The following is a 56412-nucleotide window of genomic DNA, read 5'->3' on the forward strand; positions in this document are numbered from 1 at the left end:
CACCTGACCCATCGACCGCTCCAAAGCACACTCTTAAGAGCACGCTTAAGAGCGCTCGCTGCCTAACCAGGCAAGGCGGCCCCCGCCGGATGGATACGGCGTAGCCAAGGGCCATGGCAGTTTCCTCAACTTCGAGTTCGGATCACCGTCCCTCGTTGTTCACGACCATCCATCGCGCAACCGCCGCACCGCCTATGCGCGCGGGGCTTCGAGCCTTTGGATCTATTGCTGCCATTGGCGTATCACCCGCACCGGCGAGCAGTTGTCATGGAGCGAGGATGACACGGCCTTGATCAACCGCGCAGCAGCTTACCTTAATGGACAACGGCTCGATGCAATCGCAGTCAATCCAAGCGACGGCCGCACGCACTTCCGCTTCGACCTTGGCGGAGCGCTAGAAACCTGGCCCTACGGCGATGACGCAAACGAGGAACAGTGGAGCATCTCCACTCATGGCGCCGTCTTCAGGGTCAACGCCACAAGCCACTACGAGATTGGACCGGTCGATGCTCCGCTGTCAGCCGATGGCTGGCTGCCGCTCGTCTGACCCGGCGCTGACGGCGGACGAGACCATGAGCTCTCGCCCGCGCTACCCCGCCCGCACAGTCCGCAAGAACCCGCGCACCTGATCGCCCAGATGCGCCGCTTGCGCCTCCAGTTCGTTGGCGCTGGAAAGCACCTGCGAAGCCGCTGCGCCGGTTGACAATGACAATTGCCGCACGTCCTCGATATGCCCTGCGACCTTCTCAGTCCCGCGCGCGGCAAGATCGATGCTCTGCGCCAGATCGCGGCCCGCGACTGATTGCTGGTCGACCGCGGTGGCGATCGATACCGCGGTGGATTCCAGATCCTTCACCTGCCCCGCAATTGCCCGCAGCGCCTTGACGCTGGCGCCGGTGGTGGATTGCATTGCGCGAATCTGGTCGGCGACCTTTTCAGTGGCGCGGCTTGTTTGCATGGCCAGTTCCTTGACCTCGCTCGCCACCACCGCAAACCCGCGCCCAGCCTCGCCGCCGCGCGCGGCTTCGATGCTGGCGTTCAGGGCGAGGAGGTTGGTACGCTGCGCGATGGTCTGGATCAGTTCGACGATCTGGCCGACTTCTTCAGCCGATGCCGCAAGTGCCGAGATTGTCTCATCAGCCTCGCCCGTGGCGACGGTTGCCAATCGGGCCAGTTCGCTGGATGATGCCGCCTGACGGCTGATTTCGCTGATCGACAGGGCAAATTCGTCGCTGGCGGCCGCGGCAGCTGTGGCGCCGGCATTGGCTTCCTCCATCGAGGCCGCCGCCTCGCCGGTGCGCTGGCTGGCCTCTTCGGCGCTGCTTGCCATGCGCGAGGCGGTGGTGTGCAGCTGGCTCGATGCCGCCGCAACCCCGTTCACCACATCGCCGACAGTGCGTTCAAACTGCCGTGCGACATCATCGAGCAGGGCGGCCCGCTTGGCTTCGGCCTCAAGCCGCTCACGTTCGCGCTCCTGCTGGAGTTGCAGTTCCTGCTCCACCCGCTCCGCGCGTTCACGCGACCGGTCTTCCATCCACTTGTTGGCGCGTTTGAACAGATCGAGCGCGCGCACCATCTGGCCGATCTCGTCCTGTCGGTCCGCCCCTTCGATCTGGAAATGCCGGTCGCCCGCGGCCAATTGGTTCATCCCGCCTGCGATCTCGACAATCTTGCGCGAAAAATCGCGTGACAGATAGGCCACACCCATCAGCAGCACGACAGCTCCGATCGCGGCCAGCACGCCGAGGATCAGGATCATGTTGAAGAAATAGTCGATGCCGCTGGCTTCGCGCGCTTCCCCGTTGGCGGCGATGGCAGCGGCAAGGCAGGCGCTGGCTTCCATCAGCCGGCTGCCCTGCTCGGATACCGCCTCGGCTGCGGCATTGATGTTGCCGCCACCGCGCGCCGTGTCGCTGGCGTCATCGAATGCGGTTTCAAACCGGGAGAGTTCCTGACGCACGGCGGCGGCCTGCGGGGCAAGTTCGGGAGCGTCGCGCGTCACCGCTGCTTCAAGCGCGGCGGTTTGCGTCAACACGGCGGCAGCCCCGCTGCGCTGCTGTTCGCGCAAAGCCGGGCGCGGATCATAAAGCACGCGCACCGAATGGTAGCGCAGGTCGCCCGCACGCGCCTGCAACTGTCCCGCCGCAACCAGCGTTTCCTGCATTCGCGCCGAGGCGTTGTAGCGGTTCCACAGCTCGCCAAGGCCGAGGCCGAGGACCACCACCATCAGCACGCCCACACCAAGGAAAGTGCCGAAAATCGCGTTGATCTTGCCCGACAGCGTCAGATTGCGAAACCAGCCCAGCCGGTCCAGCAGCGTGGCGCGCTGTGGGCTTTCAGCAGCAATGCTGGCCGCCGAGTCATCATCCAGATCAGTCTTGAGGTCGTGCACAAAGCCAGGAACCGCCTGTTCTTCGCGACGCTCCTGAAAGCTCATCATGTTCATGCCGCATTCCCCCGGAGTGGTGTTTCAAGCTTTTGTGAAGGATAATCCTTTCCAAAAGTTTGACTCCGTCTGGCGCGATGGGTTCAGCCGGCGCGGACCCGTGACAAAAAGCCCTGAACCTGGGTGCGCAAAGTGGCCGCCTGGGCTTCCAGACTGGTCGCGCTGGACAAGACCTGCGCGGCCGCCGCCCCGGTAGAAAGCGACAGATCGCGCACCGTATCGACGTGTCCTGCCACCTTTTCGGTGCCGCGCGCGGCCAGATCGATGCTGCGGGCCAAATCATGGCCTGCCACCGATTGCTGATCGACCGCCGTGGCGATGGAAACAGCGGTGGTTTCCAGCTGTTCGATTTGTGCCGCAATCGCCCGCAACGCGGTAACGCTGGCGCCGGTGGTCAATTGCATCGCGCGGATTTGCTCGGCCACCTTTTCGGTGGCGCGGCTCGTCTGGTTGGCCAGTTCCTTGACCTCGCTGGCCACCACGGCAAACCCGCGCCCGGCCTCGCCCCCGCGCGCCGCTTCGATCGACGCGTTGAGCGCGAGCAGATTGGTGCGCTGGGCAATGGTGCGGATCAGTTCGACGATCTGGCCCACCTCGTCAGCCGAGGCGGACAGCGCGCCGATGGTGCTATCGGCCTGCCGGGCAGAGACACTGGCAACGCGCGCCAGTTCGGCTGATGAGGCCGCCTGCCGGCTGATCTCGCCGATGGACATGGCGAATTCGTCGCTGGCTGCCGCCGCCGCCGTGGCGCCGAGATTGGCTTCCTGCATGGCGGCAGCCGCTTCGCCGGTGCGGGCGCTGGCCTGTTCGGCGGTGTTGGCCATCAGGGCGGCGGTTGATTGCAGCTGGCTGGAGGCGGCCACAACGCCGGTGACCACTTCGCCCACGGTGTGTTCGAACTGGCTGGCAATGCCCTGCAACACGCGCTCGCGTTCAAGCCGCGCCTCTTCGCGCTGCACCTGCTGGCGGGCGTGTTCGTCGAGTTCGGCCCGCGCGCGTTCGGCGCGTTCGCGGCCGAGCCGTTCAAGCCGCAGTCCGGCGCGGTGGAACACTTCGGTTGCGCGGGCCATATCGCCGATTTCGTCCAGGCGGTCTTTGCCGCTGATGGCGACATTGCGGTCGCCTGCCGCGATCCGGCTCATCTGCTGGGCAATGGCGGTCAGGGTCGCGCCGACGGTGCGGTTGAAATAGCGCTTGGCGAAAAGCGTAATCAGCGTGAGGACTGCCGCCAGCCCGATCCAGATGACCAGCAAGCGCGAGATCAGCGCGGCGCCCGTCTTGGCCATAGCGTCGGCTTCGGCGCCCAGAGTTGCGGTCATCGTCCGCGCAGCTTCGAGCACCGCGTTGCTGGTGGCCGCGATTTCAGCGGCCTGATCGCGGCGTCTGGCGGCATCGGCGGTCCGCGGATCATAGTCCGATACTTGCCGGCCCAGATCAGCAATCCCGGCGCGGATCAGCGCCAGCCGGCCTTGCGCGCCAAGGCCTGCTGCCTCGGCGCGTTCGGCAAGGGCGGCAACGCTGGCGGCGGCCTGATCGAGCGCTTCACGCGCCGCGCGCGCGCGGGCGGCATCGCCATCGGCCACCAGCAGTTCGGCATGACGTTGCCCATCGCTGAGATGCACCATCAACCGTTCGGCCTTGAGCGCCGCCTCGTGGGTGATGCGGATGCGTTCGCCTTGCTGGCCGAGTTCGATATAGCCGCCCACCACAAACAATCCGGCGAGCAAGGCAAAGCCAAGGTTCAGGCTGAAGAACAGCGTGATCTTGCCGCCGATCGGGGTCGCGTCAAACCAGCGCCGCGCCCGCAGCATCGGGGTTGTGGGCGGCGCTGCGGAGAGGGCGAGGGCGGACTGTTCGGCACTTTCAGCCTCAAGATCGAGCGCAATGTCGGAAAGCGCGCTCATGCGGCCTGGTCATCCTTGCGGTTGGCGGTGTGATTATCGGGCGCGTCAGGAGCCGCCGCCAGTTTGCGCGCCTGTTCGGCTATCAGCCGGTCGATTTCGGCTGCGGGCAGCGCCTTGTAATAAAGCCAGCCCTGGATCTGGTCGCATCCGGCCAGTCGCACCAGTTCGGCCTGTTCTTCGGTTTCGACCCCTTCAGCGGTGACGCCCATATCGAGCGCGCGGGCGAGCGCGATGCTGGAAAGCATCATTGCGCGGCTGCCGTCATCGACGCCTGCCAGTTCGACAAGGCTGCGATCCAGCTTCAGTTTTTCAAACCGGAAGCGCCGCAGAAACCCGATCGAGGCATAGCCGGTGCCGAAATCATCCAGCGCGATTCGCACGCCAAAACTGCGGATCACATCCAGCGTGCGTTCGGCCACCACCGGATCGAGCACGAGGCACGTTTCGGTCACTTCCAGTTCCAGCAGGTGCGCGGGAAAGCCGGTTTCTTCCAGCACTTCGCCCAGCTTGATCGGAAACTCGGCATTGCGCAGCTGCGCCGCAGAGATGTTGACCGACAATGTAATGTCGCCCCAGCGCAGGGCGTCGCATGCCGCCTGGCGCAGCACCCACAAGCCGAGCGGGTTGATCAAGCCCGAATCCTCGGCCACCGGCACAAACACGTTGGGGCCAAGCGGCGGGCGGTTGCCCCGATCCCAGCGCAGCAAGGCTTCGACGCCGACGATCCGCTTGTCTTCGGCGCTGACCAGCGGCTGATAGGCGAGCCGGAATTCGCCCGCGCCAATCCCGGTGCGGATATCCTCTTCGATGGCGCGCAGACGTTCGCGGCGCCGGTCGAAGCTTTCGTTGAACCAGGTGCAGCGCATCTTGCCGCCGCGCTTGGACATGTCCATCGCCACATCCGCGCGGCGCAGCATTTCGCTGGACGGCACGCGATCATTGGCGGGGCACCGGGTCAGGCCAATGCTGGCGCCGACGGTGATATGGCGGTGCTCGAGGGTCAACGGCGTGCCGAGCTTTTCCAGCAAGGTCCGGCACATCCCCTCAAGAATCGTGCCGGCCACCTTGCCCGCCATGACCGCGGCAAATTCGTCACCGCCCAGCCGGTAACATTGCGCCTCGGTGCCGCACACCTCGCGCAGCAGCTGCGCGCAGCGTTCGATCAGCTGGTCGCCGACCGCGTGGCCATAGTGGTCGTTGACCTGCTTGAAGCTGTCGAGATCGATCATCGCCAACGCGACTTCCTCGTCCCCGCGCGAGAGGTGCATGACATCTTCGTGCAGCGCCTGGCGATTGGGCAGCTGGGTCAGCGGATCGATGCTGGCACGAATTTCCAGCCCGCGAATACTGGCAATGCCGCTGCGCCCCAGAAAAAACAGCACCGCGGCATAGATCATGATGCCCGAAACCAGCACGCCGCTGCCCGAGGTGACCGCCCAGCGATCATTGAGGCTGACCGCCAGCACCAGCGCTCCGGTCATCACGCAGGCCACCACCAGCGGGATCACGACCAGCCCGGTCGGTGTCAGATGCAGGGGATGCTTCACCGTGAACACAAGGGCTCTGATTCCAAAAGCACGCCGGGACGGTGGCTTATATCCCTGTGCTAAATGGAAGCGGCTAATGAAGGGTAAAGCCCGAGGCCCGCAGGGGCCGTGAGTTGAAGGACTTACGCGCTTTTTTGCAGCAGTGGGCTGCCCGGTTGCAGGGCCGGTTGCGGGGCTGGTTCAAAAAAGCTCGCGCGCCGCGAGGTTGGCACGAAGCGATCGGTCTGGCCCACGGCGGTCTCGCCTGCGCCCAGCATCAGGAACCCATCAGGCATGACCGCGCCCGCCAGCCGGGCAAAGGCATCGGCGCGGGTGGAGCGGTCGAAATACAGCAGCACATTGCGGCACAGCACCAGATCGAACGGAATCCGGCCCGGGTAGTGCTGGCTCAGCAGGTTGTGCTGGCTGAAGCGCACCATCTGCCGCACGTTTTCGCGCACCTGCCAGCCATTGGGCGTTTCGTCGAAATGGCGCAGCATTTGGGTGACGCCCAGTCCGCGCTGCACTTCGAACTGGCTATAAAGCCCGCTGCGCGCAGCGTTGATGGCGCGGTTCGAGATATCCGTGCCGAGGATGTCGATCGTCCAGCCCTGCCAGCGTTCGGCCTGTTCGGCAAACAGCATGGCGATCGAATAGACTTCCTGACCGGTTGAACATCCCGCCGACCAGATCGACAACCGGCGCGTGCTTTGGCGGCGTTGGGCGAGTTCGGGCAGGATTTCGCCCGGCAGCTGATCGAAGGTCGGCTTGTCGCGGAAGAAATAGGTTTCGTTGTTGAGCAGCGCCTCGACCACTTCTTGCGACAGGTCAGGGCTTTCGGGGCCACGCGGCGGGGCGGCGAGCAGGCAGACGAGCTGATCGACATTGCTGATGCCGTGCGTGCGGAAAATGCCTGCGAGCGCAGAGTTCACCCGCCAGCGGCGGCTTTCGGTCAGGTGCTGACCGGTGCGTGCTTCCAGCAGGTCGGCGATGATCTGGTGCGAGGCTTCGCTGGCTTCCATTATCTGCGGCCGATCACCGCAGCAGCGGGCGCGGCGGCGAAGGCCATCACCGCGTCACCCAGCCGTTCGGGCGGGGCGATGATGCTGGCCAGCCCTGCGCGCGCAACCGCGCCGGGCATGCCCCACACCGCGCTGCTATCCGCGTCCTGCGCGTAAATCGTGCCGCCTGCGTCCACCAGATCCTTGGCTCCGATGGCGCCGTCGCGGCCCATTCCTGACAGGATGACACCCAGCGCGCGGCCATCACAGGCTTCGGCAAGGCTGGTCAGCATCGGATCGACCGAAGGCAAGCAGCCGCTTGCCACAGGCGCCGTGCTGATGCGGATGCCGAGCCCCGATCCCCGGCGCTGCACCACGATATGCCCATCGCCCGGCGCAATCAGAATGCGCTGCCGGGTCAGCATCATGCCATCAGCGGCGATGTCGGCCGGGCGCCCGCAGGCGGTCTCGATCTGGCGCGCAAACACCGGGATGAACGATGCGGGCAAATGCTGCGTGATAAGCAGTGGAAGATCAAAATCCGGGCCCAGCCGCTTCAGCATCAGGCCCAGCGAGTGGATCCCGCCGGTCGATGCACCGATGGCGACGGCCTCGGGCCGCCAGGCGCGCCGCGCAAGGGCGGGGCGCACAAATGAAGGCTCGCGCGCGGGCGCGGGCCGCACCGCGGTTTCGGCCGGGCCGCCTGCCGGGCGGCTGCCAAGCGCGCGGATCTTGCCGAGCAACTGGGCGCGGTATTCCTCGGTAAAGCCGCCCGGACGCGGTTTCAGCAGAGTATCGGCCGCACCCATCTGCAGCGCGGAGAGGGTATGTTCGGCCCCGTCCACGGTCAGCGACGATACCACCAGCACCTGCGGCCTGCCCTGGGTGGCAAGGATCGCAGGCAGGGCGCCGAGCCCGCCGATCCCCGGCATTTCGAGATCGAGCAGCACCACATCCGCAGGGTCTGCGGCCAGCTGGGCGATGGCGCGTTCCGCGCTGCTGGCCGTGCCGACAATCACCAGCGCCGGATCGCTGTCCACCATCCGCTTGAAGATCGTGCGGACGGTCAGCGAATCATCGACGATCATCACCCGGATCGCCGCGCCGGACCCTGCCATGGCGAAGGGGCGGCGCGCGTTTCCGTCAGCGGCTGAGGCTGCGGCCGGGGCGGGCGGGAAGGGGGAGCGGTTCACGCAAACCCGACAAGCTGCAACTTGATCTGCAAGGTTTCGTGATCGAAAGGTTTCATCACATATTCGTCAGCGCCGGCCTGAATGGCCTCGCGGATATGGGCAACGTCGTTTTCGGTCGTGCAGAACACCACCTTGGGCCGGTCGCCTCCGGGGCGCTGGCGCAGCGCGACCAGAAACTCGATGCCGGTCATCACCGGCATGTTCCAGTCTAGCAACACAACATCCGGCATGGCGGCATCGCAGGCGTCCAGCGCCAGCTTGCCATTTTCAGCCTCTTCCACAGCGAAGCCCAAGGTTTCGAGAATATGTCTCGAAACCTTGCGGATCACGCGGGAATCATCGACGATCAGGCATGTTTTCATGGGTGTTCCTGCGGGTTGCCACAGCAGCCTAGGACGAGTTGGTAAGCATAGGATTAAGCTGCTGCCTCGATTTCGTGGCGGGCGCTCTCTGGGCCGGCGAGCAGGGCTGGCAAATCGATCAGCAGGGCCGGGCCCACCATCGTCTCGATCATGCCGATGGCAACGCGCGACCAATCCGGGCCGAATCCGCCCGGCACCTGACCTGCTTCGCCGACGGCGGTGGTGATGTCCTCGATTCCGTCGACCAGCAGCGCATAGGAATGCCCGCCATCAGCAACCACCGCCGCGCGGTGATCGGTTGGCCATTCACCCACGTCATGCCCGGCAGCGATGCCGATCGCATGGCGGCAATCGATCACCGTCAGCGCCTGGCTGCGCAGCGCCGTGATGCCGGCAATCCAGGCCGGGGTGCGCGGAATGGGCGTGATGGTGCCGAGTTCGATCACCGATTTCACGTCCAGCGCGGATAGCGCGCAGCGGCGGCCCGCGATCTGCGCGATGACAAGCAGGTCTCCGGTCATGCGGCCTCTCCGATGGCGGTGGGAGATGCCGCGCGGTGTGCGGCGGCAAGGGCCGCCAGCAGGCCTTCGCGGTCATAGCGATAGATCGTGGCGCTTCCAGGGGGCGCATCGGGCTGATCGCGCAGGCGAATGACGTGGTCCGGCAGCGGGCGGCCCAGCGCTTCGGCCACTTCATACACATCTTCAAACAGGATGCTGATGGCGCCCTTATCGGCCTCGGCCTCAGCGACAATTTCATAACCGGCGCCGGTCACCAGCGGGGCCAGGATGGTGCGCGCCCATTCGCCGTCCGGCAGGAGGCAGCGTGGGCGCTGCGCTGCAACCGGCGGCTCGCCGTGCCGGGCGAACAATTCATGCGCGTCGATCAGCGTGACGGGCGCGCCGCCGATCAGCGTGATGGCTTCGACCAGCGGGTCTTCGGGGACGGGGTGCAGGGCCTCGGTCAGTTCGGCTGCATCCTCCACTTCGCGCACCGCATACAGCAATTCGCACGCGCCATCCGACAGGCGCAGCAAGCGCACACGGCCATTTTTCCGGTCCGGGGTCGGCCCTGCTTCGGGCAGTCCGATCAGCGGCAGGATCAGGCCGTCGATCACCATCCGGGGGCGGGCCGCGGAATGATCGATCGCCGATAGCGGCGCGGTTTCGATGCGCTGCACCAGTTCCAGCCGCACAGCGGCCCGGCGTCCGGCAAAGTCGGTGAACAGCATGGCGCGCGCCGCGGCGCGGGTGGGCCCGGCAGCCTCAGCCTCGCTCGGCCCGATCACGCGTGCACGGGCATCGGACACCAGATGATGCTGCCCGGCGATGTTGGCGACATCCAGCAGCAGCACCGGCTGGCCATCATCCAGCAGCGTCGATCCGGCATAAAGGCCTGATTTCATCACCGCAGGGGCAAGCGGTTTGACCACCAGATCGCCGTGATTGTGAATGCTTTCCACCGCCAGCGCCAGCAGCTCGCGGTTGGCCAGCCGCAGCATCACCAGCGTCGGTTCGCGCGCGGCCATCGCATCGGTATCAAGGCCCAGCACCTCGCCCAGCATCAGGCACGGCACGCGGTTGCCGCGGAAGGTGACCAGCGCGGTTTCGCCCATCCGGGTCAGATCCAGCGAGCGGGCCGAACCCTGCACGATTTCCTCGACATAGGATTGCGGAATGGCAAAGCGATGGCCCGCAACCTCAACCGTCAGCCCGGCAATGATGCTGAGGGTCAGCGGGATCTGGAGCGTAAAGGCGGTGCCATGTCCCGGAACGCTGGCCACCTTGATGCTGCCGCCGACCTTTTCGAGGTTCTGGCGCACCACATCCAGCCCGACCCCGCGCCCTGAGACATTGCTGACGGTCTCGGCTGTCGAAAAGCCCGGTTCAAAGATGAGGTTGAGGATCTTGTCGCGCGGCAGCGCGGCGCGTTCGGCCGGGGTGACAAGGCCGGTGGCGATGGCCTTGGCGATGATGCGCTCCTCGTCCAGCCCGCGCCCGTCATCGGACAGGACAATGCTGATGGTGTTGCCCGATTGGCGCGCGGCAATGGTGATGAGGCCGATTTCGCGCTTGCCATTGGCCAGCCGGGCCGACGGCGGTTCAAGCCCGTGGTCGATCGCGTTGCGGATGATATGGGTCAGGGGATCGCGGATCGTCTCGATCATTTCGCGGTCGAGTTCGACATCGCCGCCATCCAGATCGACCATCACCTGCTTGCCGAGTTCGGCGGAAAGATCGCGCACCAGCCGGGGCAGCGCGCTGAACAGGGTTTCGATCCGCTGCATCCGCATCCGGGTGATCGCATCGCGCACATCCGACAGGATGGTGGTCAGCCGTTCAAACGGGCCGTCGATGGTCGGCTGATTGCCGGCCTGGCGCAGCCGGTGCGCCAGATCGTTGCGCGCCAGCACCATGTCGGAAACGCCGCTCATCACCCGGTCGAGCAATTCGACCGGCAGGCGGATCGTGCGCTGGCCTGCGGGCGAGGGATCGCTGCGTCGGTGGGGTGCGGCCTGATCGTCGCCGGCGGCAAGCAGGGCATCGGCGGGCGCGTGCAAAGGCAGGTTAGACCCCTGCTTGACCCCATCCAGCCCCGGCTTGCCTGCGGTTTCCTGTGAAACATCCAGCTCGGCAATCAGGGCTGCGTCTGCGCCGTCGGGGCCAAAGGACGCAAGGTCTTCGCCCGCTTCGATCACGTCGATCATCTGGGCAATGCGGTCGATCACCGCCAGAACGGCGGACACCAGCTGCTGATCGGGCTCACGCCGCCCGGCGCGGCAATCGGCCAGCGCGTCCTCTGCCGCATGGCTGAGGCTGGCGAGGCGCGGAAAATCGAAAAAGCCGCAATTGCCCTTCACGGTGTGGACGAAGCGGAAGATCGTATCCAGCCGCGCGCGGTCAGCCGGATCGGCTTCCCACGCGACGAGTTCACCGCCGGAAGCCTCCAGCATTTCGCGGGTTTCGGCGATGAAATCCGCCAGCAGATCATCCATCAGAAGCGCGCCCTCTTGCCGCCTTGAAAGGCTGGCTATGCGGCACGGTTGGTTAATAATGGCCTAGCGCGCGGCCTGCCCCTTTAGCTGGACAGGCGAGCGGCGCACAAAGATATGCCGCACCAGCAGCACCGCCGAGACACCGCCAAACACATTGGCCGCCAGTTCAGCGGTGTAGATTGCCGATGATCCCATGCCGGGGCGCAAGAATAGCGCTGCTGGCAACATCACCAGAAACACCCGCGCGACCGATTGCAGCAGCGCAAAGCTCGCCTTGTCGACCGCGTTCATGATTCCGTTGCCCACGATCAGCAGACCAAAGCCCGCATAGCCCCAGGCGGCGATATGCAGATAGGCGGCGAATTCGGCGATCACGGCGGGATTATCGGTAAAGATGCTGGCAAAGCGCTCTCCGGCGGCCACCATCGCGACCGCGACGAGCAGACCCCAGGCGACACAGAAGCCTGCCGCATAGAGCGCCGCCTCGCGCGCCCGGTCGATCCGGCCCGCGCCCCAGTTCTGCCCGACGATCGCCCCGATGGCGCCCGACAGGCCGAGCAGCGGGACGATCACGAAGCTTTGCAAGCGCCCCGCCGCGCCAAAGCCTGCCACCGCCGCTTCGCTTTCCAGCGCCACCAGCGATGTCAGAATGGCAAGGCCCAGCGGGTTGATCGCATTGGAGAATGCTGCCGGCAGCCCGACGCGGATAATCGCTTTCGCCGGGTCGATCAGGCTGCAATCGCGCAGCAAGGCGAGGTTCAAAGGCAAGGGCGTCCCGCGCAGCAGCACCAGCGCGGTCAACACCCCGATCCCCCAGCCGATCACCGTGGCATAGGCCGATCCGGCGATGCCATAGCCTGCAAAGCCAAACGCGCCGGTAATCAGCACCGGGTTCAAGACCCAGTTGGCCGCCGCATAGGCGATGCTGACAATGCTCGTCCGCTTGGCTTCTCCCTGCCCGCGCAGGACGCCGTTGAAGCCCATGATGGCCAGGCTCAAGGGAAAGCCGCAGGCATAGGGGGTCATATAGGCGCGGATCAGCGGCATCAGTGCAGGCGGCGCGTTCATCGCGGTGAAGATCGGATCGATCAGCAGCCACAGGGCCAGGCCCATCACCAACCCGCACAGGATGGCGAACACGATGCCGAAATTGGCCCGCCGCGCCGCACGCTCGAAATCGCCTTCGCCCAGCGCGCGGGCAACGACCGAGTTGATCCCCACCATCACGCCGACGCCCAGCGAAGTGCTGGCGACGGCCACCGGAAAGATGAAGCTGATCGCGGCGAGCGGCGCGCTGCCCAATTGGCCGATGAAATAGGCGTCCACGATCCCGATCGACATGATCGCGGCGACGCCGATGACCGCGGGCAGGGTCTGACTGACCAGATGCCCGGGAATGCTGCCGCTGACCAGTTTCGCAGAAGATAGAGCGGGCGCATTCATTGTCGCCAAGGCCTAGCGGCAGCCCTCGTCGCTTGCAAAGCATTCCCTCAGCGTGCGATAGCTTGTGCCAAGGACAGACGGAGAGGATCAGCCATGGCAACCCAGCTCAAACCGACAATTGAATGTAGCAAGGAAGAGTGGCAGGCGCGGCTTGACCTCGCGGCGTGCTACCGCATTTTCGATCACCTCGGCTGGTCGGAATCGATCTATAACCACATCTCGCTGAAGGTGCCGGGGGAGGCTGATACCTTCCTCATCAACCCCTTTGGCCTGCTGTATTCGGAAGTGACCGCCAGCAACCTCGTCAAGATCGATGTCGAGGGCAATAACGTGGGCGGTTCGCCCTATATGGTGAACAAGGCGGGCTTCACCCAGCATGGCTATTTCCACAAGCATCTGGGCGCGCGCGCCGATGCGATCTGCCATGTCCACACCACCGCGACGATGGCGGTGGCGAGCCACAAGGACGGGCTGCTGCCGACCAATTTCTACGCCTGCAATTTTCAGGGCCAGATCGGCTATCACGATTTCGAAGGCATCACCGTGCGTGCTGAGGAAGGCGAGCGGCTGGTGCAGAACCTCGGCAATCATTCGATCCTGATGCTGCGCAACCACGGCCCGGTGGTGATGGACCGCACGATCCAGGGCATGTTCGTCAAGATGTGGGCCTTGCAGCGCGCGTGCGAGATTCAGGTGGCGACGCTGAGCATGGGCAACCCCGTGCTCGTCCCGCAAAGCGTGGTCGATGTCCACCAGCGCGATCTGTCGGTGATGAGCGGGCAGGGCGGCGCAGGCATGTTCGATTTCGAGGCGTGGAAGCGCCGGGTCGACAAGATCGACGATAGCTGGCGGCAGTAAGCCTTTAGAGAATCGCCATGTCGCGCATGACCGTCAACGAACGGCCCGTCCAGTTTGACCTCGATCCGCGCATGCCGCTGCTATACGCGCTGCGCGAGGCCATGAACCTCACCGGCACCAAGGCCTGTGGCGGCGGGCCCCAGTGTTCGGGGGCCTGCATGGTGCTGGTCGACGGGGTGGCGCTCAGATCATGCGCGATCACGCTGGCCGAGGCCGAGGGGCGGCTGATTACCACCATTGAAGGGTTGAGCCCGGATCGGTCGCACCCGGTGCAGCAGGCGATGGTGGCGCAGCAGGCGATTCAGTGCGGCTATTGCACGCCGGGCATCGTCATGGCGGCCGCCGCCTTGCTGCAGCGCAATCCTGCGCCGACGCGCGCGGATATTGACGCCGCGATCCCCAATATCTGCCGCTGCGGGGTCTATCCGCGGCTGATCAAGGCGGTCGAGCAGGCGGGCCGCGTCGCGCAGCGGCAGGAACGCATCAGCGCCGCGCCCGCCCCCGGCATCAGTTCTGAAGACGCAGCCAAGGCGGTGCCCGCGCTGCGGGTTCCGGCGGCGCCCTGAGAAAGAGACAGCGATGAAGGTAACGATCTGGCACAACCCGGCATGCGGAACGTCGCGCAAGACGCTGGCGATTCTGGAGAATCTCAGCCGGGTCGATGTTACGGTAGTGGAATACCTCAAGACCCCGCCTACCGCTGCAAAGCTGGCCCAGCTTTACAGGGACGCCGGAATCACCCCGCAGCAGGGCCTGCGCCTGCGCGACACTGACGCGGCGGAGCGCGGCCTGCCGGATGCCGATGATGCCACGGTGCTGGCCGCCATGGTGGCCGACCCGCTCCTGATCGAGCGGCCGTTGGTGGAAACCGAAAAAGGTGTCAGGCTGTGCCGGCCGCAGGATGTGGTGCTGGAGATACTCTAGGCCAGCGCAGCTATTCGAAAGCCTCCCGCTCTGCGGTCAGCAGCTTATCGGACTGCAGTTTGAACCAGCCGTAGATCAGCACGATCACGCACAGCGCCACGATCAGTCCGAAGCCGAGCCAGTCCGAATGGCCGTACAGCCACACGCCAAGCGCCGGTGCGTAGATGTAGCTTGCGCCGGCGAGCGAGGCGACGATGCCGCTTGCCTGCCCTTGCTCCGCCCGCGACACGGCGAGCGAGGTGCCCGAGGTGGTGCCCGGCCGAAACAGACCGAAGCCCAGCGATGCGATAGCATAGCCTAGCGCAATGAGGTGCAGATCGCCTGCCACCGCCAGAATAACCGTGCCCAGTGCGGCCGTGGTAATCCCCCACAAGGTCGCCGCGCGCGGGCCGAGGTCGAAGCGCGGGATCAGGCCCCATTGTGCCAGCAGCGTGGCAATCGCCCCGCTCATCAGCACCAGCCCCACCGGTCCCGCGCCGTCGGCAGGCGTATCGCGCAGGCCCAGCCGGTCGAGCACCAGGAAGCCCGAAATCCCCAGCACCATCGCCTGCGCGTGGCCGCCAAAAAAGCCTGCGAACACCCAGGGCCGCAGGCGCGGGTCGCGCCAGCTGAGGCGCGGCGGCTCGGCGGCGGTGTCATCCTGCTCGGCCGGCTCCTGCGGGTCGACCGGCGCGCCTGATCCGCTCGAATAGGCGACCGCCTGACCGCGCGCGGCATATTGCGGCTCGTCATTCGGCAGGCGCAGCCGTAGCAGCACCAGCGCGATCACGCCGATCGCGGCAAAGGCCAGAAACGGACCCGTCAGGCCGAGGCCAAGGAATGGCACCACCATCAGCGGGGCGAGCGCCGGGCCGATCACTGTGCCAAGGCCAAAGCTCGATGCGATCAGGGACAAGGCCTGCGTGCGTTCGCTGCGCGGCGTGCGCGAGGCGACATAGGCCTGCACGGCAGGCGGCGCGGCGCTGCCGAACCCGCCATACAGGCTGCGCGCCGCGGCAAAGGCGATCAGCGTCCACAGCGCCGATAGCCAGCCCGAAAGGCCCGCCCACAAGGCCGCGCCGCATAGCACGAAGGAAATGATGAACCCGGTCAGCCCCAGCGCCATCATCGCCTTGCGCCCGCGCTGGTCAGACCGCCGCGCCCAGAACGGCGCGCACACCACCCACAAGAGCGCCGACCAGCTATAGGCGAGGCTGATCCACACATCGGCCACGCCCAGCGCGGTTCCGATCGACGGCATGACCGATTGCATGGCGGTGTTGCCCGCCGCCGTCACCAGCATCACCAGAAACAGCAGCGCCATGCGTCCCGGCGGGATCGCAGCGCTTGGCGTTTGGCTGATTTGCGCCGCTTCCGGTTCGGTCAGAGCCACGCCGCGCCTATTCGAATGTCGCTGCCAGACCTTCGGGTGAAAGCCCCGCCAGCTGGCGATGGATCGATGCGATCACAACCAGAAAGATCACACCGATGCCGCTGTTGACCGCCGCACTGACCACGCCGTTGCCGACCAGAGCGATTTCGGACCCCAGCGCGGCAAACACCACGCCAAGCAGGCCCGATACCAGCGCGGCAATGATCCCGATCGTGAAAAACAGCAGCAACAAGAACAACGCGATCCGAATGCTGTTGCCCTTGGTCAGCCGCCACGACCGCGTCAGCGCGCGCAGCGGACCTCGTTCGCCTTCGATGGCAATCACCGGCGCCAGCAGCGAAAACTTCATGAAGGCGTAGATGGCAAACAGCACCAGCACGGCGCCCGCCAGCAGCGTCACAATCGGCGAGCCCACCGCTGTCAGCACGCCAAGCGGGATACCGACGGCGAGGGCGATGGCAAAGGCACTGAGCAGCTGCGCGATCAGATAAGCCGGGCTGCTTTTGACCCCGGCCACCAGCGCTTCGCCCACAGTCGGGCGGCCGCGATCCGCCAGCAGCGCTAAAAGGCTGAGCGAACCGACAAACTGGATGATGCTGAGCGCGGCGATCAGCGGCCAGTTGTCGGCATACATGGCCGACATCTGGTCGAGCATCGCCTGCATTTGCGCTGCCTGATCGCCGCCGCTGCCAGCAGGCGGGACAGCGGCGGTCGCTGCCATTTCCGGCATCAGCAGCGATGCGGCGAGCGATGGCAGGAAGAAGAACAGCCCGGCGATTGCACCAATTGTATCGCGGTTGGCTCCGATCAGGCCGGTCGCCTGCGTCCAGGCCTTGCCCATGTCGAGTTTGGGGTTTGCCATCTCTTGTCTTTCCGATCCCGTTGGTAGCCACGGCGCTGCATCACGCAATCGCCTCTTGATCTCGCCGTTCAATGCCCCCACCGCTGCGCCATGGCAAGTATTGCTCCCACCCCCGGCGCTGCATTACCGATTGAATGGCGGCGCGAGATCGCTCAGGTCCCCTATGCCGCCGCGCTGGCGGAAATGGAGGCGCGCAATGCTGCGGTCTTTGCGGGTGATGCGGCGGAGCTGGTCTGGCTGCTCGAACATCCACCCGTCTACACTGCGGGGACCAGCGCCGATCCGGCCGAACTGGTCGATCCGCGGTTTGAGGTGATCGAGGCCGGGCGCGGCGGGCGTTACACCTATCACGGGCCGGGCCAAAGGGTGGGCTATCTGGTGCTGGACCTCGCCCGGCGCGGCAAGGACGTGCGCTGTTTCGTCCATGCCATCGAAGGCTGGGTGATTGCCACGCTCGCCACGTTCGGGGTGGAAAGCTGGCGGGCAGAAGGCCGGGTCGGCATCTGGACCAAGGACATTGACGGGCGCGAGGCCAAGATTGGCGCGATCGGCGTGCGGGTGCGGCGCTGGGTGACGATGCACGGCTTTTCGGTCAATCTTGATCCTGATCTGGCCCATTTCGGCGGGATCGTGCCTTGCGGGATCGCCGAATATGGCGTGACCAGCCTCGCGCGGCTGGGCCTCGATGTCAGCCCTGCGCAATGGGACGCGGCCCTGATGGCGGCCAGCGATGATTTCCTTGACGCATTGGACGCGGCGGCGAAAAGAGCGTGTTCATGAAACCCGCCGCTTTGCTTGTTCTGACGCTGTGCCTTGCCGCTTGCGAGGAACAGGCCGCTGCGCCTGCCGCGCAGGGCGGTGCCGCCTCGGGTGAAGTGCTGGAAGGATCGATCAGCGATGCGATGATCCCGCTCGATCAGCTGGAATCGCAAGCCCCGCTCGCCCCGCGTCAGGCGGTGCCGGTGGGCGATGTCGATTCCCAGCAGCCCGAAGTCACACCTGTGCCGGGGATCAACGACGTGCCCCAAAGCCAAGGGGCCGAAGCAGCGCCTGCTGCCCCGGCCCCTGAACCTGCGGAGTAAGGCCGCCGCTTACTCGGCGGCTTCGGCCTGTTCCTCGGCCAGCGTCGGGTAATCGACGTAGCCTTCGGCAATCGGGAAATACCAGCTGCGCGGCACGTCCTTGTTCGGGTTCCAGTGCGCGCCGGCCGCGATCCGCTTTTCCAGATCGGGGTTCGAGATGTACGGACGGCCAAAGCTGACCGCATCGCACTTGCCCGATTCCACATCGGCCACGGCTTCCTCGGCGGTGTAATCGCTGTTGAGGATCAGCACGCCGGTGTAGATCTGGCGGATCAGCGGGCTTTGCTTGGGTACATCGGTGTTGCCGAAGGTGCCATTCGGGCCGGGCTCGCGCAGTTCGACGAAGGCAAGACCCAGTTCCTCGCACACCTTTGCCGCCGCGCCGAAGGTCGCTGCCGGATTGCTGTCATCAGTGCCCTGCGAATCGCCATTGGGCGACAGGCGGATGCCCACGCGGTCCGCGCCCCACACATCGATCAGCGCTTCGAGCACTTCGCGCATGAAGCGGGTGCGGTTTTCGGGGCTGCCGCCGTATTCATCGGTGCGCAGGTTGGTCTTGTCGCGCAGGAACTGGTCGATCAGATAGCCATTCGCAGCGTGCAGCTGCACCCCGTCAAAGCCCGCCTTCTTGGCATTTTCGGCGGCGCGGCGGTAATCGGTGATGGTGCGCTGGATGTCCTCACGGGTCATTTCGCGGGCCTGCGCGTAAGGCAGCTTCCCTTGCGGCGTGTGCGCATCGCCCGGCGCGGTGGTGGCGCTGGCGGAGAAGGGCGGCTGACCATCCAAGAACACCGGATGGACGATGCGGCCCATGTGCCACAGCTGCATGACGATCAGGCCGCCTTCTTCGTGGACCGCCTTGGTGGTGGCCTTCCAGGCTTCGGTCTGCTCGTCCGACCAGATACCCGGCGCGCTCGGCCAGCCAAGGCCTTCGCGGCTGATCCCGGTCGCCTCGGTCAGGATCATGCCCGCGCCCGCGCGCTGGCGGTAATACGTCGCCATCAGGTCGTTGGGGACGAACATCGGTTCGGCCGCGCGCCCGCGGGTGAGGGGGGCCATGTGGATGCGGTTCTTGGCATGGAGCGCACCCATTTTGAGCGGCTGGAACAATACGTCGTGCATATGTGGGTAATCCTCATCGGTCAGTTGCGATTGGCTATCCACTTGGGGGCGACATGGCTAGGGCGCAAGCATGGAAAATGACGGCCCAGCCCAAGCAGAAGTTGTCAGCATCGCCGAAACGCGCCCGGCGGCATGGCTGTTGCTGGCGGCGCTGCTGGGCGGGAATATCGCGCTGGCACTGGGCCCGTGGTTCGTGCGCGAAGCGGATACCGGGCCGGTCAGCGCCGGGTTCTGGCGGATGTTTCTGGCGCTGCCCTTTCTGGCGGCGCTGGCCAAGGCGAACGGCCAGCGTTTGGGCGGCATGGGCGCAAAGGCGCTCGCGCTGGTGGCGCTGGGGGCCGTGACCTTCGCGCTTGATCTTGCCAGCTGGCATATCGGGATCGGCATGACCCGGCTGGGCAATGCGACGCTGTTCGGCAATGCCGGGTCGATCGTGCTGTTGTTCTGGGGGTTTTTGGTGGCGCGCACGCTCCCGCGCGGACTGGAATGGCTGGCGATCATCTTTGCGTGTGCCGGGGCCGCGATCCTGATGGGGCGCAGTCTTGAGATTTCCAACGCCACACTGATCGGCGACCTGTTCTGCCTCGCCGCAGGGCTGCTTTACGCGGTGTACCTGCTGACGCTGCAAGGCGCGCGCGGGCAGTTCGGATCGTGGAGCCTGCTGGTGTGGGTCAGCCTGTTCGCCTGTCCGGTTCTGCTGGGAATTGCGCTGCTGCTGGGCGAGCCGGTGTGGCCGAGCGCGTGGGGGCCGGTGATCGGATTGTTCATTGTCAGCCAGCTGATCGGGCAGGGGCTGATGGTGTTTGCGCTCAAATATTTCTCGCCGCTGGTCGTGGGCCTGGCGCTGCTGACCCAGCCCGCGGTCGCCTCGCTCTATGGCTGGCTGGTGTTTGGCGAGGTGTTGTCGGGGCTGGATATTGCGGGGATGGTGCTGGTGGGGGCGGCACTGGCGGTGAGCAGGGCGAGAGCCTAAATCCGTCACCACAGCGCAAGCTGGGGCCTAGGGCGGCTATGCGTTGAGCGTGAGGTAAAGATCATCCCAAGACGGGTTCTGCTTTTCGATCGCCTCGATCTTCCACATCCGCTGCCAAGCCTTGATCGCCTTTTCGCGGGCGATGGCATCTTCGATGGTCGGGTGATGTTCGACATAGACCAGACGGGTGCAATTGTAGCGTGCTGTAAACGCGCCGCCCTTGCCTTCGCGGTGTTGCGAGATGCGGGCCGGCAGGTCGCTGGTCACGCCGGTGTAGAGCACACCGTAGCGCTTGTTGGTCATGATATAGACGTAGCCACCCCGCGCTATTTCAAGAGCTTAGCATAAGGCTGCCCTAGGCCCCAGCTTTCGCTGGGGTGACGAAGTTAGAAAACGTCATGCCAGCGAAAGCTGGCACCTAGGGCGGCTATGGCACCAAGAGTCGTTTTTGGTGGGATCTTGCCGATGAGGTGAGCAAGGAGTCCGAGCCAAGGATGACCGGCTACGATCAGAGCGAGGGCGATTGAGGCTTCGTGCTTGTTCATGCCGACAGGATATCAGCAATTTATCGGCACTTAAGTCGTGATTGAGGGTGGATTGCCCTTCCACCATCAATCCCCACTAAACCGCACCTTCCCCAAGTCCCCCATACCCACAGTCCCGCTTGCCATGTCCAGCATCCGGTCGAGGCTGCGCTTGGCCTTCAGGCGGATCCCTTCCTCGATTGCGATCTGTGGGCTTAGGTCGCGCAGCGCCACATACAGCTTCTCCATCGTGTTGAGCGCCATGTAGGGGCAGATGTTGCACGAACAGTTCCCGTCCGCGCCGGGCGCGCCGATGAAGGTCTTCTCGGGCAGCGCCTTTTGCATCTGGTGGATGATGTGCGGTTCGGTGGCGACGATCAGCGTGTCGCCGGGGAAGTCCATGGCAAAGGCGAGGATGCCGCTGGTCGAGCCGACGTAATCCGCGTGGTCGATGATCGTCGGCGGGCATTCCGGGTGCGCGGCGATGGGCGCGCCGGGGTGTTGCTCTTTGAGCTTCAAAAGCTCGGTCTCGCTGAAGGCTTCGTGGACGATGCACACGCCGGGCCACAGCAGCATTTCGCGATTGAGCTTGCGCGCCAGGTAGCCGCCAAGGTGCCGGTCGGGGCCGAAGATGATCTTCTGTTCGGGCGGGATCTGGGCGAGGATCGTCTCGGCGCTGGAGCTGGTGACGATGATATCGGACAGCGCTTTCACTTCGGTCGAACAGTTGATGTAGGTCAGGGCGATGTGATCGGGGTGGGCTTCGCGGAACGCGCGGAATTTCTCAGGGGGACAGGAGTCTTCAAGGCTGCATCCGGCGTCCATGTCGGGCAGGATCACGGTCTTTTGGGGGCTGAGGATCTTGGCGGTGTCGGCCATGAACTTGACCCCGCAAAACGCGATCACGTCAGCATCGGTCGCCGCGGCCTTTCGCGACAATTCGAGGCTGTCGCCCACGAAGTCGGCAATGTCCTGAATGTCCGGCGTCTGATAATAATGCGCGAGGATGACCGCGTTCTTCTCCTTGCGGAGGCGGTTGATTTCGGCGAGCAGATCGGTGCCGGTGGGGTTTTTGGTCAGGATGCTCATGGGTCGGTTCCCGTTAGATAGATGGCGCGCGGTATAGGGCGGCAGGCGCGGTTACGCTACCCGCCACACGGCGCCGTCATGGGCCGCAGCGCCGCGCTTTTCCAGATCGAGCAGATGGGCGGTGACGCTCATCTCCGCTGCCCCGATCAGGCGCGGGTCGAGGCCCTTGTACATTTCGGGGATGAAGCCGCTGACAGGGCGCGGGCTTTCGCCCAGCAGGCGCAGGATCTGCGCCTCGCGCTGGCGGCGGTGGCCGATCATGCCGCGCACCAGCTGCCTGGGCTTCTCGATCGCGGCGCCGTGGGCGGAGTGATAGACACGGTCTTCGCGCGCCATCAGCTTTTCAAGGCTCGCCATGTAATCGCCCATGTCGCCATCGGGGGGGATGACGACGCTGGTTGACCAGCCCATCACGTGATCGCCGGTGAACAGCGCGCCCGATTCCTCCAGCGCGAAGCACAGGTGGTTCGAGGTGTGGCCGGGCGTGGCCACCGCCGTCAGCGTCCAGCCGGTGCCGCGCATCCCTTCGCCATCGGCCAGAACGCGGTCCGGGGCATAGGTGGGATCGAACGCCTCGTCAGAGCGCGGCCCGGCGACTTGCAGCATCAGCGGCGCGCAGCCGACGATGGGCGCGCCGGTCAACGCCGCCAGCGGGGCTGCGGCCGGAGAGTGGTCGCGGTGGGTATGGGTGCACATGATCGCAAGGATTGTCCGCCCCGCGACCGCTGCGACGATGGCATCAATATGGGCCGCCTCGGCAGGGCCGGGATCGATCACCGCGCAATCTGGCCCGTCCGCCATGCCCACCACATAGGTCTGCGTGCCGGTGAAGGTGTAGGGCGACGGATTGGGCGCAAGCACGCGGCGCACCAGCGGCTCGACCGTTTCGGCAAGGCCTGTGGGCCAGGGCTGGGGAGGGATAGTCACCATGGACTTGCATATGGGACGCGCCGTGGCAGATGTCACGCAAGAGAGAGGGAGACCCATGGCTGATTACATTCTGGTGCTCGATGAAGGCACCACCTCCACCCGCGCGATCCTGTTTGCGAGCGATGGCGTGCTGGTCGCCAGTGCGCAGGCGCCGCTGACGCAGCATTATCCGCAAAACGGCTGGGTCGAACATGATCCGCGCGAAATCTGGGACAAGACGCTGGCCTGCGCGCTGGAGGTGATGCCCAAAGCGGGCGGCGCGGCGAGCATTGCCGCCATCGGTATCACCAACCAGCGCGAGACCGTGGTGGCATGGGACCGGCAGACCGGCGAGCCGCTGACCAACGCGATTGTCTGGCAGGACCGCCGCACCGAACCCTTCTGCATGGCGCTGCGCGATGCGGGCCATGAAGCCGGGGTGCAGGAACGCACCGGCTTGCTGCTCGACCCCTATTTCTCCGGCACCAAGATGCGCTGGATGCTGGACAATGTGCCGGACGTGCGCGCCGCGGCGGACGCCGGTACGCTGGCGTTTGGCACGGTCGAAAGCTGGCTCGTGTTCAAGCTCACTGGCGGCGCGGCCCACATCACTGATGCCAGCAACGCCAGCCGGACGCTGTTGATGGGGCTGGAGGATGCACAATTCGATGATGGGCTGTGCGATCTCATCGGTGTGCCACTGGCGGCGCTGCCGGGCGTTGTCGACATGGCCGGGCCGCTGGCGATGACCGCGCCCGAACTGCTTGGCCGCAGCATTCCGATCACGGGCCTGGCGGGCGATCAGCAGGCGGCGACCATCGGGCAGGCCTGCCTTGCGCCGGGCCAGACCAAGGCGACCTATGGCACCGGCGCCTTCGTGCTGACGTGTCAGGGGTCAACGATCCCCCGCTCGACCAACCGCCTGCTCGGCACGGTCCTGACCCAGCTTGACGGGCAGCGCACCTATGCCATCGAAGGTTCGGTGTTTGTCGCGGGCAGCCTGGTGCAATGGTTGAGGGATTCGCTCGGCATCGTGCAGGTCGCCGAGGAGACCGAAGCGCTCGCCCGGTCGATCCCCGATAGCGGCGGGGTGGTGATCGTGCCTGCCTTGTCAGGCCTTGGCGCGCCGCATTGGCAGGCCGACGCGCGCGGGGTGATTGCCGGCCTCAGCTTTGCCAGTGGCAAGGCGGAACTGGCCCGCGCTGCGCTGGAGGCGATGGCGCATCAGACCCATGATCTGTGCGCTGCGTTCACGGCCGATGGCGCGCCGTGGCAGACGCTCAGGATCGATGGCGGCATGGCGGCAAACGACTGGATGGCGCAGGATCTGGCCGACATGCTGGGCGTGCCGGTCGAGCGTCCCGGCTTTGTCGAGACGACGGCGCTGGGCGCGGCGATGCTGGCGGCTTGCGGGGCGGGGATGTACCCCGATCTGGACGCAGCGGCGCAGGCGATGCGCGGACGGCTGGCGCGGTTTGAACCGCAGATGGAGGCTGGTGTGCGCGATGCCCGGCTGGCAGCGTGGCGCAAGGCGCTGAGCGCCGCTTAACCCAACTGCCCCAGTTCCCGGCCCAGCCGGTCCTGAAATGCGCGAACCGGCGATGTTTCAAAATGCTGCCGCCACGCTTCGTCCAGCCGGGCGATGCGTTGGTGCAGCTTGGCGGTATCGGCAATCAGCGCGCGGGTTTCGGGTTCAAGCAGCGCCAATTGCGCCTCGTCCGAACCGCGATCGGGCGGCAAAGCGCCGTGCAGACGCACCTGATTTTCGCTGAGTTCGCCCTGAAACAGCGCCCGCTGGTTCAGCAGCCAGGCCAGCACATGCATCATCCGGGTGGTCGTCTTCAACCCCTCGGTCGAAAGCGCCAGCCGCACATAGGCGTCCTCGCCCGCCAGCGGCTCCCGCGTGCCGGCGGCGAACACCGCACGCACCTCGTCAGCCAGGACAAGAGCCTCGGTGTAAAGCGCCTCGATAATCGGACGCGAAATGTTGGTGGTGCGAGCCATCATTGCAGGTTACGGCGACCCGCGCCGCTTCGCCATATGGCTATGGTTACTTTCCAAGTAATTTTTGGCTTCGTCCCGCCCGGACACAGAATTGCAGGCGTGGTAACCATGGCTGATTGCGGGGGCGGGGAGGCTGCTCGGTTTCGCCGCCAGCGACGCCCGGCCCGGCTAGGCGATAATGTCCGGCAGCAGCGTATCCTCGATAATCGCGATCTGGTCTTTCAGGCGCAGCTTGCGCTTTTTGAGGCGGGCGATCTGGAGCATGTCGGCCGACTGCGTGCCGCGTGCAGCCTCGGTCAAGGCGGCAATCGCGGCATCAAGGTCGCGATGCTCGGTCTTGAGCAACTCAAGATTTTTCCTGAGCTCCTGCTCGGTCATATCCGCCCCTGATCCTTCCACTTGGCCGCCAACATCCCGGCCTGCGTTCAATGCTCGGCGTGCGCTACGCGTTCCGGCGGGGATTGGGTAGATGGCTTGCGCCATTTCACCCCGCTTTGGCGCGCTGCGCCCCTGCGGTTCGTCGCACACCAGCGCGGATGCAACGATTCACGATCTATCAGGGCTTTGCAACCTAGGCTGCCTATGGTTTCAATGAAGCCAGCGGCTCGGCCGCTTCGTTTGCCGAGTCGCCTTTCCGGGGGCAATCCCCCGCAGGACAGGAGAACGCATAATGGCATCGATCGCAGTGTCTTCCCACCTCAACGCCCTTCACAGCAAGCACGCCGGCCTTGAAGCCCGGCTGCGTGATGAAATGGCGCGGCCCGTGCCTGACACAGCCACGATCCAGTCCCTGAAAAAGCAGAAATTGCGACTGAAGGAAGAAATCGCAGCCGGCTGAAGGCTGCGGATCGCCCGGCCCGATACGGGGCCGGGCACCCCCGGCGCGCGGCGGGCTGCAATCAGGGGTTTTGCATTTACTGCGCGGTTTGAATAGACCGCCTAAGGTATGACCGCCGCAGCCGCCGCCCGCCAGATCCTGACCCGCCTGACCGAGGTGATGGCCTCGCGCATGCACGCGCAGGGAAAGCTGGATCAGGTCGTCGAAATCATCGGTGAATGCCTGTCGAGCGAGGTGTGCTCGATTTACCTGCTGCGCGAAGGCATGCTGGAGCTGTTTGCGACCCGCGGCCTCAATCAAAGCGCGGTGCACGTCACCCGCATGGCGATTGGCGAGGGGCTGACCGGCGCGATTGCGCAGAAGGTCGAAACGCTCAACCTTGCCGAAGCCAAGGCCCACCCCGACTTCCAGTACCGCCCCGAAACGGGCGAGGAAAAGTTCCACTCCTTTGCCGGTGTGCCCATTGTCTACCGTGCGCGTGCGGTGGGCGTGCTCTGCGTCCAGCATGTCGAACCGCGCCGCTACGAAGAGGTCGAAATCGAAGCGCTTCAGACCACCGCGATGGTGCTGAGCGAGCTGATCGCCAACGCCGAACTGGTTGATGAGGAAGAAGCGCGGGGGCTGACCGCCGAGATGACCGGGCCGCAGACGCTGACCGGCCTGACGCTGGTGAAAGGGCTCGGCGCGGGCCATGCGGTCTATCACCAGCCGCGCGTCGAAATCACGCAGGTCATGGCCGAAGACACCGAGGCTGAACGCCAGCGGGTGTACCGCGCCTTTGACAAGATGCGCGAGCAGATCGACACGCTTGCCAGCCAGGCCGAATTCGGCGCGGGGGGCGAGCATGAAGAGGTGCTCGAAACCTACAAGATGTTCGCCTACGATGAAGGCTGGTCGCGGCGCATCAACGAGGCGATCGACTCAGGCCTTACCGCCGAAGCCGCGATTGAACGGGTGCAGCAGCACACCCGGATGCGGATGCGCGAGATTGACGATGCGCTGCTGGCCGACCGGATGCACGATCTGGAGGATTTGGCGAACCGCCTGCTGCGGATTGTCGCAGGGCAGGTCGGCACCGCTGCATCGCAAGGGCTGCGGCGCGACACGATCCTCATCGCCCGCAATCTCGGCCCGGCCGAACTGCTGGAGTATGACAAGCGCCGGTTGAAGGGCGTCATTCTGGAAGAAGGATCGCTGACCGCCCACGTGGTCATCGTGGCCCGGGCGATGAATGTGCCCGTGATCGGCCGCACCAAGGCTGTGCGGGGTACGATCCGCGAAGGTGACGAGATCCTGCTCGACGCAGGGGCGGGCACTGCCACTGTTCGCCCGCTGCCGCAGGTCGCTGAAGCGTTCCAGACCCGCTTTGCCAAGAGCCGCGAAAAGCAGGCCGCCTATGCATCGCTGCGGGATGTGGAGCCTTTCACGCGCTGCGGCACCCGCATTCAGGTGATGATGAATGCGGGCCTGCGCGACGATATGAGCTCGCTCGGGCTGACGGGCGCAGATGGTGTCGGCCTGTTCCGCACCGAATTTCAGTTCCTCGTGTCCGCCACCCTGCCGCAGCGCGACCGCCAGACGCGGCTGTACCGCGATGTGCTGGATGCAGCGGGCGACAAGCCGGTGATCTTCCGCACGGTTGATATCGGCGGCGACAAGTCCGTGCCCTACCTCGCCAGCGAAATCGCGGCGCAGGATGAAAATCCGGCGATGGGCTGGCGCGCGCTGCGGCTGGCGCTGGAACGCGAGGGTCTGATGAAGATCCAGGCGCGCGCCTTGCTGGAGGCGTCGGGTGGGCGGTCGCTTTACGTGATGTTCCCAATGGTTTCCGAACCGTGGGAGTTTGATGCGGCCAAGGCCGTGTTCGACGAACAGCTCACCTTCCTGCGCGCGCAAAAGAAGCTGCTGCCCGAACGCATCCATTTTGGCGCGATGCTGGAGGTGCCGGCGCTGGCCGAAGTGCTCGATCTGCTGCTGCCCAAACTCAGCTTCCTGTCGATTGGCACCAATGATCTGACGCAATTCCTGTTCGCCGCCGACCGCGCCAATCCCAAGCTGGCCGAACGCTACGACTGGCTCAGCCCGTCGATCCTCAGGTTCCTGCGCCGCGTGATCCAGAACAGCGTCGGCAGCGGTGTCGATATCGGGGTCTGCGGTGAAATGGGCGGCCGCCGGCTGGAGGCGCTGGCCTTGATGGGCATCGGTTACCGCCGCCTGTCGATCACCCCCGCCGCTGTCGGCCCCATCAAGGAACTGGTGCGCAAGGTCGATCTGGCCGAGCTGACCGCCGCGATGACCGGCTGGCTTGCCGATCCCAGCATCAACCTGCGCCAACAGCTTTCGGCATGGGCGGATGCGCGCGATATTGAATACGACTGACACCGTCCTGCGGAGAAGCGTGCGCCTGCTGCGGCAGCGTGCAACAGCGATGCTTGACAGGACGCCCGCCAACGGGTGAGTCCCGTTCAAGGACAATTCACACAGTTTCTCTCACTCAAAGCCTCGTAAAGAAGGCGCGGACCCGGGTCATGAACAGCGAAAATCTCACCAGCGCAGATATTGCGCCCGAACTGCCGTTCACCACGCCCGGCATGCGCCTGCGTGCCGCGCGCGAGGCGTTGCGGTTCGATCTGGCGCATATTGCTGCGGAAACGCGCATCCCGCTGCGCCATCTTGAAGCGATTGAAGAGGGCAATTTTGAAAGCCTGCCCAGCCGCGCCTATGCCATCGGGTTCTCGCGCACCTTCGCCAAGGCTGTGGGGCTTGATGATGTCGAGATCACCGAGGCTGTGCGCGCCGAGCTGGCCGATGGATCCATGCGGCGGACAGTGCCGTTGGCGGATATGGAGCCGGGCGATCCCGCGCGCCTGCCGTCTGCGGGTCTGGCCTGGGCGAGCGGGGCGGCGGTGCTGGTGCTCGCGATCGGCGGCTTTGCCTTCTACTCCACCTATTTCGCTGCCGGAACGCAGCCCGGACCGCTGACCGCGCCGCCGCCCGTCGTGACCGCGGCGCCCGTCGCTGCCGCGCCATCGGCGGTCCCCGGCGGCGCCGTTATTCTGACGGCCGCTGAAGACGGGGTGTGGATCAGGCTCTATGAAGAAGGCGGCGAACGCCTGACCGAACGGACGCTCAAGCAGGGCGAGACGGTCGAGGTGCCAGCCACCGCGCGCGATCCGCGGATCAACACCGGGCGGCCCGATGCCCTGACGATCACGATCGGCGGCCAGCCAGCGCCAAAGCTGGCTGAGCGGGCGCAGACGATTTCAGGGGCCCCGGTGTCTGCCGCAGCCCTGCTGGCCCGCGCTGCGCCGGCCGCGGCAACAGACGCAGCCGCGCCGCTGGCGGGCGGTGTTGCTCCGGCCCGGCGGCAGGCTGATCGCCGCACACCGGCGACGCGTCCGCCTCTCGCCGAGCCTTCGGCAGTTGCCGCATCCGCGCCTGCCGCGTCGGCCCCGCTTTCCGAAACCGTTCCGACGAGCGAAACAGGGCCGGGTCGTTAACGCTTTTCCGGTTGATGAGCGGGCTTGCGGCTATCGACTTGGGCTGCGGCACGCGGCACAGTTTACCATAGACTTATATGGCCCGCACCGCTGGCGCGGGGCCATTGACAGGGAGCCTGACTAGCCGTGACACCCCTCCTGCAAAACCATCCGCTCAGGCTGATCCCGCTGCGCCTTGCCGGTGCGGCGCTGGTCAGCGCGGCGATCATCGCCAGTGCTGCTGCACCCCAGCCGCTGCTTGCCCAGGATGATGCTGCCGAAGCCCGGGTGCGCAAGCTCGAAGCGGAAGTCCGTGCCTTGCAGCGCAAGGTTTTCCCGGGCGGAGATGCGCGGTTCTTCGAGCCGCAGATTGCCCCCGGCACGCCAACGGGGACGACCCCTGCGGCCCCTGCGACCGGCGCCGTGCCTTCAGCGACAGCGGTGACCGATATCCTCGTCCGGCTGGATGCGCTGGAGGTGCAGCTTCAGGCCATGACCGCGCGGTCGGAAGAGCAGGCCAACACGCTGTCGCAGCTTGAACAGCGGTTGCTTGCGCTGGAGACCGCCGGAGCCGCGCCTGCACTGTCCGCGCCGGGCAGCGCGCCCGCTTTGCAGCCGGCGCCAACGCTTTCGGCCCCGGCTCCAGCTCCGATCACGCCTGCGGCCACGCCCACGGTCCGTCCGGCAGTGCCAGCGATTACCCCGGCCCCCAGCGCGGCGGCCGCTGCCACCGGGCCGAGCGCCGCCCGTCTGGCTGCGGTGCAGGCCATCGCGAAGCCGCAAACGGCTGATGCTGGCGATGACGAATATTCCTACGGCTTCCGGCTGTGGAGCGCCGGGTTCTTCCCCGAAGCGCGCCAGCAACTCACCAAGTTCGTCGAGCAGTACCCCAACCACCCGCGGATCAGCTTCGGCCGCAATCTGCTGGGCCGGGCATTCCTTGACGACAAGATGCCCGAGGATGCGGCACGTTGGTTCCTGCGCAATTACCAGTCCAATAAGGCCGGCGATCGCGCCCCGGACAGCCTGCTGTATCTCGGCGCGTCGATGATCGCGATGAACGACACCAAGCGGGCCTGCATTGCGCTCGCCGAATTTGCCGAGACCTATCCGCTGATCGCGTCAGGACGGCTGGCAACCGACTATCAGGCCAACCGCGCCAAGGTAAAGTGCAACTGACCAGCCCCGCGCCGGACGCCGTCGCCCGCTTTGCCGCCGATCTGGCTGCGCTCTGGCCCGCAGATGATCGCAGCGGCCCGCTGGGCCTTGCGGTTTCGGGCGGGCCGGACAGCATCGCGCTGCTGCTGCTGGCGCACGCCGCGCTGCCCGGACGCATCGCGGTGGCCAGCATCGATCACGGCCTGCGTGCCGAGGCAGCGGGCGAGCTGGCCCTGGTCGAGCGGATTGCGGGCGAACGCGGCATTCCTTTCGCGCCTATGGCGGTGACATTGGCGCCGGGCAATTTGCAGGCCAGAGCGCGCGAGGCCCGTTACGCGGCGCTGGCGCGCTGGGCGCAGCAGGCGGGGCTGGGCGCAGTCGCCACCGCGCATCACGCCGACGATCAGGCCGAAACGCTGCTGATGCGGCTCAATCGGGGGAGCGGGCTGGCAGGCCTTGCCGGGGTTCGCCCGCGCGCTGCCATTCCCGACAGCGAGATCACGCTGCTGCGCCCGCTGCTGGGATGGCGCAAGGCTGACCTTGCCGCCGTGGTTGCGGCTGCGGGGATTACGCCGGCGCAAGATCCCAGCAATACCAATTCCGATTTCGACCGCGCCCGCCTGCGCATGGCGATCGCTGATGCTGCATGGCTTGATCCGGTGCAGATCGCCGCCAGCGCTGCGCATCTGGCGGAAAGCTGGCAGGCGCTCAGCTGGTATGCGGAACTCGATTGGCACGAAATGGTGATCCGCGATGACACGGCACCCGGCGGGCTGGGCTTCACCTATTGCGCCAATGTGCCGCGTATTATCGCGATCGAGACGATCTGCAGCATCATCCACGAATTGGGCGGTCATGCCACCCGCAGCGAGGCCGCGCGGGCGTGGGATCGGCTGTGGGCAGGCGAGAATGCGTCGCTCGGCGGCGTGCTGGCCGTGCCGGGGACCGAGCGGGTCGAAAAGATCGGCGTCCCCATGCGGGTGTGGCGCTTCCGGCCGGAACCTGCGCGTTCGCTGAATTGATCGCGCTGCTGCGCGACGGGAGGTCTGCGCCACCGAAGGTGGCCGAGACCTACAGCACCTTGTCGCCGATGCCGATCATCCTGCCGCGGGTGATGATGACCTTGTCCCCGCGCTTGGAGGCGGCGAACAGTTTGGCGGCGAATTCGTCCGGTACGCCGATGCAGCCGTGGCTGGCATAGCCGTTCATCACCGGCGAGCCGTGGATGGCGATCCCATCCCACGTCAGGCGCAGGGTCCAGGGCATAGGCGCGTTATTGTACTTCTCGGACACATTGTCGCGTTCCTTGGTCAGGATCGGGAAGGTGCCGAGCGGGGTGGGGTGTGACTGCGTGCCCACCAGCACAACCGCCGTGCCAATTTCGTGCCCGTCGCGAAACGCGCTGATGACGCGGGCTGCCAGATCAACCGTGATGACCAGCTTGCCTGCGCCCGGCGCGGCGCTTTCGTCCCAGAACCAGTCGCCGTAGCGGATCGAGCCTTCGATCGGCAGGATCGATTTGATGACAAAGGGATCGCTGCTGGCGAGGGTGGCCGCAGGCGCAGGGGCCGCCACGGGCGCGGGGGCCGCCGCAGGCATGGCAGGGGCAGGCAGGGGTTGCACCACCTCGTTGGCGATCATTCGCACCGCCGGACCGCGCGGCGCGGCCGGTTCGGCAGCGACCGGGCCGGGCGCGATATCGGGTAGGGCGGCGATCACAGGTTCCGACGCCTGAGCCTGTGCGGGCAGCGCGTCAGGCGCGGGGGCTGGTTCGCCCGCCAAGGGAGGCAGGCCGGCATAGACCGCCGCGGCATCATCGGCCGATGGCAGTTCGGCATCGGGATCGATGGCCTCAAACGCGCCCGAAGCCCGCGCGGCGACCGCCTCTGCGGCGTCGGCCGCCTGACCGGCGGTCGACTGCGCGAACGCAGTATATTGCAGCACAGCAACGGCGATGAGGAATGCAAGAGCCCGGATCATGGAGCGGATTATGCCGCGTAAGCCATCCGGTTGCCAGCGGTTAACGCACGCGCGTCCCGGCGGGGGACGGGCGGGGCGCAGGGGTTAACGCGCTGGCTCGTTGTGAAAAGGGGCCGTCGCTTTGCACTTTCTTTTGGGTCCCGAATGCGGGAAAACGACATACGAACAAGGGGATCGCACGCATGACACTGGCCTTTCATACGGTTCTGGCGCTTACCGGCGTGCTGCTCGCCGCACCACTTGCAGCGCGCGATCCTGCGCCGGAGCCGCTGCCCGATTTAGCTGCGATGGACGCGCGCGGGATTGCCGAGCTGTTTGCCAGAGACAAGAACCGCTGGAGGCGCGAGCCGTGCAGCTTCGGCGTGCCGGTAACGAAGGCACTCGAAGCCAAGGCGCCTACCCCCGCCCAGATCAAGCCCTTGCGCCTCTTCGCCGAGGCCCTGTGTGCCGATGACGAGAAGCGCTATGCCGATGGCGCGAAGATCGTGGCCGAACTAGCCGAGCTGAACCCGGACGATCCCAAAACCGGGCTTGCGCTCTACTTTGCCAACCGTCTCGACGATGCGGACGCAATGATTGCCCATCTGCGCGGGCTCGATAATGCCGGGCTCGGCACCCTCGACCGTGATGATTTTTGGGGGGCCGTGCGGCTGGCACGGCGAACCGGACGTTTGGCGGCGCTTGATGCGTTGGCGCTGGAGTGGGTGGAAAGCGGCAAGTTCGCCTTCCTCGACACCGCCTTGTACGAAGTTGTCGCGATGGCAGGCCTGCGCGCGGCCGCTCTGGCGGAGCGCGGGGATCTGGCGGCGGGGCTGCTGGTCTCGATCACCAGTCCGACGAGCTACATCGACATGCTGACGCAGCGCACCTACGCGCCGTTCTGGCCTGCGATCGAGGCACGGGCCGGTGCCAATCTGGCCGCCATCGGGGACGAGCATGTGCGCCTCGCCCGCGCGCGGCTCACCAATGCTCCCGAGGACCGTGACCGCTTTTCCGAAGCGGCCCATGCGCTCCATTACAACGGCCAGTTTGTCGAAGCCGCAGCGCTGGCCCAGCGCTGGCGCGAGCGGGCGGCGCGCGGCAAGGCAATCGAGGAGGGCGATGCGTGGGCCCTTAACATCGAGGCCTATGCCTATGATTCGCTCGGTCAGCCCGAGAAGGCCGATGCCGTGTTTGACGAGCTGGCCAAAGTCGATCCCGATGAACACAACTGGGTCGTGAACTTTGTCATCAACCGCGCCTCACGGTTGGTTGGGCAAGGTAGGTGGCAGGATGGGCTAAAGGCCACAGATCTCGCCCGCGAGGTCGCCAAGTCGCAGGGCAGCACCTATGCAAAGCTGATCATTGCCGCCGATCGTGCCTGTGCTTTCCAACAGCTGGGCCGTGCGCAGGATGCTCAGGCCGAATTGGCTTATCTGCGAGAAAACTGGAAGCAGGGCCTTGCCCTCACTGCGCGCGGGCTGATGTGCCACGGCTTTGAAGATGAAGCTGCCGCGCTGCTGTTGCAGGCCCTGCGCGACGATGGCCTGCGCGAAACCACGCTCAGCGCCTTCGAGACCGACGAGCTTGATCTGTTCTACACTGCAACGATTCTGCCGCAGGCGACCGATCTGCTGGAGGCCTACCCCGAACTCGCTGCCGAACTGTCAAAGCATGTCCGCCCGATGCCCGAGGCCTTCATCCCGCAGGCCGCCCTCAAACGGGTGAACCGCACGGAGGGGGCGCAGCGCTGACCGCTTAGCCGCGCTAAGCGATCACTCCGAACAGGTCGTGCGCATCGGAATCTTCGATGGTCGCACTTACGATATCCCCCGGCTTCAGGCTTTCCGGCACATTGCGCAGATACACCGCGCCGTCGATTTCGGGTGCGTCGGCCTGGCTGCGGCCCGTGGCGCCGATATCGCCATCCTCGTCCGGTTCGCCAACCTCGTCGATGATGACGGGCAGCGTGCGTCCGATCTTGGCGGTGAGTTTGGCGGCGCTGATCCGCTCTGTCACTTCCATGATCCGGGCGTAGCGTTCTTCCTTGATCGCTTCCGGCACCTGATCGGGCAGGGCATTGGCCGCTGCGCCTTCAACGGGTTCAAACCGGAACGCGCCGACGCGGTCGAGCTGCGCTTCCTCCAGCCAGTCGAGCAGATATTGGAAATCCTTCTCGGTCTCACCCGGGAAGCCGACCACGAAGGAGCTGCGGATTGCGATGTCCGGGCAGATCGCGCGCCACGACTTCAGCCGTTCGAGCACCTTGGCCTCGTTCGCGGGGCGGCGCATCAGCTTCAGCACCTTGGGGCTGGCGTGCTGGAACGGGATGTCGAGGTAGGGCGTCAGCAGCCCGTCTGCCATCAGCGGGATGACCTGATCGACATGGGGGTAGGGGTAGACATAGTGCAGCCGCACCCACGGCGTCTGGCCTTCGGGCGTGCGAAGGCCGCCAAGCTCGCGCGCCAGATCGGTCATGTGCGCGCGGACATCGCGGCCCTTCCACTGGCGGGTCTCGTGCCGGATATCCACGCCATAGGCGCTGGTGTCCTGCGAGATGATCAGCAGTTCCTTCGTCCCCGCCGCGACCAGCTTCTCCGCCTCGCGCAGGCAGGCGTCCACCCGGCGGCTGGCGAGTTTGCCGCGCAGATCGGGGATGATGCAGAAGGCGCAGGAGTGATTGCAGCCCTCGGAAATCTTGAGGTAGCTGTAATGGCGCGGGGTCAGCTTGATATCGGGCTGCGGGATCAGGTCGATAAACGGCCCTTGGCTCGGCGGCGCGTGGGTGTGGACCGCTTCAACCACCTGTTCGTATTGATGCGCCCCGGTGATCGCGAGCACCTGCGGGTGCGCGGCGCGGATCGCGTCAGCTTCCTCGCCCATGCAGCCGGTCACGATCACGCGGCCGTTTTCGGCAATGGCCTCTCCAATCGCGGCGAGGCTTTCTTCCTTGGCGCTGTCAAGGAAGCCGCAGGTGTTGACCAGCACCACATCGGCCCCGGCATAATCCTCGGCAAAGGCGTAGCCATCGGCGCGCAACCGGGTGAGGATCCGCTCGGAATCGACCAGCGCCTTGGGACAGCCGAGGCTGACCATGCCGATAGTCTTCTGGTCGGGCAAAGTGAGGGCGGAGGTGGACATAGCGGCGCGCCCCCTACACTGTGTGCGGGCTTTGCGCCAGAATATCCTCTGCGTGCGGGGTTGACCGCCAGCCTGCGCCTCGGGCATCTGGGGCACCATGATCGCCAAGCTCTTCATTGACCACCCGCGCGCCATTGGCGAAACCTATGGCCAGCATGCCCGCACCGCTTTCAGTTTCGGCTGGCGGATGGCGGTGGGCGGATTGGCCTGCATGGTGCACGCGCTGGTGCCCGGCCTGTTCGTCAAGACCGCGAGCCGCACCGTGGTGCAGCTCGATGCGGAAATGCGCGGCCGCAAGGCAACGCCTGCCGAAGAAGAATTCGCCTACGTCATCTGAGGCGAGGAGACGCACATGGAAGATTTTGCTCTGGTTCCGGTGCTGGCGGGGGCGTTTGCTTTCTTCGTTATCGGGATGCTGTGGTACGGGCTGATCTTCGCCAAGCCGTGGCAGCGCGCGGCCGGGCTGTCGAACAGCCAGCTGCGGACAAGCAACATGGCGTTGATTTTCGCCCTGACCTTTGCCTTTGAAATGCTGGTGGCGATGGTGCTGTGGCACCTGCTGGCGCGCACCGATCCGCCGGCCTTTGTGGTCATGATGATGGCGGTGGGATTTGCGCTTGGGGTGATGATCCCGGCCATCGGGATCAACTATCTGCACCAGCGCAAGCCGCTGGCGCTGTTCCTGATCGATGCCGGACATTTTCTTGTCGGCATGGCGGCGATGGGCGGTGTGTTCGTCTGGTTTCGCGCCTAGCGGGCTGATCCGCTCTCATTGGGCGCGGTGGGGACGATCTCGACCACCACATCACTTGGCTGGAGCATCTGGCAGTCATCCTCCCAGAAGCCGATCGCGCGGCCATTGCGATAGACCCGCAGTCCGGTGCCGCCGCTTTCCAATTCCCTGATCGATTTGCCGCATTCCGCCTCGGTCACTTCGCGCTCGACCAGCTGCACGCGGCCGCCGACGCTGGCGAGGTCGGCGAGGTAATCGGCGATATGCGCGCCCTTGACGCTGCCGGCCAGCAGCAGGCCGGTAAACCGCACCGGGTTGATGACATTGTTCGCCCCCGCCTGCCGCGCCAGCAGTTCATTGTCCTCGGCGCGCACCACCACGCTGATCGGCACTTTGGGGGCGAGGTGGCGCACGGTCAGCACCATCAGGATCGAGGTGTCGTCACGCCCGGCGCTGACCAGCACACTCTGCGCTTCGGCAATGCGGACCGACTTCAGTGTCTCGTCGCGCGTCGCATCGGCGGCCATGACGTTGACGCCGAGCTTCTCTGCTTCGGTCAGGCGTTCTTCGGAGGGGTCGATCACCACGATGCAACGCGGATCGACCCCGCGCGCGATCAGCTCGCCGACGCTCTGCGAGCCGGAGACGCCGAAGCCCAGCACCACCACATGATCGGTCAGCTGTTCCTGGATACGAGCCATGCGAAACTTCTCCCAGCTGCGCTTGATGACGAAGTCGTAGGCGGCGCCCACGAAGATGAACAGCACGGCGATGCGCACCGGGGTGACGATCACGGCCTCGATCAGCCGTGCCCGGTCCGAAATCGGCGCGATATCGCCAAAGCCGGTGGTGGTGATGCTGATCATGGTGAAATAGACAACGTCGAGGAAGCTGATGACCCCGTCGTGATTGTCTTTCAGCCCCGCCCGGTCCCACCAGTGGATCGCAATCACCAGCGCGATCAGCGCGAAGGCGAGGCTGGTGCGGATGCCAAGGTCGCCCCACACCGGGATCCGGACCTGCCGCCGCAACGGACGGAACTGGTCTGCCAGCAGCGCCTTGCGCCGGAAAGGATTGCGGCTGGCCGGCTTTGCCATCCCGCTGGGTGTCAGCCGCCGAACCGGTCGGCCAGAATGCCGATGGTCGAATAATGGGTCAGATCGAGCTGCAAGGGCGTCACCGCGACATAGCCATCCTCGATCGCTTCAAGATCGGTCCCGTGGTCCAGCGTGTGTTCGATCTGGTCCAGCCCGAACCAGAAATAGCGATAGCCGCGCGGGTCGCGGCCCTCGACGATGGTGCCGCGCGAATAATCGTGGAAGCCTTGGCGCACCACGCGGATACCGCGCACGTCTTCGGGCGGGCGGGCCGGGAAGTTGACGTTGATGAGCGTGCGGTCCGCCATCGGCGCATCGATCAGCTTTTCGAGCACCTTCGGCCCCCATTCCAGCGCCGCGCCGAAGGGCACATCATCGCCCATGCCTTCGCGGGCATAGACCTGGCTGAAGGCGATCGACCGGATGCCCGCCAGCGCGCCCTCGATCGCGGCCGAGACCGTGCCGGAATAGGTGATGTCGTCGGCCAGATTGGCCCCGCGGTTGACGCCGGACAGGATGATGTCGGGCGGCGAGGGCATGACGGTGCGCAGCGCCATCATCACCGAATCGGTCGGCGTGCCGGTGACCGCAAAGCGCCGCTCCCCCAGCGTTTGCAGCCGGACGGGCCGCGTTAGTGTGAGCGAATGGCCCGCACCCGATTGCTCCTCTGATGGCGCACAGATCCAGATGTCGTCAGAAAACTGGCGCGCGATCTGCTCCAGCACCTTGAGGCCGGGGGCGTGGATACCGTCGTCATTGGTGAGGAGGATTCTCACAGCCACAACCCCTTATCCCGTTCGTGCTGAGCTTGTCGAAGCACTGTATTTCCTTTGGTTGCGCAAGTCGCGGAGAAGAAGGGCAGTCCTTCGACAAGCTCAGGACGAACGGGGATTAAGGGTTGTGATGCCGCCCATATACGGACGCAGCGCTTCCGGTACGGTGACCGAACCATCGGCGTTCTGGTAATTCTCGATCACCGCCACCAGCGTGCGCCCGACCGCGAGGCCCGAGCCGTTGAGGGTGTGGACGAATTCTGTGCGCTTCTCGCCCGCGACGCGGTAACGGGTATTCATGCGGCGGGCCTGGAAATCGCCGGTGTTCGAACACGAGCTGATCTCGCGGTAAGCGCCCTGGCCGGGGAGCCAGACCTCAAGGTCATAGGTCTTGCGCGCGCCAAAGCCCATGTCGCCGGTGCACAGCAGCAGCTTGCGATAGGGGAGGTTCAGGCGCTCAAGGATGGTTTCCGCCGCGCGGACCATGCGCTGGTGTTCGGCTTCGGAGTCTTCCGGCTTGACGATGCTGACCAACTCGCACTTTTCGAACTGGTGCTGGCGGATGAACCCGCGCGTATCGCGCCCCGCCGCGCCCGCTTCGGAGCGGAAGCACAGGGTCAGCGCGGTGAGGCGCAGCGGCAAGGCGGCTTCGTCGAGCAGTTCGCCCATGACGCTGGCGGTGAGGGAGACTTCCGAGGTGGGGATGAGCCAGCGAGCGTTGGTGGTGCTGAAGCTATCCTCGGCAAACTTGGGCAGCTTGTCTGTCCCATACATGGCATCGTCGCCCACCAGCACCGGCGGGTTGCACTCTGCATAGCCATGCTCGCCCGTCTGCACGTCCAGCATGAACTGGCCGAGCGCGCGGTGCAGCCGCGCCATGCCGCCGCGCAGGAAGGTGAAGCGGGCGCCGGACAGCCTTGCGCCGGTTTCGAAATCCATGCCCAGTGCAGGCGCGATGTCGGCATGTTCTTTCGGCGTGAAGTCGAACTCTCGCAGATCGCCCCAGCGCGACACTTCGACATTTTCCTCCTCGCCGCCGCCATCGGGCACGTCCGCACCCGGCAGGTTGGGGATGATCTCCAGCGCGGCCTTGAGCTTTGCAGCCAACTCATCCGCCTGCGCCTCAAGGGCAGGCATCTGCTCTTTCAGCGCGGCGACCTCGGCCTTGATCGCTTCGGCGCCATCCTTGTCACCCTTGGCCATCGCGGCGCCGATCAGCTTCGATGCCTCGTTGCGGCGGCTTTGCGCGATCTGCACTGCGGTCACCGCCTCGCGGCGGGCCTCGTCGAGCGCGATCAGATCGGCGCCCTGCGGGGGCAGCCCGCGCCGGGCCAGCCCTGCGTCAAAAGCCTCGGCGTTTTCACGGATAAAACGAATGTCGTGCATGGCCCGCGCCTATGCCCGCTCCTGCTGCGCAAGGAAAGGGGGCTTGGCCTGTGCGCCGGACGGGGCTGGTGGTGCGACCGGCGGCGGAACATTCCCGCGCCTGCGCCGGTTGATGGCGGGCAAAGGAGAACTCCCATGCTCAAGCAAACAATCGGCGCTGTGATCGGCGCAAGGCTCGCTGGAAAAACGCCCGCAGTGGGCGGCGCAACCGGCGCTCTGGCAGGTGCGGCGCTGCCTGCTGTTCTCGCGCGGATCGGTCTTCCCGCCGTGGCCGTCCTGGCTGCCGGAGGCTATGCCGCCAAGCGTGTGCTGGACCGGCGCGCCGCCGCCCGGACCCCCGCAGCACCGCCGCCCACCAACCCGATCCCGGTTGCATGGTCGGGCGATTACTGAGCCGAAAACAACGGGGCGGCCGTGGGCACCAAAACCCGCTGCCGCCCCTTAGCAATCATCGCGTCAGGATCAGAAATTAAGCTGCGCGGTCACGAACACCCGGCGCGGATCGCCGTAGAATCCGGTCAGCGTGCCTTCGCGCCCCAGCGTCGAGACAAACGGCGCGCCGCCGACCCCGCCCGCCACGAAGTTGTAACCGGCAACGATATATTCCTTGTCGAACAGGTTCTTGCCGTGCAGCCCGAGCGACCACAGCCCGCTGTCGGCGGTGTAGACAATGCTCGCATCCACCAGCACGAAGCCATCCTGATCGAGGAAGGGGTTGGGCACTTCGAACTGGCTCGCGTCTGACCGAAGCGAGGCAAGGCCGATGACATCCATCATCCCGCCGCCGACCGGCAGGCCCATGTTGAACCCCATATGCGCGGTAACGTCGGGCGTGTTCTGGAACACGCGTTGATCGGCCACATCGCGGCCGAAATTGTCGATGAAGGTGTTGAACTTGGCATCCAGCACGCCGAGCGACCAGTTGACGGTGAAGCGGCTGCCATCGCCGGCAAAATCCTTGCCGACCAGCGCCGTGCCTTCGAATTCGATCCCGTTGACGTCAGCCGACGCCGCGTTGCTGGTGATGCCGATGAAGCTTTCGTTCACGCCGTCGCCATTGCCATCGAAGCCGACCGATCCGGGGATCTGGACGTTCTCGTACTGGCCCAGGAAGGCCGCAATGCTGATGTTCAGCCGGTTATCGAGCAGCGAGGATTTCCATCCCAGTTCGTAGCTGTCGACCGTTTCCGGGTCGAAGCTCATGAAGTCGAACACCTCGTCCGCCGTGCAAGCCCCGCCGCGGGGGTTGCGGCAGGCCGTGGTCTGGCCGCGCGGATCGAAGCCGCCGCCCTTGAAGCCCTGCGAATAGGTAAAATAGACATTGTTATCGGCATTCGGCTGCCAGCTGATCGAGGCGCGCGGGTTGAAATCCTTGAACGTCGCGCTGCCGTTGAAATTGCTGGTGACGGCCGCGGCCACACCGGTGCCGCCGAACAGGTTGGAGAACCCGCCGAGGAAGGTTGTGCGCAGCACCTGGCTGGTGCGCTTGTCATTGGTGTAACGCCCGCCAACCGACACGCTGACCGTGTCGAGAAGATCATAGGTGAAATCGCCGAAGACCGACCACGTCTTGGTGTTCACATCGCCCAGTGTCTGCGCTGCAAGGCCGGGAACCGTGGTGAACAGCGCCACATCAAAAGCGGTGAAGGCGTTGGCATCGAGATAGTAGAACCCCAGCACGCCCGACAGCTTGTCGCCTTCGTAAAGCAGCTGGAGTTCCTGGCTGAGCTGGTCGTTGGTGTAGATCGCCGGCACATCGAGATCGACGGCGGCAAGGCTGTCAAAGTCGATCGGGGTGGTCGAGGAGTCCTCGCGGTAACCGGTGATCGACTTGACCGTGATCGTATCGCTCAGTTCGAGGGCGATATTCAGCGCGCCGCCCCAGGCCTCGACCTCCTGATCGACAATATTGAGCCCTGCGCGGGTATCGAACACGTTATCCAGCACCGGCTGGCGCGTTATGAGGCTCGGGATGAAGCGGTGGCCTTGGCGCGCTTCGGAATTATCCTTCACGTAATCGCCCGACAGACGGACGAACACCGGGCCGTTGTCGAATTCGACCGTAGCCCGCGCGGCCCATACGTCCTTGTTGTAGTTTTCGGTGCCGAGTGTGAGGTTTTCGCCAAAGCCCCCGCGCGACAGGCGCGCCCCGCTCGCGCCGATCTTGAGGGTGTCGCTGATCGGGGTTGAGGCGCTGACGATGAGATCGGCCTGATCATAGGAGCCATAGGTGCCGCGGATCTTGACCGCGGTTTCATCGGGCAGGCTGGCGGTCACATACTTGATCGCGCCGCCGATGGTGTTGCGCCCGTACAGCGTGCCCTGCGGTCCGCGCAGCACTTCGATGCGTTCGACCTCGTAGATATCCAGCACCGCGGCCTGCGGGCGGTTGAGGTAAACGTCGTCGACGTAGAGGCCCACGCCCGCCTCGAAGCCGGCAACCGGATCCTGCTGCCCAACGCCGCGGATGAAGGCGGTCAGCGTAGTGTTGGTGCCGCGGCTGACTTCCAGCGTGACGTTGGGCACCTGCTGGGCGACCGCGACCAGATCCTGCACGCCCTGCTTGACCAGATCATCGCCCGACAGCGCGGTGACGGACAGCGGCACATCGATCAGGCGTTCCTCGCGGCGGCGGGCGGTGACGTAGATCGTGCCATCTTCCTCGGCGCTGGCGGTTTCGGCTTCGGTTTCGGCTTCGGCGGCGCTGTTCTGCGCGGCAAGCGGCGCGGCGAAGGCGGCAAGTCCGGCCGTACCGGCGAGCAATAATGCGCGGGTGTAAAGTTGTTTGGTCATGGGGTTTCCTCTCCTGGCCCTCTTGTACCTGCCTCAATATTGAAAGTTGAACCACCTTTCAAGTTTAGTCTTGTGCGCTTGCCTTGCGCATCCTACCGAAAGCGTGGAGGGAGTAGCTGATGGGCAACACTCAGAGCAGCGCAGCGCCTGTGAGCGGCGACGCCAAGACGCCGCGGACCGAGCGCGGGCGACGCACCTTGCGCAAGCTGCTGGATGCAGCGGCGGAAGAGTTTGGCGAGAAGGGCTTCCACGAAGCCTCGGTCAGTTCGATCACCCGGCGTGCGGGTGTGGCGCTGGGCAGCTTCTACACCTATTTCGACAGCAAGGACGCGCTGTTTCGCGCGCTGGTTGCCGACATGAGCGAGAAGGTGCGCACCAGTGCGCGATCGGCGCTGAGCGATGGCATGGGGCCGCTGGAGATCGAGCGCGCGGCGCTGGCGGCGTTCCTGCGCTTTGCCGCCGAGCATAAGGAAATCTACCGCATCATCGATGAAGCCGAGTTCGTCGATCCGGCCAGTTACCGGGCCCATTATGAAACCATCGCCGCCCGTATTGCCGAGCGTCTTCGCGCAGGGGCGGCGGCAGGCGAGTTTCGGGATGGTCTGGGCGAGCTTGAGGCGTGGGCCATGATGGGCATGAACGTGTTCGTCGGCTTGCGTTATGTCGTATGGGGCGAGGCGGGGCTGGCCGCAGACGAGGTTGCCGCCAAGGTCAACCGCTTGCTGGCACAAGGCGTGCTGCGGCGCTAAGGCGCGTCAGTATGATCCTTGTTGTTGATGCCATTCCCGATGCGGGCGACCTTGCCGCGATTGCCGAGCGGATCGCCTTGCTCGACTGGCGCGATGGGCGCGAGACGGCAGGTTCTGTCGCGCGCCAGGTCAAGCGTAACGAACAAGGCGCGATGAACAGCACCGCTGGGCGCGCGCTTCAGAACGATCTTGGCCGCGCAATCGCCGACCACCCGGTTATCAAGGCCGCCGCCCAGCCGCGCCGCTTTTCTCCGGTAATTATCAGCCGGACCGGGGTGGGCGGCAAATATGGCGCGCATGTCGATAACGCCCTGATGGGCAGGGGCAGCGCCCGGCTGCGCACGGACCTGTCCTTCACCTTGTTCCTCACGCCGCCCGCCGAATACGATGGCGGCGAACTGGTGATCCACACCGCCGGCGTCACGCAGACGGTCAAGGGTGAGGCAGGAACTCTGGTGCTCTACCCGTCGGGCAGCATCCATGAAGTGGCACCGGTGACGCGCGGTATGCGGATTGTGTGTATCGGCTGGATCGAGAGCCTGGTCGCCGATGCGGCTCAGCGCGAAATGCTGTTTGATCTTGAAAACCTGCGCGCCAGCTTGCGGGCAGCTTTGCCGGGCCAGTCGCCCGAACTGCTGACCCTCGACAAGACGATGGCCAATCTACTGCGGATGTGGGCGCGGCCCTGAAGGGCGGGGGGCAGCGGCGCGTTTGCTTTTCACAGTGAAGTAAAGGATCAGGCTTACGCCGATCACGCTTGGCCCAGCCCAAATCGCCGGATTGAACACATGCTCGGGGATCATGCGGATCAGGCCAACCGACAGGAACGCCGTATAGGCCGAGATGCCCATGCCGATCAGCGCGCGGAAATGCTCGCCGATATGGGTGCCGCGCGGCGGATCGTTCCGGCGCCAGATGTAGCGCTGCTGGATCAGCATGGCGACAATTCCGATGAACGCCACCAGCATCATCAGCGGATGACCGACCGCAAAGCCATAAAACCCGCAATAGGCGCCTGACACGATCACGGCGGCGATCACCGCCTGATAGCGCGGGCGGCGCAAGGCGCGCCGGGTGCGATTGTGCTTCACCACCGCAAGGCCATAGTCGACAAAGCCGATGGTCAGGATGCCAAGATACAGCATCATCCACCCGAACAGGCCATCGAACAGCGCGCGGTCCGTGATTTCGGGGTGCCTTGCTTCTGGCCCGTACAGCGACAGCAGCGCCATTGCGATGGCCAGCGCGCCTGCGCCCAGAAAGCCATAGCACGCCGCCCGGCCCCACTTGCGATGATTGGCCGCGCCCTTGCGGGTCACGATCGGCCCCCAGAACGCGGTCAGCCCGATCGCGCCGGTCACAACGTGCAAGACAACAAGGGCTTCAAACATCGCCATCAGGCCAAGGATGACACAGTCGCTCGTTCACGCAAAGGGCGCAGCGCCGGGGGCCGGATCACCGCACCCGCGACGGGGCCACCAGCACCGCATTGGCGATCATCAGGTCGAGCCCTTCAAGATAGGCGCGGGTCGATGGATCATGCGCAAAGCCGATCACCAGCCCGCGTCCCTGCGGCTGTGCCATGAGGTAGGGCTTATAGGCCAGCTGCCGCCGGTTCTCGTCCCAGACATAGCCGCTGGCGATCAGGTTACCCGGCGCGGCAAAGCGCAGCACGTTGATGCCTGTTGCCCGGTCGAGCGGGGTGAAGATCTGCGTACCTGTCGCCAGCACCACAGCGCCATTATCATAGCCGGCGGACAGGAAGTGATCGGGCTCGCCCACCACATTCAGCAGCGCGCCCGGCAGCGTGTCGGGCAGGGCCGCCTGATCCTTGATCGCCTCGCGGTACTCGGCATCGCTCGTCAATTCGGCCGCTTCGGCCAGATCGCCCTTTGCGCTGTCCCCGCCTTCAGGCTCGCGGCCCAAAGCGGATTCGCGCTTGGTGGCGAGCAGCGGATTGTCGCCGCCGCTGAAGCTTTCAAGGCTTTCCCCCACGGCCACCAGAACACCGCCGCGCTGCACAAAGCTGCGGATCGCGCGCTGGCCGGCATCACCCAGCACGCTGGACGGATCGCCCTCTGGCACCAGCAAAACGTCGTAATCGCTAAGATCGGCCCGCGCGAGACGGGCGGTGCGGATCGGCGTTACCGGCAAGCCCAGCCGTTGCTCCAGAACAAAGCGCAGGGAACCGGCACTCAATTGCGAGACACCGTCGTCCCACGCCACCGCGACGCGGGGCAGGGTCAAGCGCACGAATCGGTCGCTGCCGAGGTTTGGCCCGCTGTCGGTCCAACCACTTTCCAGAGCGACAGTGTGGGCACCGATCTCGCGGGCCAGTTCGGCAAGGCGGGCCATCTTGTCCGGGCCGTTCGATCCCGCCGGGAACACCACCGTACCGCGCGCAAACTCACGCCCGCCGGTGGTAAAGGCGCGGTCGGTGCTGCGACCGTCGATCCCTTCGCGCAGGGCCATTGTGACAAGGCGGGCCTGCCCGCTGTCGGTCCAGGGCACGGCAATGCCAAAACTGCCCGCGCCTTCCGCCTTGGCGGCAATCGGCGCGCCGGATGCCAGCGGATCGCCGCTGACCGCAGCATTGCACAGACTGACATCGACGCCGGCCATCGGTCCAACCGACCACGCGGTCACATCATACAATTCATGCGGCAGATCGACCGACCGGCGGCGTTCCTGTTCGGCAAGGAAATCCGGCGGAAGCGGCGTGTCGCGGTCCAGCAAGCTCCTGACCAGCCGGGCGCCGGGCTGGGCCTGCGGAACGGCAAGATAGCCCGCGGGGTAAGTCTTGCCGCAAACGCTGGCAGCGCCGTCACGCCGCAGCACTGTGAGGCCCTGCTGGGCGAGGCGCTGTCCCAGCCGCTCGGCATTCCAGCGCCGCTTGGCAAGGTCGATCACATAAGTCCCGCGCCCTGCCGCACCAGCGGCGTTGCCGGCACGGTAGGCGGCAAAGTCCGACAGGAACTTGGGCGCGTTGTCAGCCACCGCTGCTGCGGTTGCCAGGCTGGCGGTGAAGTGATTTTCGACCCCATCGGCATAGGTCAGCTCGGTCCCGTCGCGCCGCGCAAAGACCAGCCCCCGCGCTGAACCTTGTTCGTAAGTGCTGCCGATCGCGCCTTGATGCGCGTTCCACGTATCGCCGTATCCGGGGTAAAACAGGTCGAAGACCTCCCGCGTGAAATAGGGCTCACCCTGCGCATCGAAGGCGGCGGCGTTGTAGCGTCCGATCAGCTCATAGCTGCGGATCTGGGCTGGCGTCAGGTTCGGGCTGAAGGGCTGGGCAGCCGGGCTGAAAAAGTACGTTTCGTCCCCGCCCATTTCGTGCAGGTCCACCACCACCACCGGGTTCCAGTCGCGGATCGCGGCGACCTTGCCGCGGGTTTCAGGCTGGCTGAGCGTGAACCAGTCGCGATTGAGATCGAACATGTAGTGATTGACCCGCCCGCTCGGCCAGGGCTCGTCATGCTCGGCAGCCTGCCGGTCGCCGGCCGGCGCAATGCCGGTCGCCGCGAGGAAGTTGTTCACGAACCGTGCCCGGCCGTCAGGGTTCTGCATCGGGTCGATGACCACGATGGTGTTCGCCATGATCTTGGCGGCGCGTGCGTCATCCTGTGCGGCCAGCAGGTGATAGGCGGTCATCAGCGCGGCATCGGTCGATGAAATCTCGTTGCCGTGGACCCCGTAAGCCAGCCAGGTCACCGGCAGGGCCGAACCATTGCCCGCGCGCCCGGCGGCGATGGTGGCCATGTCGGCGCGGATCGCTTCAATCCGGGCCATATTGGCAGGCGCGGACAGCACCAGATAATACAGCGGCCGCCCTTCCCAGCTGACCGCATATTGCACCAACCGCGCGCGATCGGGCGCCGCGTCTGCCAGCGCCTTGAGATAGGTATAGGTCTGATCGGGCGAGGTGATGCGTGCGCCCGGTGCATGGCCCACGGTCCCGGTCAGCGTCGGGATCGCGGGATCGAAGCTGCCTTCGCCAAACGATTGCGCTGCTGCCGGCTGAGCCGCACCCAACGCGGCCGCCAACACGACGAGGCACCGCCCCCAGAACCCACTCTTCATGAAACGCCCTCGCATGATCGCCCGAAACCGGCCCCCGCCAGCCTTGCCGCGAACAGCGCGCCCTGGTCAAGCAGCGAGGAAGGATTGGCGCAGGAGAGGGACTGATGCCCGGCCATCAAACCATCTCCACTCTGCCGATAAGCGGCGGGGAGATGGTGGGCGCGACAGGGATTGAACCTGTGACCCCACCCGTGTGAAGGGTGTGCTCTACCGCTGAGCTACGCGCCCGCCCGAAGGGCTGATTTGCCCGGACAGGGGGGCGCCTTTAATCGGGCCTTGCGTGCTTGGCAAGCGTCCACGGCCGACGTGCGTGCGATTTCGCCCCTCTTTACCCCCCGGCCAGCCATGCCAGCACGGCGAGCATCCCTTCTGGTTGCCGGGCGGATGCCGGTGCGTGCGCCTGCGCGGGGCTTGCGGGGCATTCGGCACAGAAGGCCTGGATCCCGCGCGTCTCAAGCAGGCGCTGGGCATCGCGCGCGATTTGGGCGGTGAGGTTTTGGCGGCGGGTCGCGGTCATCGCAAACAGATCACCATGGCTGGCCACCGGCGCGCGGGCTGCCGCTTCGCTGGTGACCAACTGCCGGATCAGCGAATCATAACTCGCTGCCTGCTCACCGAGATAGACCGCGTGCCATTCGCCGTCCTTCGCGCCCGCCTTGTCCGCCGCCCAGGCAAGCGCGTCATTCAGCCCGCCGAATTGATCGACCAAGCCGAGCTGACGCGCGGTTCCGCCATCCCACACCTGGCCTTGCGCGGCCGCCTCGACCTTGTCCGCGGGCACGCCTCTGGCCTTGGCGACCATCGCGACAAAATCCTTGTAGGTGCCGCTGATCGAGCTCTGGAACAGGGCATCCATTGCCGGGGTAAAGCCGCCGACAAAATCGGGCTGGCCCGAAAGCGGCGTGGTCTGGTAGCCATCGGCGTTCACGCCAAGCCGGGCGGCGGCGCCTTCAAACGTCGGGACGACAGCGAAGACCCCGATCGAACCGGTAATGGTCGCAGGCTCTGCGAAAATCCGTTCACCCGGCATGGCCACCCAGTAGCCGCCGCTCGCCGCGATATTGCCAAAGGAGACCGCGACCGGAATCTTGCGGTCGCGGTGGCGCTGGATCGCGCGGCGGATTTCTTCGGACGCGGTGACCGAACCCCCCGGCGAATCGACCCTGACCACCAGTGCGGCCAGATCATCATCGAGCGCATCGTCGAGCAGGTCAGCAATGCGCGTGCCGCCCGCAATGCCGGGGCCAGCCTCGCCATCGACGATTTCGCCGGCGATGGTGACCACTCCGATGGCCTTGCCCGACTTGCGCTCGCCGATGTCGGCGAGAAAGGGATCAAGCTCGCTTGCGGCGAAGGCGCCGGGCTTGTTGCTCCACGGGTCCTTGCCCGCCAATTCAGCCACCCGCGCGCCGAACTGGGCGCGGTCGCCCAGCTTGTCGACCAGCCCTGCCTCCAGCGCCGCCTTGGCCATGTCGCCGCCTGCGCCTTCGATCCAGGCCGCCGGATCGCTGGTCACGCGCGCCAGCGCCAGCTTGGGCCGGGCCTTGGTGACATTGGCTTTGTATTCTTCCCACAGCGCGCCGTAGAGCCCGCCGATATTGGCGCGCGCCTCGTCCGACATGGAACTGCGCGAATAGGGCTCGACCGCCGATTTGAAGTCGCCCACCCGGTAAATCCGCGCATTGATGCTGAGTTTTTCCAGCAGGCCAGCATAATAGAGGCTGGTGCCGCCCGGTCCGGCGATCACCGCCACGCCTTGCGGGTCCAGCCACACTTCGCTGGCATGGGACGCCAGCAGCATGTGATCATCGGCATAGCCCACGGCATAGGTCAGCACCGGCTTTTTCGCCTTGCGCGCCCGGTCCATCGCCGCGCCAATATCCTGCAAGTGAACCTGTCCGCCGCCAAGGAAGGTGGTGAGATCCAGCACCACCGCCTTGATGCGATCATCGTTGGCGGCGGCATCGATGGCGCGGACAATGTCGCGCGCGCGGTGTTCGCCCACCGGGGCGCTGCGCGACAGGATCGCTTCGATCGGGTCGAGCACGGATTTCTCTTCGACCACGATCCCGGACAGATCAATCAGCAGCGCGCCGTCGCGCACTTGCCCGGGGTTGGGGCGGGCCGAGAGAATGCCGAACAGGGCCACGAAAAACAGCAGCATGAACAACAGGACGAGACCGTCCTTGATCCCCACGAGGATCTTCCACACCTTGCCGACGAAACTCATCCGATATCCTTTTTGCCTTGGCCGTGTGCCTTGGTGGCCCCTGATCTAGGGGCTTTGCACAGCAAGTTCTATGAGAAAGCTTACGCCGTGGGTTGAGCGGTGGATGAGGCTCGACTAGGGGCGTGGATTGATGGTGCCGAGCGAAACTTCTCCGAGCATGGGCCGCTTTCCGGGCGGACGGCTCGCCTTTCCCCATCGCGATCTGACCGGCATCGGCCAGTTGCAGCGCCACGAAATCCTCTACCTGCTGCACGAGGCTGAACAATGGGTGGCGCTGAACCGCCAGCGGTCCAAGCACACCGACCTGCTGGCGGGCCTCACCATCATCAACGCCTTTTTCGAAAACTCCACCCGCACGCTGCTGAGCTTTGAGATCGCGGGCAAGCGTTTGGGGGCGGATGTGGTCAACATGCACGCTGCCACTTCGAGCGTGAAGAAGGGCGAGACGCTGATCGACACCGCGATCACGCTCAATGCGATGCGGGCCGATGCGATTGTCATCCGCCACGGATCGTCTGGCGCGACCGGGCTGATTGCGGACAAGGTCGATTGTCCGGTGCTGAATGCGGGCGATGGCCAGCACGAACACCCGACCCAAGCCCTGCTCGATGCGCTGACGCTGCGCCATGCGCTGGCAGAGCGGGGTGAGGGGGCGGAGGACTTTACCGGCCTCAAGATCGTGATCTGCGGCGATATTCTGCACAGCCGGGTGGCGCGGTCGAACATTCTGTGCCTGACCGCGATGGGCGCCAACGTTCGGGTGTGCGCGCCGCCTGCGCTGATGCCGCTGGGTGTTGAGGCGATGGGGGTGGAGGTGCACCACCGCTTTGATGATGCGCTGGACGGTGCGGAAGTGGTGATGATGCTGCGGCTGCAATCCGAGCGGATGAGCGGGCAGTTCATCCCAAGTCCCCGCGAATATCGCCACCTCTACGGGCTGACAGCCAAGCGCCTCGCCATCGCGGCACCGGGCGCGCTGGTCATGCACCCCGGCCCGATGAACCGCGGGGTCGAGATCGACAGCGAGGTCGCCGATCTGGCGGGCCGGTCGCTCATCACCCGGCAGGTCGAAATGGGCGTGGCGATCCGCATGGCCTGCCTCGACATCCTGACCCGGGAAGCGCGCGGTGTGGAGGGCTGGGCATGAAACAGGCGCAGCCGAGCACCATCACCAATGCCCTGCTGGTGACGCCTGCCGGGCTGGTACAGGGCGCCTTGCGCTGCGCTGACGGCGTGATTGCTGCGCTGGGGCCGGACGTCACGCCTGAGGACGGCGACGAGGTCGTCAATGCGCGGGGCAAGATCATCGCCCCCGGGCTGGTCGACTTCGGCGTCTTCGCGGTCGACAAGCCCGCGTTCCATTTTGGCGGGATCACCCGCGCAGCGCTGATGCCCGACCAGTCCCCGCCGCTCGATCTGCCGAGCCGCGTGGGCTTCATTGCCAAAAGCGGCAAGCCCGATCTGTGGGTTCACCCGCTGGCCGCCGCGACGCGGGGCCTTGAGGGGCGCGAGCTGGCGGAACTCGCGCTGATGCAGGATGCGGGCGCGAAAGCGGTCGCCACCGGGCGGCGCTGGATCGCAGATTCGGGTGTGATGCTGCGCCTGCTGCAATATGCCGCGATGCTGGATCTGGTGGTGGTCACCCATGCCGAAGACGGCGGCCTCGCCGGAGAGGCTGCTGCCACCGCAGGCGAAATCGCCACCCGGCTGGGCCTGCCCGCCGCGCCTGCCGAGGCTGAGGCGCTGGCGATTGCCCGCGATATTGCGCTGGCCGAATTGGCAGGCGCGCGGCTCCATATCCGGCAGGTCACCACCACTCGCGGCTTTGCACTGGTGCGCGCGGCGAAGGCGCGGGGGCTTGCCGTTACCTGCGGGATTACGCCTGCGCATTTCCTGCTGTCCGACCTTGCGACCGCCGATTTCCGCACCTTTACAAGGCTTTCGCCCCCCTTGCGTAGCGAGGCCGACCGGCAGGCTGCACTCGCCGCGATTGCCGATGGCACGGTGGACGTGATCGCCAGCGGCCATGATCCGCGCGGGCCCGAGGACAAGCGCCTGCCCTTCGCCGATGCCTTGCCCGGCATGGCGGGGGCCGAAACCCTGCTGGCGATGACGCTGGGGCTGGTGCGTGACGGCGTGATCGACACCCCCCGCGCCTTTGACCTCACCGCCCGCAATCCCGCCCGCTTGCTGGGGGTGCCCGCCGGGGAACTGGCGGCAGGGCTGGAGGCCGACCTCGCCCTGATCGACGCCGATGCCCCGTGGATCATCGACCGCCGCAAGATGGAGGCGACGGCCGACAACACCCCGTTCGACCGGCAGGGCACGCAAGGGCGGGTGCTGGGCCTGTGGAAGGGCGGCGTGCGAATTGCGCGTTAGGGCAGCGTCCGACAAACCCAGCCTGAAACGGGCACCGCCTGTTGGATGGCCCCGCGTTTTCTGGTGGAATCGCGCCATTTCCCGCCCTGCGCCCGGCGTTTCACGCCATCATCGCAGGCCCTGTGCTACAGGAATGCCGCTGCGCTGGCCGCTGGCGCGCCGCAAGAAAACTCCCGGACAGCGCGTGGCCACCCGGGAGCAAGGCTTGCTCAAATGTTGCACCAGGAGACGGGTTTAGCGGCTGCGCGACGCCATCTGGACATCGCGCTTGATCGCCCCGGCGGGCGGGCTGGAGGCCGCATAGGCAAAGCACCCGCGTCCGGCCGATTTCACTGTGCCGCACAGCGATTTGGCACTGTTCGCGCCGAAACCGGCTGCGGCCACGCGCCAGAAGGTGCGGCCGTTCACAACCGCCTCGGTGATGACCGGCTTGTGATCCTTGAGCTGCGGGAACTTGCCTTTCAGCACCGTCCAGCCGCGTTCGGCCTCGACCTTGCTGGTATAGGAGCCAAGCTGCACGAGATGGGTTGCGGGGCCTTTGTCCTTCGGTGCCGGAGCGGCAGCGGTGGCCGCCATCCGGCGCTGGGGCGTGGCAGCGGCCATCCGGGGGGCGGCGGGCGCACGCGGGGCGCTGGCCGCGGGAAGCTGCTGCACCACCGGGTTCGAGACATAGCGCGCACCGGTTTCCGCAGCGGCAAGGGTGCGAATTTCGGGTTCCGGCGCGGCAAAGGCCTGCGCAAAAGCGGGTGAGGGGGCAGCAAGCGCGGGCTGGACCGGTTCAGCCCCGGGCATGTCAGCCGCGGCCAAATCCACCGTTGCTTGCGAGGCGGCTTCCGCCACCATCACATCCTGCGACGGGAAGTTGGCCAGCGCCAGCTGCTGCGGCTGGCCACTATCAGCGCGCGGGCTGACGCCCAGCATCGTGGCGATGCGCAGTTCGAACTGTTCCGGCGCGGACATGGCCGCCCATTGCGACAGGCGCGCATTGAGCTGGTCGGCCGGCACGTCCTCGGCGGCCATCACCCGCGCCAGCCGCCAATTGCCTGCCAGCGCATAGGTGTAAGCAAGGTTCTGGCGCAGCTTGGGCGAGGGCGCTTCGCTGGCGCGGACAGCGTTGATCAGCACATGGACGCCGCGCTCGGGCTGGCCGCCCAGCGCGAGGGCAAGGCCAAGGTCAGCCGGGTCGATCGCCTGGGCATAATCATCCAGCATGGCCGTTGCCGCAGCGCCTTCGCCCAGCGCAATCTTGGCCAGCGCAAAACTCAGGACGGTGCGCGGATTATCGTCGCCCAGATCCAGCGCATCGTTAAAGCTGGTGGCAGCCGAGGCAAACCGGCCCGCTTCAAGATAGGCTGCGCCCAGCAAGGCGCGGAAACCGGGGTTGCGCGGTTCGGCCAGCACAGCGGCTTCGGCGTGCATGATTGCCTTGTCGACCTGCCCCTTGGCGAGCGCGGTTTGCGCGCTGCCGAACGACACATCGGCGCGCGGCGCGGCATTGGTTGCGCAGCTCGACAGCGCGATGCTGGCAAGGGCGGTGGTGACGGCCAGCGCGAGGCGCGGCGTGGTCTGGCTGCCGGTCTTGATGCTGCGGTCCATGGTCAAAGTCCCCCGTAGGTCGTGTGCTTGGCGTAAGCGGTAAGTGGCGGTTCAGCGCCGGTCAGTGGCGCTTGAGATGGTTGGCGATAACGTCGAGCTCGTCATATTCGGCGAGCAGCCGGTCGAGCGCTTCAGTCACCAGCACCTGCGCGCTGACGCCCTGCATGGTGGCGGCAAGACGCAGCTTGAGATGGCGGTCAGCGTCCAGCCGCAGCGTAAAGGCGGCGCGGCGTCCCGATTGCACGGCAGGCAGGCGGCCAGCGCCTGGCGCGCGCGTCGCGCGCGGCGCGGGGGCAACCATGACAGGGTCGGCCAGCGGCGCATGCGCTGGGGCGAGCGGAGCGTAGGCGGCGCTGTCGTCCTCGCTCTCGTCTTCGACGTCATCGAAGGCTTCGCCGTAAACCGGCGCTTCGTCTTCGTCATATTCGGGGTCGGCATCGTCCGGGCCGGTCATGACCGCATCGGCGAGCACCCGTTCTTCCAACCGGCGCTGCTGGCGGCGCACGATCGGGCCGCCTTCTGCGCCCAGCCCACCGGCAAAATCACCGGACGTAACATCGGCGTTGATGGGCACGATGGTCGCGCCAAAGTCGCGGCTGGCGGGCTGGTCGGTATCGCCCATGTCGTTCCAGCCGAGATCTTCGAGATGATCTTCGGCCAGCGCCGCGATCGCGGCTTCATCTGCCACCAGCGGAGCAACCTGCGGCCGCATGGCGGGCTTCGCGCCGCCCTTGCGGGCCAGTAGGGAGGGGCCGAGTGAGGCAAAACCGGATTCGGACATGGCGCGCGGCCCCCGTTTGCTTACTGGGCCACCCGGCGGCCGAAACCGCCAGCGGGACGCGGCACGCCGCCCAATTGCTGGGCCTGACCATTGGGGGCAGGCGCAAACACGGTGCGGCGGAAGTTCTTTTCGAGCCGGTCGGCAACATAGCGCCACAATGCGGTGATCTCGGCCGCCGAACGGCTTTCGGGATCGACCTCCATCACGGTCCGGCCATCGATCATCGATGCGGCGAAGTCCGTGCGGTGGTGCAGGGTAATCGGGGCGACCGTGCCATGCTGCGACAGCGCGACGGCGGCTTCCGAGGTGATCTTGGCCTTGGGGGTTGCGCCATTGACGACGAACACCAGCGGCTTGCCCGCGCGTTCGCACAGATCGACCGTTGCGCCCACGGCGCGCAGATCGTGCGGGCTGGGCCGGGTTGGCACCACGATCAGTTCGGCGACCGAAATCACCGACTGGATCGCCATGGTGATCGCTGGCGGGGTATCGATCACCGCCAGCTTGAAGCCCTGCTGGCGCAGCACCGCCAGATCATTGGCCAGCCGCGAGACTGTGGTCTGCGCAAAGGCAGGATATTCCGCCTCACGCTCGTTCCACCAGTCGGCGAGTGACCCTTGCGGATCGATGTCGATCAGCACGACCGGACCGGCGCCTGCGCGCTGGGCCTGAACGGCGAGATGTCCGGACAGGGTGGTCTTGCCCGATCCACCTTTTTGCGATGCCAAAGCGAGTACACGCAACGCTTGGGTCCCCCTGGATTGATCCGCTGCGGGCCGCCCGATTGCGACGCCTGACAGTGGCTGGATGGGGATGGGATCGCAGGATACCCCTAATTTACGGTTAACACCCAAGGCCTTCGTTGAGGCGGTTGTCCGCGCGCTCGTCGGCTTGATGCGATCATCCGGGGCACGCCGTGCGGCCACAGGGGCGTTGGCAACGATTTGCTAACCGTGTTTCGCTAAAGCTCGCGGTGGGCAGTTTGGTCGCTCACTCCCGCAACAAGGCAGCAACAACGATGGCACGGATCATGGTATCGCAAGGGGCACAATCAGGCGCGCGGTCGCGCGGTCGGATCGGCGCAGCGGCGCTGATGTTGGTGGCAGGAGCGCTGGCCGCACCGGCGCTGGCGGATGTGAAGGCCGGGGTCGATGCCTGGACGGCGGGCGATTTCAGCCGCGCCGTGGTGGAATGGCAGGGCCCGGCTGCTTCGGGCGATGCCGATGCCTTGTTCAATCTGGCACAGGCCTACCGCCTTGGCCGGGGTGTCGAGATCGACAATGCACGGGCTCGCAAGCTGTATGAAGAAGCCGCCCAGATGGGCCATGTGAAAGCGGCCGACAATTACGGGCTGATGCTGTTTCAGGAAGGCGAACAGCAACGCGCGATGCCGATGATCCGCGCCGCCGCCGACCGCGGCGATCCACGCGCGCAATATGTGCTGGGCCTGTCGCACTTCAATGCTGATTACGCCGCGCGCGATTGGGTGCGCGCCTATGCGCTGATGACGCTGGCCAACAGCGCAGGCCTGCCGCAAGCGCGCGATGCGCTGACGCAGATGGACAATTACGTGCCGCAAGCCCAGCGCGCGCAGGCCCAGTCACTCGCCCGCGAGCTTGAGGCCGGGGCCAAGTCGCAGCGCTCAACCGAATTGGCCGCCGCAGAATTGGGCACGCGCATGGCCGCGCCAGCTGCTGTTGCTGCGACCCCGGCGGTCGCTGCAACCCCCGCCGTGCAGCCAGCGGTGTTGGTGGCAGCGAATCAACCGGCTCTGCTGCCCGCCGACAAGCCCGCCGCCAGCGCTCCGGCGCCGATCGCGCCGCGCAAGGCCGGCAATTGGCGCGTGCAACTCGGCGCATTCGGGGTTCCGGGCAATGCCGACCGGTTGTGGGGGCAGGTGAGCAAGCATGCCGCGCTGGCGGGCACCCGCAAGACTTTGCTGCCCAGCGGCAAGATCACCCGCCTGCTGGCCACTGGCTTTGCCAGCGAGGCCGAAGCCAGCCGCGCCTGCGCCGCGCTCAAGCGGGACGGGCAGGCCTGTGTGGTGGCCGGGCAGGTCTGAGACCCCGCCCCGGTCCAGACCGTCACGCGCAGCAGCGCTTTTCAACCGCTGCGATGGTGCTACCCTGCGCGGCTACAGTCTGGGGGATCAGCGGTGGCAAACATGATGGATGCAGCAGCGGCGCAGGGCGCTGCCAAGACAGACGAGAGCGCTCTGGCGCAGCCGGTCACGGCCGCACGGCGGATCGACACGCTCGATTTTATTCGCGGGCTCGCGGTGATGGGCATCCTTGGCGCCAATATCATTGCCTTTGGCCAGCCGATGGACGCCTACATGTACCCGGCCGCCTTCCGCACCGATCCGGGTGATCCGGGCGGGTGGCTGTGGATCGCCCAGTTCGTGGCGGTCGATGGCAAGATGCGCGGATTGTTCACCCTGCTGTTCGGTGCAGGGATGTATCTGTTCATGGAAAAAGCCTGGGCGCGGGGCGCCACCCGCGCGCTGCAAGCGTGGCGCTTGCTGATCCTCGCCGGCTTCGGGCTGATCCATTTCTTCTTCATCTGGCCGGGCGACATTCTGTTTTACTACGCGATGTTCGGCCTCGTCGCGCTCGCCTGCGTCCGCTGGAGCGTGAAGGCCCAGCTGGGCG

General features: G+C 65.7%; 52 protein-coding genes and 1 tRNA gene (1 of these 53 only partly in view). 23 read left to right on the forward strand and 30 right to left on the reverse strand.

Annotated features, from left to right (window positions below; genetic code table 11):
- Positions 1-289: 289 nt before the first annotated feature.
- Positions 290-547 (forward strand): hypothetical protein, encoded by a 258-nt coding sequence (locus C0V72_RS08640; protein WP_143704552.1) that lies wholly within the window; start codon positions 290-292, stop codon positions 545-547.
- 42 nt (positions 548-589) lie between these two features.
- Here the strand turns inward: C0V72_RS08640 and C0V72_RS08645 are convergent, their stop codons facing one another.
- The 9 genes from C0V72_RS08645 to C0V72_RS08685 all read right to left on the reverse strand — a co-directional run bounded on the left by C0V72_RS08645 (position 590) and on the right by C0V72_RS08685 (position 12870).
- Positions 590-2446 carry a methyl-accepting chemotaxis protein gene (locus C0V72_RS08645; protein ID WP_101793642.1) on the reverse strand — a complete coding sequence of 619 codons (1857 nt, stop codon included), beginning with the start codon at positions 2444-2446 and terminating at the stop codon, positions 590-592.
- 83 nt (positions 2447-2529) lie between these two features.
- Entirely contained in the window at positions 2530-4350 is a 1821-nt protein-coding gene (locus C0V72_RS08650; protein WP_233999857.1) for a methyl-accepting chemotaxis protein, read from the reverse strand.
- Positions 4347-5897 carry a putative bifunctional diguanylate cyclase/phosphodiesterase gene (locus tag C0V72_RS08655; RefSeq protein ID WP_233999858.1) on the reverse strand — a complete coding sequence of 517 codons (1551 nt, stop codon included), beginning with the start codon at positions 5895-5897 and terminating at the stop codon, positions 4347-4349. Before C0V72_RS08655 ends, C0V72_RS08650 begins: the two co-directional genes overlap by 4 nt.
- A gap of 122 nt (positions 5898-6019) precedes the next feature.
- Positions 6020-6898 (reverse strand): CheR family methyltransferase, encoded by an 879-nt coding sequence (locus tag C0V72_RS08660; protein ID WP_101793645.1) that lies wholly within the window; start codon positions 6896-6898, stop codon positions 6020-6022.
- Entirely contained in the window at positions 6898-8070 is a 1173-nt protein-coding gene (gene cheB, locus C0V72_RS08665) for a chemotaxis-specific protein-glutamate methyltransferase CheB (RefSeq protein ID WP_233999859.1), read from the reverse strand. The genes C0V72_RS08660 and cheB overlap by 1 nt, the downstream gene beginning before the upstream one ends.
- Complete coding sequence (locus C0V72_RS08670; RefSeq protein WP_101793648.1) at positions 8067-8432, reverse strand: response regulator; 366 nt, start codon at positions 8430-8432, stop codon at positions 8067-8069. Before C0V72_RS08670 ends, cheB begins: the two co-directional genes overlap by 4 nt.
- A 53-nt stretch (positions 8433-8485) precedes the next feature.
- Entirely contained in the window at positions 8486-8953 is a 468-nt protein-coding gene (locus tag C0V72_RS08675; RefSeq protein WP_101793650.1) for a chemotaxis protein CheW, read from the reverse strand.
- Complete coding sequence (locus tag C0V72_RS08680) at positions 8950-11427, reverse strand: chemotaxis protein CheA (RefSeq protein WP_101793653.1); 2478 nt, start codon at positions 11425-11427, stop codon at positions 8950-8952. The genes C0V72_RS08675 and C0V72_RS08680 overlap by 4 nt, the downstream gene beginning before the upstream one ends.
- Before the next feature lie 63 nt (positions 11428-11490).
- A complete protein-coding gene (locus tag C0V72_RS08685) occupies positions 11491-12870 on the reverse strand; it encodes an MATE family efflux transporter (RefSeq protein WP_101793658.1) in 1380 nt (459 codons plus the stop codon).
- Positions 12871-12963: 93 nt separating this feature from the next.
- On the opposite strand from C0V72_RS08685, the gene C0V72_RS08690 reads away from it, so the two are divergent.
- From C0V72_RS08690 to arsC, 3 genes are read left to right on the forward strand one after another with little or no spacing between them, the layout of a single operon-like run.
- Entirely contained in the window at positions 12964-13728 is a 765-nt protein-coding gene (locus C0V72_RS08690; RefSeq protein WP_101793660.1) for a class II aldolase/adducin family protein, read from the forward strand.
- A gap of 17 nt (positions 13729-13745) precedes the next feature.
- Entirely contained in the window at positions 13746-14294 is a 549-nt protein-coding gene (locus C0V72_RS08695) for a (2Fe-2S)-binding protein (protein ID WP_101793663.1), read from the forward strand.
- Positions 14295-14307: 13 nt separating this feature from the next.
- Positions 14308-14652 carry an arsenate reductase (glutaredoxin) gene (gene arsC, locus C0V72_RS08700; RefSeq protein WP_101793666.1) on the forward strand — a complete coding sequence of 115 codons (345 nt, stop codon included), beginning with the start codon at positions 14308-14310 and terminating at the stop codon, positions 14650-14652.
- A gap of 10 nt (positions 14653-14662) precedes the next feature.
- Here the strand turns inward: arsC and C0V72_RS08705 are convergent, their stop codons facing one another.
- Together C0V72_RS08705 and C0V72_RS08710 are read right to left on the reverse strand one after the other, a co-directional pair.
- Entirely contained in the window at positions 14663-16024 is a 1362-nt protein-coding gene (locus C0V72_RS08705; protein WP_442792570.1) for an MFS transporter, read from the reverse strand.
- Between the two features lie 7 nt (positions 16025-16031).
- Positions 16032-16886, reverse strand: a complete 855-nt coding sequence (locus C0V72_RS08710) for a glycerophosphoryl diester phosphodiesterase membrane domain-containing protein (RefSeq protein WP_101793669.1) — start codon at positions 16884-16886, stop codon at positions 16032-16034.
- A 90-nt stretch (positions 16887-16976) separates the two neighbouring features.
- On the opposite strand from C0V72_RS08710, the gene lipB reads away from it, so the two are divergent.
- Both lipB and C0V72_RS08720 read left to right on the forward strand, forming a co-directional pair.
- On the forward strand, positions 16977-17666 hold the full coding sequence (gene lipB, locus C0V72_RS08715; RefSeq protein WP_172438966.1) for a lipoyl(octanoyl) transferase LipB: 690 nt from the start codon (positions 16977-16979) through the stop codon (positions 17664-17666).
- Positions 17663-17968 carry a hypothetical protein gene (locus C0V72_RS08720; RefSeq protein WP_101793672.1) on the forward strand — a complete coding sequence of 102 codons (306 nt, stop codon included), beginning with the start codon at positions 17663-17665 and terminating at the stop codon, positions 17966-17968. The genes lipB and C0V72_RS08720 overlap by 4 nt, the downstream gene beginning before the upstream one ends.
- Positions 17969-17977: 9 nt before the next feature.
- Here C0V72_RS08720 and C0V72_RS08725 read toward each other — a convergent pair whose 3' ends face one another.
- Complete coding sequence (locus C0V72_RS08725; RefSeq protein WP_101793792.1) at positions 17978-19090, reverse strand: alkene reductase; 1113 nt, start codon at positions 19088-19090, stop codon at positions 17978-17980.
- A 70-nt stretch (positions 19091-19160) separates the two neighbouring features.
- On the opposite strand from C0V72_RS08725, the gene C0V72_RS08730 reads away from it, so the two are divergent.
- Complete coding sequence (locus C0V72_RS08730; RefSeq protein ID WP_101793675.1) at positions 19161-20063, forward strand: DMT family transporter; 903 nt, start codon at positions 19161-19163, stop codon at positions 20061-20063.
- Positions 20064-20099: 36 nt separating this feature from the next.
- On the opposite strand, the gene C0V72_RS08735 is transcribed toward C0V72_RS08730, so the two are convergent.
- The 3 genes from C0V72_RS08735 to C0V72_RS08745 all read right to left on the reverse strand — a co-directional run bounded on the left by C0V72_RS08735 (position 20100) and on the right by C0V72_RS08745 (position 22606).
- The gene (locus C0V72_RS08735) at positions 20100-20393 is read right to left on the reverse strand and encodes a GIY-YIG nuclease family protein (RefSeq protein WP_267893428.1); all 294 of its coding nucleotides are present in this window, start codon (positions 20391-20393) and stop codon (positions 20100-20102) included.
- A 281-nt stretch (positions 20394-20674) separates the two neighbouring features.
- The gene (gene nadA, locus C0V72_RS08740) at positions 20675-21676 is read right to left on the reverse strand and encodes a quinolinate synthase NadA (RefSeq protein ID WP_101793681.1); all 1002 of its coding nucleotides are present in this window, start codon (positions 21674-21676) and stop codon (positions 20675-20677) included.
- A gap of 51 nt (positions 21677-21727) precedes the next feature.
- Positions 21728-22606 carry an MBL fold metallo-hydrolase gene (locus tag C0V72_RS08745; RefSeq protein WP_101793683.1) on the reverse strand — a complete coding sequence of 293 codons (879 nt, stop codon included), beginning with the start codon at positions 22604-22606 and terminating at the stop codon, positions 21728-21730.
- A gap of 55 nt (positions 22607-22661) precedes the next feature.
- Between C0V72_RS08745 and glpK the strand changes: the two genes are divergently transcribed.
- Complete coding sequence (gene glpK / locus C0V72_RS08750; RefSeq protein WP_101793686.1) at positions 22662-24134, forward strand: glycerol kinase GlpK; 1473 nt, start codon at positions 22662-22664, stop codon at positions 24132-24134.
- Here glpK and C0V72_RS08755 read toward each other — a convergent pair.
- The gene (locus C0V72_RS08755; protein WP_101793793.1) at positions 24131-24589 is read right to left on the reverse strand and encodes a DUF1465 family protein; all 459 of its coding nucleotides are present in this window, start codon (positions 24587-24589) and stop codon (positions 24131-24133) included. The two genes, glpK and C0V72_RS08755, sit on opposite strands and share 4 nt — an antisense overlap.
- A 168-nt stretch (positions 24590-24757) precedes the next feature.
- The gene (locus C0V72_RS08760; RefSeq protein ID WP_101793794.1) at positions 24758-24967 is read right to left on the reverse strand and encodes a DUF465 domain-containing protein; all 210 of its coding nucleotides are present in this window, start codon (positions 24965-24967) and stop codon (positions 24758-24760) included.
- 292 nt (positions 24968-25259) lie between these two features.
- On the opposite strand from C0V72_RS08760, the gene C0V72_RS08765 reads away from it, so the two are divergent.
- The 5 genes from C0V72_RS08765 (at position 25260) to tilS (ending at position 31086) form a co-directional block, all read left to right on the forward strand.
- The gene (locus tag C0V72_RS08765; protein ID WP_101793689.1) at positions 25260-25427 is read left to right on the forward strand and encodes a YdcH family protein; all 168 of its coding nucleotides are present in this window, start codon (positions 25260-25262) and stop codon (positions 25425-25427) included.
- Between the two features lie 108 nt (positions 25428-25535).
- On the forward strand, positions 25536-27806 hold the full coding sequence (gene ptsP / locus C0V72_RS08770) for a phosphoenolpyruvate--protein phosphotransferase (protein WP_101793691.1): 2271 nt from the start codon (positions 25536-25538) through the stop codon (positions 27804-27806).
- A gap of 149 nt (positions 27807-27955) precedes the next feature.
- On the forward strand, positions 27956-28927 hold the full coding sequence (locus tag C0V72_RS08775; protein ID WP_101793693.1) for a helix-turn-helix domain-containing protein: 972 nt from the start codon (positions 27956-27958) through the stop codon (positions 28925-28927).
- Positions 28928-29053: 126 nt separating this feature from the next.
- The gene (locus C0V72_RS08780; RefSeq protein ID WP_233999860.1) at positions 29054-30085 is read left to right on the forward strand and encodes a tetratricopeptide repeat protein; all 1032 of its coding nucleotides are present in this window, start codon (positions 29054-29056) and stop codon (positions 30083-30085) included.
- A complete protein-coding gene (tilS, locus tag C0V72_RS08785; protein WP_233999861.1) occupies positions 30076-31086 on the forward strand; it encodes a tRNA lysidine(34) synthetase TilS in 1011 nt (336 codons plus the stop codon). Before C0V72_RS08780 ends, tilS begins: the two co-directional genes overlap by 10 nt.
- Before the next feature lie 49 nt (positions 31087-31135).
- Here tilS and C0V72_RS08790 read toward each other — a convergent pair whose 3' ends face one another.
- Positions 31136-32044, reverse strand: a complete 909-nt coding sequence (locus C0V72_RS08790; protein WP_101793695.1) for a L,D-transpeptidase family protein — start codon at positions 32042-32044, stop codon at positions 31136-31138.
- Positions 32045-32226: 182 nt separating this feature from the next.
- Here C0V72_RS08790 and C0V72_RS08795 point away from each other — a divergent pair, with 182 nt between their 5' ends.
- The gene (locus tag C0V72_RS08795) at positions 32227-33777 is read left to right on the forward strand and encodes a hypothetical protein (protein WP_101793698.1); all 1551 of its coding nucleotides are present in this window, start codon (positions 32227-32229) and stop codon (positions 33775-33777) included.
- A gap of 13 nt (positions 33778-33790) precedes the next feature.
- On the opposite strand, the gene rimO is transcribed toward C0V72_RS08795, so the two are convergent.
- Entirely contained in the window at positions 33791-35164 is a 1374-nt protein-coding gene (rimO, locus tag C0V72_RS08800) for a 30S ribosomal protein S12 methylthiotransferase RimO (protein ID WP_101793701.1), read from the reverse strand.
- 97 nt (positions 35165-35261) lie between these two features.
- Between rimO and C0V72_RS08805 the strand changes: the two genes are divergently transcribed.
- Positions 35262-35501: a DUF6356 family protein gene (locus tag C0V72_RS08805; RefSeq protein WP_101793705.1), complete on the forward strand. Its 240-nt coding sequence runs from the start codon at positions 35262-35264 to the stop codon at positions 35499-35501.
- Between the two features lie 15 nt (positions 35502-35516).
- Positions 35517-35918, forward strand: coding sequence for a DUF1761 domain-containing protein (locus tag C0V72_RS08810; RefSeq protein ID WP_101793708.1), 402 nt, complete (start codon positions 35517-35519; stop codon positions 35916-35918).
- On the opposite strand, the gene C0V72_RS08815 is transcribed toward C0V72_RS08810, so the two are convergent.
- The 3 genes from C0V72_RS08815 to serS form a co-directional block, all read right to left on the reverse strand.
- Positions 35915-36994, reverse strand: a complete 1080-nt coding sequence (locus C0V72_RS08815; protein WP_101793711.1) for a potassium channel family protein — start codon at positions 36992-36994, stop codon at positions 35915-35917. The two genes, C0V72_RS08810 and C0V72_RS08815, sit on opposite strands and share 4 nt — an antisense overlap.
- A gap of 11 nt (positions 36995-37005) precedes the next feature.
- On the reverse strand, positions 37006-37770 hold the full coding sequence (gene surE / locus C0V72_RS08820; protein WP_101793797.1) for a 5'/3'-nucleotidase SurE: 765 nt from the start codon (positions 37768-37770) through the stop codon (positions 37006-37008).
- 99 nt (positions 37771-37869) lie between these two features.
- Entirely contained in the window at positions 37870-39153 is a 1284-nt protein-coding gene (serS, locus tag C0V72_RS08825; RefSeq protein ID WP_101793713.1) for a serine--tRNA ligase, read from the reverse strand.
- Between the two features lie 135 nt (positions 39154-39288).
- Here serS and C0V72_RS08830 point away from each other — a divergent pair, with 135 nt between their 5' ends.
- Positions 39289-39546: a hypothetical protein gene (locus C0V72_RS08830; protein ID WP_101793717.1), complete on the forward strand. Its 258-nt coding sequence runs from the start codon at positions 39289-39291 to the stop codon at positions 39544-39546.
- A 69-nt stretch (positions 39547-39615) separates the two neighbouring features.
- On the opposite strand, the gene C0V72_RS08835 is transcribed toward C0V72_RS08830, so the two are convergent.
- Positions 39616-41946 carry a TonB-dependent receptor gene (locus C0V72_RS08835; protein ID WP_101793719.1) on the reverse strand — a complete coding sequence of 777 codons (2331 nt, stop codon included), beginning with the start codon at positions 41944-41946 and terminating at the stop codon, positions 39616-39618.
- Between the two features lie 119 nt (positions 41947-42065).
- On the opposite strand from C0V72_RS08835, the gene C0V72_RS08840 reads away from it, so the two are divergent.
- Together C0V72_RS08840 and C0V72_RS08845 are read left to right on the forward strand one after the other, a co-directional pair.
- Positions 42066-42695 carry a TetR/AcrR family transcriptional regulator gene (locus tag C0V72_RS08840; RefSeq protein WP_101793722.1) on the forward strand — a complete coding sequence of 210 codons (630 nt, stop codon included), beginning with the start codon at positions 42066-42068 and terminating at the stop codon, positions 42693-42695.
- Positions 42696-42706: 11 nt separating this feature from the next.
- Entirely contained in the window at positions 42707-43384 is a 678-nt protein-coding gene (locus C0V72_RS08845; RefSeq protein WP_101793724.1) for a Fe2+-dependent dioxygenase, read from the forward strand.
- Here the strand turns inward: C0V72_RS08845 and C0V72_RS08850 are convergent.
- The 4 genes from C0V72_RS08850 to sppA all read right to left on the reverse strand — a co-directional run bounded on the left by C0V72_RS08850 (position 43358) and on the right by sppA (position 49005).
- The gene (locus tag C0V72_RS08850) at positions 43358-44092 is read right to left on the reverse strand and encodes a hypothetical protein (protein ID WP_172438967.1); all 735 of its coding nucleotides are present in this window, start codon (positions 44090-44092) and stop codon (positions 43358-43360) included. The genes C0V72_RS08845 and C0V72_RS08850 overlap by 27 nt on opposite strands.
- A 58-nt stretch (positions 44093-44150) precedes the next feature.
- The gene (locus C0V72_RS08855; protein WP_101793731.1) at positions 44151-46790 is read right to left on the reverse strand and encodes a M14 family metallopeptidase; all 2640 of its coding nucleotides are present in this window, start codon (positions 46788-46790) and stop codon (positions 44151-44153) included.
- Positions 46791-46928: 138 nt separating this feature from the next.
- A tRNA-Val gene (locus C0V72_RS08860) sits at positions 46929-47003 on the reverse strand.
- A 100-nt stretch (positions 47004-47103) separates the two neighbouring features.
- A complete protein-coding gene (gene sppA, locus C0V72_RS08865; protein ID WP_101793734.1) occupies positions 47104-49005 on the reverse strand; it encodes a signal peptide peptidase SppA in 1902 nt (633 codons plus the stop codon).
- Positions 49006-49162: 157 nt separating this feature from the next.
- Between sppA and C0V72_RS08870 the strand changes: the two genes are divergently transcribed.
- Together C0V72_RS08870 and C0V72_RS08875 are read left to right on the forward strand one after the other, a co-directional pair.
- Positions 49163-50152: an aspartate carbamoyltransferase catalytic subunit gene (locus C0V72_RS08870; RefSeq protein WP_442792576.1), complete on the forward strand. Its 990-nt coding sequence runs from the start codon at positions 49163-49165 to the stop codon at positions 50150-50152.
- Positions 50149-51384 (forward strand): dihydroorotase, encoded by a 1236-nt coding sequence (locus C0V72_RS08875; RefSeq protein ID WP_101793739.1) that lies wholly within the window; start codon positions 50149-50151, stop codon positions 51382-51384. Before C0V72_RS08870 ends, C0V72_RS08875 begins: the two co-directional genes overlap by 4 nt.
- Positions 51385-51618: 234 nt before the next feature.
- Here C0V72_RS08875 and C0V72_RS08880 read toward each other — a convergent pair whose 3' ends face one another.
- From C0V72_RS08880 to C0V72_RS08890, 3 genes are all read right to left on the reverse strand, one after another.
- Entirely contained in the window at positions 51619-52980 is a 1362-nt protein-coding gene (locus C0V72_RS08880; RefSeq protein WP_101793742.1) for a tetratricopeptide repeat protein, read from the reverse strand.
- Positions 52981-53041: 61 nt separating this feature from the next.
- A complete protein-coding gene (locus tag C0V72_RS08885) occupies positions 53042-53761 on the reverse strand; it encodes a hypothetical protein (protein ID WP_101793745.1) in 720 nt (239 codons plus the stop codon).
- A 20-nt stretch (positions 53762-53781) separates the two neighbouring features.
- Positions 53782-54504, reverse strand: coding sequence for a ParA family protein (locus tag C0V72_RS08890; RefSeq protein ID WP_101793748.1), 723 nt, complete (start codon positions 54502-54504; stop codon positions 53782-53784).
- Positions 54505-54779: 275 nt separating this feature from the next.
- Between C0V72_RS08890 and C0V72_RS08895 the strand changes: the two genes are divergently transcribed.
- Positions 54780-55823, forward strand: a complete 1044-nt coding sequence (locus tag C0V72_RS08895) for an SPOR domain-containing protein (RefSeq protein ID WP_233999862.1) — start codon at positions 54780-54782, stop codon at positions 55821-55823.
- Between the two features lie 102 nt (positions 55824-55925).
- Positions 55926-56412 carry the 5' portion of a DUF418 domain-containing protein gene (locus C0V72_RS08900; RefSeq protein ID WP_233999863.1) on the forward strand. The gene runs 794 nt beyond the window's last position, so the window shows 487 of its 1281 coding nt (coding positions 1-487); its start codon is at positions 55926-55928; its stop codon lies off the right edge, out of view.

Source organism: Porphyrobacter sp. TH134, from assembly GCF_002855495.1.
GTDB lineage: Bacteria > Pseudomonadota > Alphaproteobacteria > Sphingomonadales > Sphingomonadaceae > Erythrobacter.

Bases quoted from the DNA above. Each gene is read 5' to 3' on its own strand.
- C0V72_RS08645 (WP_101793642.1), bottom strand. From the start codon at position 2,446: ATGAACATGATGAGCTTTCAGGAGCGTCGCGAAGAACAGGCGGTTCCT.
- serS (WP_101793713.1), bottom strand. From the start codon at position 39,153: ATGCACGACATTCGTTTTATCCGTGAAAACGCCGAGGCTTTTGACGCA.
- C0V72_RS08895 (WP_233999862.1), top strand. From the start codon at position 54,780: ATGGCACGGATCATGGTATCGCAAGGGGCACAATCAGGCGCGCGGTCG.
- nadA (WP_101793681.1), bottom strand. From the start codon at position 21,676: ATGAGCATCCTGACCAAAAACCCCACCGGCACCGATCTGCTCGCCGAA.
- C0V72_RS08805 (WP_101793705.1), top strand. From the start codon at position 35,262: ATGATCGCCAAGCTCTTCATTGACCACCCGCGCGCCATTGGCGAAACC.
- C0V72_RS08795 (WP_101793698.1), top strand. From the start codon at position 32,227: ATGACACTGGCCTTTCATACGGTTCTGGCGCTTACCGGCGTGCTGCTC.
- C0V72_RS08730 (WP_101793675.1), top strand. From the start codon at position 19,161: ATGGAAAATGACGGCCCAGCCCAAGCAGAAGTTGTCAGCATCGCCGAA.
- C0V72_RS08695 (WP_101793663.1), top strand. From the start codon at position 13,746: ATGTCGCGCATGACCGTCAACGAACGGCCCGTCCAGTTTGACCTCGAT.
- C0V72_RS08830 (WP_101793717.1), top strand. From the start codon at position 39,289: ATGCTCAAGCAAACAATCGGCGCTGTGATCGGCGCAAGGCTCGCTGGA.
- C0V72_RS08670 (WP_101793648.1), bottom strand. From the start codon at position 8,432: ATGAAAACATGCCTGATCGTCGATGATTCCCGCGTGATCCGCAAGGTT.
- C0V72_RS08790 (WP_101793695.1), bottom strand. From the start codon at position 32,044: ATGATCCGGGCTCTTGCATTCCTCATCGCCGTTGCTGTGCTGCAATAT.
- C0V72_RS08760 (WP_101793794.1), bottom strand. From the start codon at position 24,967: ATGACCGAGCAGGAGCTCAGGAAAAATCTTGAGTTGCTCAAGACCGAG.
- C0V72_RS08650 (WP_233999857.1), bottom strand. From the start codon at position 4,350: ATGAGCGCGCTTTCCGACATTGCGCTCGATCTTGAGGCTGAAAGTGCC.
- C0V72_RS08710 (WP_101793669.1), bottom strand. From the start codon at position 16,886: ATGGCAAACCCCAAACTCGACATGGGCAAGGCCTGGACGCAGGCGACC.
- C0V72_RS08775 (WP_101793693.1), top strand. From the start codon at position 27,956: ATGAACAGCGAAAATCTCACCAGCGCAGATATTGCGCCCGAACTGCCG.
- C0V72_RS08815 (WP_101793711.1), bottom strand. From the start codon at position 36,994: ATGGCAAAGCCGGCCAGCCGCAATCCTTTCCGGCGCAAGGCGCTGCTG.
- C0V72_RS08845 (WP_101793724.1), top strand. From the start codon at position 42,707: ATGATCCTTGTTGTTGATGCCATTCCCGATGCGGGCGACCTTGCCGCG.
- ptsP (WP_101793691.1), top strand. From the start codon at position 25,536: ATGACCGCCGCAGCCGCCGCCCGCCAGATCCTGACCCGCCTGACCGAG.
- lipB (WP_172438966.1), top strand. From the start codon at position 16,977: ATGGCAAGTATTGCTCCCACCCCCGGCGCTGCATTACCGATTGAATGG.
- C0V72_RS08765 (WP_101793689.1), top strand. From the start codon at position 25,260: ATGGCATCGATCGCAGTGTCTTCCCACCTCAACGCCCTTCACAGCAAG.
- C0V72_RS08660 (WP_101793645.1), bottom strand. From the start codon at position 6,898: ATGGAAGCCAGCGAAGCCTCGCACCAGATCATCGCCGACCTGCTGGAA.
- C0V72_RS08720 (WP_101793672.1), top strand. From the start codon at position 17,663: ATGAAACCCGCCGCTTTGCTTGTTCTGACGCTGTGCCTTGCCGCTTGC.
- C0V72_RS08675 (WP_101793650.1), bottom strand. From the start codon at position 8,953: ATGACCGGAGACCTGCTTGTCATCGCGCAGATCGCGGGCCGCCGCTGC.
- C0V72_RS08880 (WP_101793742.1), bottom strand. From the start codon at position 52,980: ATGGACCGCAGCATCAAGACCGGCAGCCAGACCACGCCGCGCCTCGCG.
- C0V72_RS08875 (WP_101793739.1), top strand. From the start codon at position 50,149: ATGAAACAGGCGCAGCCGAGCACCATCACCAATGCCCTGCTGGTGACG.
- arsC (WP_101793666.1), top strand. From the start codon at position 14,308: ATGAAGGTAACGATCTGGCACAACCCGGCATGCGGAACGTCGCGCAAG.
- C0V72_RS08835 (WP_101793719.1), bottom strand. From the start codon at position 41,946: ATGACCAAACAACTTTACACCCGCGCATTATTGCTCGCCGGTACGGCC.
- C0V72_RS08755 (WP_101793793.1), bottom strand. From the start codon at position 24,589: ATGGCTCGCACCACCAACATTTCGCGTCCGATTATCGAGGCGCTTTAC.
- C0V72_RS08840 (WP_101793722.1), top strand. From the start codon at position 42,066: ATGGGCAACACTCAGAGCAGCGCAGCGCCTGTGAGCGGCGACGCCAAG.
- C0V72_RS08855 (WP_101793731.1), bottom strand. From the start codon at position 46,790: ATGCGAGGGCGTTTCATGAAGAGTGGGTTCTGGGGGCGGTGCCTCGTC.
- C0V72_RS08680 (WP_101793653.1), bottom strand. From the start codon at position 11,427: ATGGATGATCTGCTGGCGGATTTCATCGCCGAAACCCGCGAAATGCTG.
- C0V72_RS08870 (WP_442792576.1), top strand. From the start codon at position 49,163: ATGGGCCGCTTTCCGGGCGGACGGCTCGCCTTTCCCCATCGCGATCTG.
- rimO (WP_101793701.1), bottom strand. From the start codon at position 35,164: ATGTCCACCTCCGCCCTCACTTTGCCCGACCAGAAGACTATCGGCATG.
- C0V72_RS08810 (WP_101793708.1), top strand. From the start codon at position 35,517: ATGGAAGATTTTGCTCTGGTTCCGGTGCTGGCGGGGGCGTTTGCTTTC.
- glpK (WP_101793686.1), top strand. From the start codon at position 22,662: ATGGCTGATTACATTCTGGTGCTCGATGAAGGCACCACCTCCACCCGC.
- C0V72_RS08850 (WP_172438967.1), bottom strand. From the start codon at position 44,092: ATGGCGATGTTTGAAGCCCTTGTTGTCTTGCACGTTGTGACCGGCGCG.
- sppA (WP_101793734.1), bottom strand. From the start codon at position 49,005: ATGAGTTTCGTCGGCAAGGTGTGGAAGATCCTCGTGGGGATCAAGGAC.
- C0V72_RS08685 (WP_101793658.1), bottom strand. From the start codon at position 12,870: ATGAATGCGCCCGCTCTATCTTCTGCGAAACTGGTCAGCGGCAGCATT.
- C0V72_RS08885 (WP_101793745.1), bottom strand. From the start codon at position 53,761: ATGTCCGAATCCGGTTTTGCCTCACTCGGCCCCTCCCTACTGGCCCGC.
- C0V72_RS08690 (WP_101793660.1), top strand. From the start codon at position 12,964: ATGGCAACCCAGCTCAAACCGACAATTGAATGTAGCAAGGAAGAGTGG.
- C0V72_RS08725 (WP_101793792.1), bottom strand. From the start codon at position 19,090: ATGCACGACGTATTGTTCCAGCCGCTCAAAATGGGTGCGCTCCATGCC.
- C0V72_RS08745 (WP_101793683.1), bottom strand. From the start codon at position 22,606: ATGGTGACTATCCCTCCCCAGCCCTGGCCCACAGGCCTTGCCGAAACG.